We start from the raw sequence: 57,671 nt of genomic DNA on the forward strand, positions 1-57,671 counted from the left end.
ATAATTATGGGCAAATGACTTGCTACAAGCTGACTTTGTCGCGCAAAGGACAGTTTCCAGAAATGGAAACAGACACTTCGCTTGAACCATCATTTGAAAAGGCTTTGCAACAATTTGAAGGCGGGGTGCTCGGCGCTGCGGATCCACTCAAAAGCCACCATTTCAGCCGTCACCAGCTCGGCCCCTGCGCCGGCCAAACGGTCATACGCGGCATCGCGGTTGCGCTCGGTGCGTGAGCTGCAGGCATCGGTCACGACCCACACCTCGAACTCGTCTTCGAGCAAATCAAGTGCCGTTTGCATCAGGCAAATGTGGGCCTCACAACCCGCCAACACGATGGTCTTGCGCTCTTGGGCACCCGGCTGCGGCTTTTGCAGATGGCGCGGCAAGCTGCGGGCATTACCGCGTGGCGCTTGTTCAGGCTCTGGCTGCAACCATTCACCCAAACCCTCTTCCACCGCGCTGAACTGCATCTTGGCCAGCACCTGGCGGCAATGGCTGCGGATTTCGGGGGGCATCTCACCCAGGCGAGAAGGGTTTTGCTCGGTGCCCCAGGTCGGCACATTCAGCGCCTGTGCCAAGGTGGCCAGTCTGGCCGCATTGGCCCAAACGGCATCGGCGTCCAGCATCACGGGTTTCAAGCGGGCCTGGAAATCCACCAACACCAGTTGGCTTTCATCTGCATCGATCAACATAAGCGTTCCATTTGTAATGACCGCCATTGTCGCAGGAGCGCTCACAGCGCTGTCCAGCTTGCCAGCACACAAACAAGACCACACGTTTGTCTTGATGGCCATCCGTTATGCTTGAACAAAACCCAACTCCAAAGAACATGAAAACTCAAATTGATCACCTCGTGGTGATGGCCGCATCGCTCGAAGCAGGTGTGCAGTGGTGCGAAGAAACCTTGGGCATCACGCCAGCCCCTGGCGGCGAACATGAAAAATACGGAACGCACAACCGGCTGTTCAAAATCGCTTCCCCCAAATTCCCGATGGCTTATTTTGAAATCATCGCCATCAACCCCGCAGCGGTGATCCCAAAACGTTCGCAAGTACCGCGTTGGTTTGACATGGACGATGTGAGCTTGCAAAAAGCCGTGGCGCAAAGCCCACGCTTGATTCACTTTGTGGCCAGTACGGACGATGTGAAGGCGGCCCGGCATGTTTTGCGCACCCAGGGCATAGAACGAGGCCAGGTGGTGCACGCCAGCCGCAAGTCCGGCAAGGGCACACTCAACTGGCAAATCACGGTGCGCGAAGACGGTGCACGCCTGTTCGATGGCACCCTGCCCACCCTGATCCAATGGGGCAAGCCCGATGCCACAGACCCTTTGCGCCTGCACCCGCGCAACAGTTTGCCGCGCTCTGGCGTGACGCTGCAAAGCTTGGCCGTCAGCCACCCGAGCAGTGACAAACTCCAAGCCGCTTATGAATCCATCGGCCTGGACGGCATCCGCATCGACACAGGCCCGGCGAACCTGGTGGCCACGCTGCAAACCCCCAAGGGCCTGGTTCAGTTGCAAAGCCTGGCCGTTTGATTCAGTCAGGCCCTTTGTAGCCTGAACCGAAAAGGTTCAGCGCCGTCCACTGCCAGGTTTGGCAAAGCCGGCATCCACCCAGGCTTGGGCCGTCTGGCGGTTGAGCTTGAAGCCCGCCTCAAGCTTGACTTCGGCCAGGGTGTCACCGCCCTCATCTTGCGCGGTCAGCACCGCAAAAGGGTTGTCATCGTCGGGGACGATGTCCAAAAGCACCGTGATGCGGCCAGTCAGGCCATTGACGATCACCGACTGGTGCAGCGAAGCGTGCAGTTGCTGTTCATGGCGGCGCACAAACTCACTGGCGGTTTTCACCAAGGTGATGAACGCGTTGCCATCGAGCGGTTTGGGGTTCTTTTTGTCGCGCCCCATGGTCCACGGGCCAATCAATGCCGCCTCGGTTTCACCCTCCTTGAACATCGCCACAGCCCAGCCATCGTCGTCGTCATTTTTGATGACCTTGGCGGTCCAATCGTCGCCTTGCCACAGGCGGGGCTCTTGAATCAGGGGTGTGTCTTGTGTGTCGTCGGTCATGGGCAAGCTGCGTGCAAATGGTTTGCACGAATGAATAAAAAATATGATCAGGGTTGCAAATGCAAGGCCAGCAACAGCACTTGGCTGGCCCCATTTTCGCGCAGAAGCGCCGCCGCCATGGTGGCTGCCCAGCGGGTTCTGACTTCGGTGGCCACCAGCAATACCGGCCCGTCCGGCAGCGAGGCGCCGGGCACCCACCGAATGGCCGATTCCAGATGCGCCACCACAGGGGTCGATGCCGCGTCATCGGGCGCAGCAGGCCCTGTCCAGCTCAACACGTCGAGCAGCGGCAAGCGACCTTTTTGGCAGATGTACGAGGCCAGTTGCTGGTTTGCAGACATGTGGGGAGCGGGCAAGGGGACCACACAAACCGGGCGACGGCCCCATACCTTGGCCCATCGCCCCAAAGTCGCCAGGGCGCCCGCCAGCAACGCTTCGGACAAGCGCAGAGCCTGCAACTCGTTCACCCAGGCCGGGTCATCGGCAAAGGCCACGGCGCGCCCGGCCTCAAAGCCCTGAATATTGCCCTTGCGGCTGACGCCGGCAGGCCAGCGTTTTCGGGGCTCGATGGGCACATCCATACCGCGCAAAAAGTCGCGGGCGGCAATCATTTTGTCTTGCGATGGCATGCGCCCCGGATAAGGCAGATGCCCGGTGCAAACCGAGCAGCGTCCGCATGGCATGGGCGACGGGTCGTCCAGCGCGGTTTGCAAATACGCCATCAAGCAACCCTGGCCGTTGGCGTACTGGCGCATGATGTTCGCCTCTTGTTGACGCACCCGGGCCAAAGCCGCCCATTTGGCGGTGTCGTGCACATAAGTCTGGCCAGTGGCCTTCCAAGCCGAGCCGTCTTTGACGACCACGCCCTCCACTGCCAAGATCTTCAGCAAGGCCTCCAGCCGGCCTCGGCGCACACCGGTTTGCGCTTCGATCTCCAGCAGCCCCCGCCCTGCTCCGGCCAGACAGGCCAGCACCTTGTCGGCCGTTTGCGGGTCTGGAATGGAAGCCGTTGCAAAGTAATCCCATATGCGCTCGTCGGCGTCCGATGGCAGCAAAACGCCCTCGGCATGGGCCACAGCGCGCCCTGCCCGGCCCACTTGCTGGTAATAGGCCACCGGGGTGGAGGGCGATCCCACATGCACACAAAAACCCAGATCAGGTTTGTCATAGCCCATGCCCAGTGCCGAAGTGGCCACCACGGCCTTGACCTGGTTGTGGCGCAAACGGTCTTCCACTTGCAGCCGCGTAGCGGCGTCGATCTGCCCGGTGTAGGCATCGACTGCATGGCCACAACTGCGCAAAAAGGCTGTCAGGCGATCGGCCTCGGCCACAGTCAGCACATACACAATGCCCGAACCCGGCAACTGCGCCAGCGCATCCGCCATCCAGGCATAACGCGCAAGCGGTGACAAACCCGGCACCACCGACAAGGTGAGCGAGGTGCGTGCAAGCGTGCCACGAAACGTGACCGTGCCTGCGCCCAACTGCTGGCCGATGTCATGCGTCACCCGCTCGTTGGCAGTCGCCGTTGTGGCCAGCACACTGGCTGAGGGTGTGGACAGCAGGGCCCGCGCCAGCCGCTGGTAGTCGGGACGAAAATCAAAACCCCAATCGCTGATGCAATGGGCCTCATCGATCACGATCAGGCCCACACGAGCCAGCAATTGACTCAACCGTGCCGCAAAACGCGGATTGCCCAGCCGCTCGGGCGAGACCAGCAGCACATCCACGGCGTCATCGTCCAGCCCTTGGAACACGTCGTCCCAATCGTCGATGTTGGTCGAATTGACCGTGGCCGCCTTCAACCCAGCACGCTCGGCTGCCGCCACCTGATCACGCATCAGCGCCAGCAGCGGTGACACCACCAGCGTGGGGCCAGCACCGGCACTGCGCATCGCGTGGGTGGCGGCCCAATACACCGCCGATTTGCCCCAGCCCGTGGCCTGCACCACCAGCACGCGAGAAGCCGGCTGCAACACGGCATGCACGGCGTCCAGTTGGTCTGGCCTTGGCTCGGCATCTGGCCCCGCCAGGCGCGCCAGCACGGTGTGCATGTGCTGCGCGGCAAAGTCGCGCTGATGGCGATCCGGCTGTGGGTCGGTTGTTGTGTTCATGTTCCCCCTGACGCCTTTCAAGGCGTTTGTAATGAGGGGCTATTTTGCGGCCAAAGCATGCCGCCAACCCCAGGGGCCAAGGGCACCGGTTAGGCCGGCTTGGTCTCGTCCGGCAAAGTGGCCAGCAAAGCCATGCCCAGCAACATGACAACGGCCGTCAGCCAAAGCGCCCCCTTGAAAGTGCCAGTGGCCTGTGCCATGGCCCCCGCGACCACGGGGGCGATGACCTGCGCTGCGCCATAACTCAAAGTCAGGCGGGCCATGGCCTTGCCCGGGTTGTGCGGCGCCCTTCGACCCACCAAGGCCAGGGTCAAGCTCACAATGCCGATGAAGGTGGCGCCGTAGCCGAGGGCCCCGACCATTGCAGCGGCCAAAGAACCGGACAAAGCGGGCAAGATCACTGACACCGTTTGCAAGCCAAAGGCCAGCAGCAAAGCCCGCGTGTCACCCAATCGCCGGGCTAGCTTGTCCCACAAAAACACGGCAGGCATGGCCGCCAAACCGACCAGGGCCCAGGCCAGTGCGCCCTGCCCCGCCAAAGCCGGTTCGCGCTCGACAATGGCCACGGTGAAGGTGGCACTGATCACAAAGCCCCAGCCTGCAGCAAAGTAGCTGCCCGCCATGGTCAGCATCCAGCGCCGAGACACTTTGTGCGCGTCCTGCGTCAAAGCAGCGGGTGGCGCGGGCGGCACCGGAGGCCGCCAAAACCATGCCGGTATGAAAAACAGCAGCCCCATGGTGGCCATGGCCAACCACTGTGATGACCACAACGTCCACAGCTGCGACACCCCCCAGGCGCCGAGGGCAGACACCACAATGCCCAAGCCCAGGCCGATGAAATGCACGCCCAGCTCGGGCCTTCGACCTTGCCGCATGAGCCAGCCCAACACGAGTCCCGCCCCAAGCAGCATGCCGGTGGCTCCGCACAAACCGCCCAAAAAACGCCACAGCGCCCAGTTGGGCATCCAGGTCGACAGGGCCATGCCGGCCACAGACAAAAGCGACAACCACAGGCCCATGCTGTAAAGCCGGTGTCGCCATCTCACATCGTCAATCCAGGCTGCGGCCAGAGCGCCAGAGATGTAACCCGCGTAATTGATGGCGGCCAAGCCACCGGCGGCGGCATCGGTCAGGCCGGTTTGCAACTGCAGCTGGGGCAACAAGGGCGTGAAGGCGAAACGCGCCAAGCCGATGGTCAGCACCAGACCGCAGATGCCCCCCACAATCACTTGCCAGGGCTTTAAAGCAACGGACACAAGGCTCAAGGCAGCAGACTCATGCGGTGCAGCACTGTTTTGGGTGCTTGTTGCAAGTCCAGATAGCCGCCTTCAGCCCAGCGGTTGGCCATGTTGCGGCTTCGTGGATCCAACACATGGCCCGACTGGCCTGTCTGGTAAATGAACACCGACTGATCCGGTTGCCCCAAGTCGTAGACAGCGCGCATCGAAGCCGCATGGCGATTGGCAAAAGGTGCCTTTTTTTCGTTGGCCCAGTACTGGCCCACGTTGACGGTGAACAAATCACCGGCACTTTCAACGCGGACATCGAACAGCGCATTCAGGTAAGGCACTTTGCCAAAGGGCTTGTGGCTGCTGATGGCCGGATGCCAGGCGCCCCAACGCCACTTTTGTACATCCCTGCCCAGACTGGCCGAGATGCGATCAAGCGCCCGGTCAAGCGCCGCTGAGACCTGCGCAGGGCAGCCGCCCGGGCCACACCAAAATGCATCGGACCGTTCGAGAATGCCCTCCACGGCAGCCCTGAAATGGCGCTTGCCATACAGCCCCTGAAAGCGCTCAGCGCCCAGATGTGGCAGCAACAAGCCCCGCGTCAGCTCATCGGCCCAGACATTCATCACCAATGCCGCCGCGCTGTCGGTTCGCATCTGGCCGTCAAATTCGGCCACCAACTTCAATGCGACCGGGGCCAAGGGGTGCAGTGACTGCACTTTGCCCAGCCTAGACTGCAAGGCTTTGGCGCCCAAAGACATCACATCGTTTTGGATGGCCTGCATGCTTTCAAGGCTGTGCTTGGGCGAGGCCGCCAGCAACTGCTCAATGCGCTGAAAACGCTCGGGCGTGGTCCAGTCACCCCCCACAAAATGGGGATAGCCTGGCGGCAAAATGTTCTGGTTGGCGGTCGCATGCCAGCCCTTTTTTTCGATCTGGGCCGCATCGACTGCGGGGTTTTGCGCATAGGGCAACCAGCCGGTCCAGTCGTATTGGGCCAACCAGCCCGGTGACGGAGCCACACCGCGAATGTCGTTTTGTGGCGCGCGCGTGGGCACCTTGCCCACCGCGCGATAAGCCACTTCGCCCAAGGTGTCGGCCATCACCACGCTTTGCATGGGTGCATGGTGGTCGGCAAAGGCCTGCTGTAATTGCGGCACAGTTTGGGCCCAGTTAGCTTGCATGCCCGCCTCAATGGTTTTGTTGTCCGGCGTGAGCGCCGACCAGCGCAGGCTGACCGCGTAACGGCTGCTGTCCATCAGCCCCTTGTACTGCGGCTGCACGTCACTGATGACCGGCCCGTGGCGGGTGCTGCGCACCTTGAGGGTGACATCCGCTTGCCCCTTCACGCGAATCGTTTCGCTGCGTTCTGTCAAAGGACGCCAGCCATCGGGCGTGCGGTATTGACCGGGCTGGGCAGTATCGAGTTGTTCCAGGTACAAATCCTGCACATCGGGGCCGGTGTTGGTGAAACCCCAGGCCACGCCCGATGTGCGCCCCAACACCACAAAAGGCAAGCCGGGCAAGGTGGCCCCGATCACGTCCAGTGCCGGGTGCTTTTGCCCCCCCGGCAACTCACCTGCCGGGGCTTTCAGGTGGGCAAAGTACCAAATCGCAGGGGAGCTCAGCGCCAAATGGGGGTCATTGGCCAACAAGGGCTTGCCCGACACGGTTTGGCTGCCGGGCACCACCCAGTTGTTGCTGCCCTTGCCATCCAGAACGCCCATGTCGCGCACCGTATCTGCCGACCATTGCGCCAAAGGCGAGGCGCTTGTGGACACCGCCGCAGCCTTTGCAGCGGCGCTTACATAGACGCCCAGGCCGGCGTACAGTGCGGGCAAATCAACCGAGGTGGCGGGTTTCTCGCCCGGGTAAGCCGGCAGCAGTTGCCACAGTTGTTCGTTGCTGAGCACCTGCGACGCTGACAAACGGGCAAATTCTTGACCCCAGTTCCCCCCCAAGTCCAAAGCCATCATCAAAGCCCAGCCCACGCTGTCTTCCGGTGTCCAGGCTTGACCGATCACGCCACCGGCTTGGGTTGAGAGCAACTTGAACTCTGGCGATGGGCGCACCACACCGCTTTGCCAGGCGGCCTGAATGCCCTCACTGTAGGCCTGCAAGGCCGCTTGGGCGGCCGGTGACAAGCCTTTGAGCTGCTGCTGGGCCATGCCAATGATGCCCAAGGTGCGCATCAGCTTGTCCGTGTCCAGCGTGGCGACGCCCAGAATCTCGGACAGCTCGCCGCGCATCACCCGCCGGTTGAATTCCATCTGCCAGCCCCGTTCCTGGGCATGCACGAAGCCCACGGCTCGCCAGGCATCCAGGGCGGTGCTGGCGTTGATGTGGGTCACATCAGACGCATCACGGGTGATCTGCACTGGCCCTGACAAGCCCTTGAGCTGCACCTCGCCATCCAGCTTGGGCATGCCACGCAACAGGTGCACACTGACCACACCGCCTGCAAGCAATAAAACAGCCATGCCTGCCAGCAACAATCGTGCGATCCACTTCATGCTTGTCTCCATCATTTGTACTTGTGTCGGCAGCAAGCGCTGACATCAGACCTCACGTAACCCCCACCCCACGGCACGTCTCAGTTTTTAAATATGGCCCCAAACCATCAAGGCGTCACGCCCCTCGGTGACAAGATCCACCTTGGCGCCGACAGGCAGCAGCACCTTGGTCTCGACATGGCCAAAAGGCAGACCCGTCAAGACCGGCGCCTTGATCTGGCTGCGCAGCCAATCCACCACCGTGGCCAGCTTGAAGCCCTTGTCGTGCGCAGGCACCTGTTTGTAGTTGGTGAATTGCCCCATGAGGACCGCTTTTTGCTGGGCCAGTACGCCTGCATGCACGAGTTGCGTCAGCATGCGTTCCACGCGGTAGGGGTGCTCGCCCACGTCTTCAAGGAACAGCACCCCCCCCTTGATCTGAGGAAAATAAGGCGTACCCAGCAAGGAGACCAGCACCGACAGGTTGCCCCCCCAAAGCGGGGCATCTTTGACCAGCACGCGGCGCTCGGCTTCAGCCTTGGGCAACTGCCAACCCGTGCCCTCCCCTTGCTCGAGCAAGAGATCGTCAAAACAGGCCTGCATGATGTCGTCGGGTTCTGACACAGAACCAAAATCCTCGCCCAAAGCCGGGCCTTGCCAAGTGATGCGGCCCGTCTTGCTGAACACCGCCTGATTGAACGCTGTGAAATCACTCAGGCCGACAAACTGCAAGCCGCCATCAATGGCTTTGCCAATGGCTTTGTAGGGCAAGGCCGGCAGGATGCGGGTGAGCCCATAGCCACCGCGAGAGATCAGCGCCACATCGGCGCCACTGGCAGCCGCACGGCCAATGGCGGCAATGCGCACGGCGTCATCGCCCGCAAAACGCATGTGACTGGTCAATGCGGCCTCGTCCACTTCGACTTCATGACCTTGTGACCTCAATCGTTTGAGGCCACAGCGAAAAGCCTGCTTGTCGCGCACCGCACTGGAGGGAGAAAAAATGTAAATGTGGGCCATGGCGGGTGTTCTGTTTCAGGGCACAAAGTGTCGCACAGCCGCCTGCGCAATCTCCTCACCCTGCTCTTGCACAAAATGCCCGGCATGCGGCAGCCGCATCGGTTCTGGACAAGCTCGAATCTGAGTTTGCAAACGGCGCATTACCGGCTCGCCCAACACCGGGTCTTGCACGCCAATGGCCATGAGGCTTTGGCCATGCCAGTCGTTTCGCCAAAAAGATTCAGCTTGCTGTGAGATCGCGGCGCCTGGCGAATCAGCGAACTCCGGCACCATGGGTGGAAAGGCCCGCAATGCAGCGCGAAAGCCTTTATCTGGAAAAGGTGCGTTGTAAGCGGCGACCTCGGCTTCGCTTAAATCGCGGTTGCCGCGCTTGAACAATTTGCCCACATCAAATTGCGGCTGGCTCTTGCACCAATCACGCCAGGCCAAAAAACCTGCACTCAGAGGCACATCGCCCGTGGCCAGGGTGGTGTTCATCACCAGAAGTCCCTTGTAGCGCTGGGGAGCCTTCATCGGCAAAGTCAGACCCAAAATGCCGCCCCAGTCTTGCACCACCAAAACGACACGCTGCAAATCCAGCCGCTCCACCAAGTCCAGCAATGACTGACGGTGGGTTTCAAAGTTGTGAAAACCGTCTTTTTTGGGCTTGTCACTCTTGCCAAATCCGATCAGGTCTGGCGCCACCACACGGTGCCCCGCTGCCAGCCAGACCGGGATCATCTTGCGGTACAGGTAACTCCAGGCCGGATTGCCGTGCAGGCACAACCAGGTCAGCGGCGCATCCGATGGCCCCTCATCCAGACAATGCATGCGCAGCCCGGTGATGCTGGGCAGATCGGTCAGGTAACGCGGTGGCCAGGGGTAACCTGGCAAATCTTCAAACGCTGCATCGGGTGTACGCAAAGCGTCCTCACGCAAAGGCTCAGAGTTCAGCCGCCGGGGCTTGAAAAAGTCTTTCAGCAATTGGGCGGATTCTTCGGCCAGCACACCTGCTGTGACCTGCGTTTGGTGATTCAACTGGGCATGAGCAAACAGGTTGAGCACCGAGCCAGCGGCGCCCGTGCGCGGGTCGGTTGCAGCATAGACCACGCGGTCAAGCCGGGCGTGCAACATAGCACCGCTGCACATGGCACAAGGCTCCAGCGTGACATACAGCGTGCAACCGTCGAGCCGGTAATTGCCCGTCAGCCGAGCCGCTTCGCGCAGCGCCACCACCTCGGCGTGGGCCGTGGGGTCATGGCTGGCGATCGGGGCATTGCGGCCAGTGGCGATGACCCGACCTTCTTTCACCACCACCGCGCCCACTGGCACCTCGCCTGCTTCGGCCGCCGCTCGGGCTTGTGCGAGCGCCAGGCGCATGCCTTGCTCGTCAGTCAAAAGCTCCTTCTGGCTCATGGCACCAGTCCGAGGTCTTCCATCCAGCGGGTCAGTGCCTGACCATTGGCTAGGTCGGTGTTGAGGATCTGTTTAGGCAGGTACATATCGAGTTGAATGTAACAAAAAAAAGGCACCCGAAGGTGCCTGGCTGGTCATTCCCACTCGATCGTCGCTGGTGGTTTTGAGCTCACGTCGTAGGTGACCCGGTTGATGCCGCGCACCTCGTTGATGATGCGGCCCGACACTTTCTTGAGCAGTGCATAAGGCAGTTCGGCCCAGTCGGCGGTCATGAAGTCGCTGGTTTGCACCGCGCGCAAAGCCACCACAAAGTCGTAGGTGCGGCCATCGCCCATCACCCCCACGCTTTTCACCGGCAGGAACACGGCGAAGGCCTGGCTGGTCAGGTCGTACCAACTCTTGCCGGTGTCGTCGGTGAAGTTGCGCAGCTCTTCAATGAAGATCGCATCGGCTCGGCGCAGCAAGTCGGCGTATTCCTTTTTGACTTCGCCCAAAATCCGCACGCCCAGCCCAGGACCAGGGAACGGGTGACGGTAGACCATCTCGCGCGGCAAGCCAAGGGCCACACCGAGTTCGCGCACTTCGTCTTTGAACAGTTCTCGCAACGGTTCCAGCAGTTTCAAGCCCAGTTGCTCGGGCAAGCCGCCCACGTTGTGGTGGCTCTTGATGGTGACGGCCTTTTTGCTCTTGGCGCCACCGGACTCGATCACGTCGGGGTAAATCGTACCTTGGGCCAGGAAGGTCGCGCCCTTGTGCCCGCCATTTCCAGCTTTGAGTTTCGCGGCTTGTTCTTTGAACACGTCGACAAACAAACCACCAATGATCTTGCGTTTGGCTTCGGGCTCACTCACTCCAGCCAATTTACCCAGGAACAAATCACTGGCATCCACTCGAATGACGTGTGCATGCAATTTGCCGACAAACATGTCCATGACCATGTCGCCCTCGTTCAAACGCAGCAACCCATGATCGACAAAAACGCAAGTGAGCTTGTCGCCAATGGCCCGGTGAATCAGGGCCGCCGCCACCGACGAATCAACGCCGCCCGACAGGCCCAGGATGACCTCTTCGTCACCGACTTGTTCGCGAATTTTGGCCACCGCTTCTTCGATGTAATCGCCCATGATCCAGTCTTGGCGGGCTTTGCAAATATCGAGCACGAATCGGTTAAGCAGCGCCTGGCCCTGCACGGTATGCGTGACTTCGGGGTGGAACTGCACCGCATAAAAGTGACGGGATTCATCGGCCATACCAGCAATCGGGCAAGCCGGGGTCGATGCCATGACCTTGAAGCCGGGGGGCATGGCCGTGACCTTGTCACCGTGGCTCATCCAGACCTTGAGCATGCCGTGTCCTTCGGGCGTGGCAAAGTCTTCAATGCCCTTGAGCAGCTCAGTGTGCCCGTGAGCGCGAACTTCGGCATAGCCAAACTCGCGCGTGTGGCCCGCTTCGACCTTGCCACCCAACTGCTCGGCCATGGTCTGCATGCCGTAGCAAATGCCCAAAACCGGGATGCCCAACTCAAACACAGCATCCGGTGCACGGTCATCTACTTCGTAAACACTGGCGTGCGAACCCGACAGGATGACCCCCTTGAGGTTGCCGTCCTTGGCATAGTCACGCACCCAATCACTGGTCACATCACAAGGATGCACTTCGCAAAACACATGCGCTTCACGCACTCGACGGGCGATCAGCTGGGTGACTTGCGAGCCGAAATCAAGGATCAAGATTTTGGAGTGCTGCATGACAGGCATCGTTCTTTAAGAAATGAAAAGGCGTCTGGGGTGCAGACGCCTTGTGGAAATTGGTTAAATTTTAATCGGCGCGGTAATTCGGCGCTTCTTTGGTGATCTGCACATCGTGAACATGGCTCTCGCGAATGCCGGCCGTAGTGATCTCGACGAACTGGGATTCGTTGTGCATGGCTTCGATGGTGGCACAGCCGCAGTAACCCATGCTGGCGCGCAAGCCGCCAGCCATCTGGTAAATGATGGCAACCACCGAGCCCTTGTAGGGCACACGGCCTTCGATGCCTTCGGGCACGAGCTTGTCGGCGTTGGGGTTGCCGGTACTCGATTCCTGAAAGTAGCGGTCAGCGCTGCCTTGTTGCATGGCACCAATCGAGCCCATGCCTCGGTAACTCTTGTAACTACGGCCTTGAAACAACACAATTTCGCCCGGAGCTTCTTCGGTCCCAGCGAACATGCCGCCCATCATGACTGTACCTGCGCCTGCAGCAATCGCCTTGGCGATGTCACCGCTGTAACGGATGCCGCCATCAGCGATCAAGGGAACGCCTGTTCCTTTGAGTGCTGTGGCCACGCTGTCGATGGCCATGATTTGCGGCACGCCCACGCCCGCCACGATGCGGGTGGTACAGATCGAGCCGGGGCCAATGCCCACCTTGACACCATCGGCACCCGCCTCCACCAAGGCCAAAGCAGCTGCGCCGGTGGCGATGTTGCCGCCAATGACTTCGATGTGGGGATAGTTCTGCTTGACCCAGCGCACGCGGTCGAGCACGCCTTTGCTGTGGCCATGCGCTGTGTCCACCACAATGGCGTCCACACCTGCGCGGGACAGCGCCTCGACACGCTCTTCCGTGCCCTCACCCACACCCACGGCGGCGCCCACGCGCAGTTTGCCCGCAGCGTCGCGTGCGGCGTTGGGAAAGTTGAGCTGTTTGGTGATGTCCTTGACCGTGATCAGCCCCTTGAGTTCAAAGGCTTCATTGACCACCAGCAGGCGTTCGAGTTTGTGTTTGTTGAGCAGGTGCTTGGCTTGCTCAGGGGTGGTGCCTTCCGGCACGGTGATCAGCCGTTCACGTGGCGTCATGATTTCGCTGACCTTTTGGTCGTAGCGGGTTTCGAAACGCAAGTCTCGGCCCGTCACAATACCGACCACTTTGCGTCCGTCACACACTGGAAAACCGGACACACCCAATTCTTCAGACAAAGCCATGACCTGGCGCACGGTGGTGTCAGGGGTGATGACGACCGGATCGCGCAAAACGCCGGATTCATAGCGTTTGACCTTGGCCACTTGAGCCGCCTGCTCTTGCGCTGTGAGGTTTTTGTGCACGATGCCAATGCCGCCTTCTTGCGCAATGGCAATGGCCAGGCGCGATTCGGTGACTGTGTCCATGGCAGCAGACACCAGCGGCAGGTTCAAGCGAATATTGCGGGTGAATTGCGTGACAAGTGACGCATCCTTGGGCAGGACTTGGGAGTAAGCAGGGACGAGCAGAACATCGTCAAAGGTAAGGGCTTTACCAATAAGGCGCATAAGCGAAGGCTCCAAAAGAAGCATTTTACCCGGGGGACTTAGGTATAACGAGGGCTTGGCAACATTGTGCGAGGATCAGCGCAGGGAAATGGCGCGTATCAACTCTGCAACCAGGGTCAAACGTTTGGCGATTCGGTCAATCAAGATGAACTCGTCGTCGGATGAGTGGTAGTTTCCACCTGGCAAGCCCAGACTTTCAACGACAGGCCTTCCTGACTGGGATGCCCAAGCGGCATCAGTGCCACCGTAGGTTCGTGGGTGCAAAATCAACCGCCCGCCCAAATCGGCGTAAATATTTTTTGCCAGTTCGGCCAGTTTCCGACCTTCAGGCGTGGCGTTGTAGGCTGGAAATCCGAGTCCCGACTGAATGCTGATCGTTGATGTCGAAAATTTCTTTGCCATCAATAAGCCTTTGGCGCGTTGCGACAAGACCTCATATGCTTTGGCATCGGGTACACGCATATCGGCTGAGGCAAATACGCCTGATGCTTCATTGGAACTTTGAAACGGTCCATCCTTGAATTCCGTCTGAACTTTCGAGCCGGATAGCAGGCTTTTTTGCGCTGCCGTTTCAAGTAATTTTTTGACGTTATTCAAGTCAACTTGTCCGTCCTTGGACAGTTCCATCACCACAGTGGCTTCATTTGGAATAATGTTGGTGACAATTCCTGCTTGCAAATACCGCCAATGGGTCACAACTCCAGGTACAGCATGAACAGCATTACCGACACGACGAATCAAATCAGCAGATTCAGTCAATGCATTCACACCCAAATGGGGATTGACACCAGCATGCGAAGCTCTTCCTTGAATCTGAAAAGTTGCCGTCATAGATGGCGATGGCATGCGGTTCAGACGTCGGTTATCTTGTGCTTTTGCAATCGTCCAGTTCAATCGTGTCTCAGCAACACTGCTCGTGACATCGCGGGTTCGAAGCACCATATCGGCGAGTTCCTCGATAGGCCTTGAATCTTGCCCATCCGAAATTCCTGCAGATGAAATACGTGCTGATATTCCTGCAACCCCTGATGTCCCCAAAACAATGGCTTCCTCGATGCCTGTCGGCTCGCCACTGAGCACGACATCATGTTGCTCGGCGCTTTTGCGAATTAAATCTCTAGAACCCAAAGAGCCTCGCTCCTCATCACTGGTCAACAGCAGCGTGATTTGTCCAAAGTCCTTGAATTCACGCAACTTAAGTAACTTCATGACGTGCAAAAAAACGGCAATACCGCCTTTGTCGTCCGCAATACCTGGCGCAAAAGCACGCTGATCAACAATCCTGAAACCTTTTGCCGAGGCTGAACCAGGAGGGTAAACGGTGTCCATATGCGCGATCAACAAGATGTTTCGTTGGCCTTGCCCCTTGAAAACCAAAGCCAAGTTTGGGCCCACGACGTTTGCGTTCGGCGTCATTCGTTCAGTGGTGGCGCCCAGTTGCTTTCCAAATTGTTCGATCCACTCCACCAGCTTGAGCATCCCTTCGGCTTGACCTGTCCCCGTGTCATAACTGGTCAATTGCTTCAAAGTTTCCAGAACCGATGCTTTCTCAAGCTCTGCAAGCCTCAGGATTTCAGGATCTTTGGGAACTGAATTTTGACTAAAAACCGGTGAACTGAAGCACAACAAAAGGGCAAGAATCAGCGTCCAGTCAATTCGAGGAAAGTTTTTCATGGTCTTGCAATTTATAAAAGTGGCAATCAAAAATCAGCAATGGCAACGCATTCACAACATGAAATGTGGAGGCAAATCAGATGAACGTCAAACACGCCATCACGCCGACTGAAAATGCAGCACTTTGAGGGACTTTTCAGGGTCTGTGTCGGCAAAAGCCGCCGGGTTGGCCAGGCGTTCGACAAAGCGCAGGCCAGGTGCAGCCTCGGCTACCTGCGCGTGCAAAAACGCCGTGTCCAGTTCCGGTGCATTCAGGCACAACAACACATGGCCCTGCGGCTCCAGCAGGTCAGGCAGGCGCCGGATCAACTTGACGTAGTCCTTGGTCGCAATGAAGCTGCCTTTTTGATAGCTGGGTGGATCGATCACGACAACACCATAAGGTCCCATCTTGTTGATCTTGCCCCAGGTTTTGAAGATGTCATGACCCAAAAATCGCGCTTTGAGCGGCAACTCGTTCAAGCGGTGGTTCTGCTGCCCCACCGCGAGTGCGGCCTGGCTCATGTCGAGGTTGACCACCTGGGCCGCACCGCCTTGCAAGGCCACCACCGAAAAAGCACAGGTGTAGGCAAACAGGTTCAACACGTTTTCGTGCAGGGCATGACGTTTGAGCCACTCGCGGCCGTTGGCCATGTCCAGAAACAGGCCGTGGTTCTGCCCGCGCATCACATGCACCAGGTAGCGGGCGCCCTGCTCATTCACCACGTGCGGCTCGGGCACGCTGCCCGACATGAGGCGAGTTTCGGTTTGACCCGCGCTGCGGCATTGGAAAACCCAGTTCAACGGCTGGCCAGGCGCCAATGTTTGCCAGCGTGCTTGCAGTGCGTTTTGGCACTGGGCCAACTCATCCTCGTTCAAGGGCTTGAAGCTGGTCAAGACCCAAACAGGCGCAAACCAGTCCAGCGTCCAATGTTCTTCACCGGGGTACATGCCACCTCTGCCGTGGAACACTCGGTGCGCATCGGCGGTGTTGTGCATCTGGTCGATGGCATTCAAAAGGGCTTGCATGGTCACAGGGGTCAAAAATGATTTTGGGGCGGCGCACTGGCCGGCTTGGGGCAAGACCTGCCTCGACTCAGTAGCCTGCTGCGGAGCCGCTCTTTCGATTGGCAAACAGACCCGCACGGCCTTTGCCCTGGCGCTTGAAGCGTTGGCGGCGCGCCACTTTAGGGTCGACCTCCAGGGGGCGATACAGCTCAATTCGGTCGCCCGCCTGCACAGCCTGTGTCCAGGGCACTTTGCGCCCCCATATGCCGGGTTGCTGTAATTTAAGCTTGGCTGCGACTGAAGCATCGACTTGCGCGCCGTCTGGCGACACATGCAGCATGGCCAAAGCCAACACGGCATCCACCGTGCTGCCCTGTGGCACCCGCAGACTCAACTCCTGCACATGCCTGGGTGCCAGGCTCCAGCAAATGGAGATTTGAAGGGTGGACTCAGCCATACACTGCTTCAGCACGCTTGACAAACGCATCGACCAGGCTGGCGGCGATCTTGTCAAAAACTGGCCCCACCAACGCGGCCAAGGTTTTGCTGGAAAAACCATACTGCAAATCCAACTCGACCTTGCAGGCCCGCTGGGTGCCATCGCCCACGGGGATAAAGCGCCAAACACCGCTCAAGTTTGAAAATGGCCCTTTGATCAAGCTCATGCCAACGGAGCGGCCTTCTTCATGCTCATTGCGGGTAGTGAACGTTTGCTGGATGCCCCCGAGTTTGATGCCCACTTCGGCCACCATGCCTTGGGCATCGGTTTCCAACACGCTGGCATGGTCACACCAAGGCAAAAATTCAGGGTAACGGGCCACGTCGGTCACGAGGCGAAACATTTCCTCTGGGGCATACCAGATCAGGACGGACTTGTGGATATTCTTCATACAATGCACCGATTGTAGTTTTTTGACTTGGCACTTAGCGCTGCGTCGGGCTTCAGTCTCTTGCTAACGGCCGTGCCGTCCTTATCTGCTCACCATGGCCACCACCAAAAAGTCTCCTGCTGCACCTGTTTTTGCCAAAATTGCCGAGAACAAAAAGGCCGCCTTCGACTATTTTATTGAAGAGCGCTACGAGGCGGGCATGGTGCTGGAAGGCTGGGAAGTCAAGGCCATCCGCGAAGGCAAAGTGCAACTGACAGACGGCTATGTGGTGATCCGAAATGGTGAACTTTTCATCATCGGCTGCCTGATCAACCCCCTCAAAACCGCCTCAACCCACATCAGCCCTGAAGCCGCCCGCACGCGCAAACTCTTGCTGAACAAGGAAGAGATCAAGCGCCTGATCGGCAAGATTGAGCAAAAGGGCTACACCCTGGTGCCCATCAACCTGCATTGGAAATCAGGCAAAGTGAAATGCGACATTGCGCTGGCAAAGGGCAAGGCCGAGCACGACAAGCGCGACACCATCAAGGACCGCGAAGGCAAGCGCGAGGTTGAGCGCGCCATGAAAAGTCGACACCGCGACCGTTGATCCGGCCAGAGAGGTCAGCTGTTTTCACACCGACAACAGCGGGTCCACCCAACGATCAGCTCAACTCTCGCAGCGGATGCGCATGTGCAGGCCACGGGCTGACAAAAAAGGCGGCCACCTCTTGCGCGTTGACATCCTCCGCACGCGCCGGTTGCCAGTTCGGGCTGTGGTCTTTGTCGATGGCCAGGGCGCGAATGCCCTCCACCGTTTCGCTTTGAGCCACAGGGCGAAGCGCAAAACAATGGCGAACCAAATCGCGTTCCATGCGCAAGTCAGCGGCCAAGCTCAGCTTGCGCGCACGGCGAATCTGCTCCAACACCACATGCAGCATCAAAGGAGAACGGGTACGCACTGTTTGGGCGGTCAGTTTTGACCAATCGTCCGAAGATGACTCTAATTTGTGAAGTATCTCCACCACACTGCCTTGGGCAAATACGGCATCCATTTCGGCACGGTGCGAGAGGCCCGTTTTTTGCAGACGGTCAAATTGCGTGGTGACCCAACGCTCAACCGCTTCACCGTTTTCAAAAGGGGTTTCAATCAGGGTTTGCCAAAGGTGGGCCAATTTGCCGGATGTCATGTACCCATCGGCCAGGCCTGCGTGAACCGCCTCCTCGCCATGCAGCATATGACCTGTCAAACCGAGGTACTCGCCCAAATGACCAGGACAACGGCTCAAAAAATAACCACCCCCCACATCGGGGAACAGTCCGATGTTGGTTTCCGGCATGGCCATCTTGCTGCGCTCTGTGACCACGCGCACGCTCGCGCCCTGGCTGATGCCCATCCCACCACCCATGACAATGCCATCCATCAAGGCCACGTAAGGCTTGGGATAGGTGTGAATCAGGTGGTTCAAACGGTATTCTTCGGTGAAAAAATCTTCCAACCGAGGATCTCCAACCGTGGCAGCCTGGTGAAAAAACCGAATATCACCACCTACGCAAAAAGCCCCAAAAGGGCCTTCTTTGTTGCTACCGCGAACCGCCACGGCCAACACCTGAGGGTCGCTTTGCCAAGCCAGCAAAGCTGTGGTGATACTGCGAACCATGTCCAGCGACAAAGCGTTCAGCGCCTTGGGCCGATTCAGGGTGATACAGCCGATTCGACCTTCGATTTGCGCGATGACATCAGACATTGTTTTGTCTCCAGCCTAAACATTCGTTGACCAGCAAGGCGCCCAAAACCAGGGCACCGCCCAAGATGACGCTCAATTGGGGCGCCTCGTTCGCACCCCACCAAGCCAGGGCAATGCCGAAAACGATTTCCAACAAGGCGAGCAAGGCGACTTCGGGCGCTTTGAGCACGCGAGCGCACACCACCGACAAAGCACAGGGAATGGCCAGCTGAAAAAGACCCAGCACAGCCAGCAAGCCAACATCATGCGCTGAGGCTTGGAAGGGCATGGCCAGTGGCAGTGTGAAAAGCGAAGACATGATGGCGCCGAGCATGACCGAGGGAACCAAGTCAAGGCTCAAGCCTTCACTTTGGCTTTTTTGAGTCAGTGTCCATTGCACAGCACCCGCGATGGGTACACACACGGCCACCAAGGAGCCGATGATGAAATTTGGGTCACCCAAACTGAGTTGGGAGCCATACATCCAGCCGATGCCAACGCCAGCCAGGACAATCGCCAGCCAGGTTCGTGCAGGCAATTGGTGGCCTAAAAACACCCGGGTGATCAAGGCGGTGAGCAATGGCCCTATGGCCATGGTGATCAGCACGTTGGCCACTGCCGTCAGGGTGAGCGCCACCATGAACGCCGTGAACATGACGCTCCAGCACACCCCAGAAAACCAAAAGTAGGGGCTGCGCCAGGGCAGGCGCGACCAAACCCCACGGCCCTGCCATAAAGGCAGGATGACCAGCAAAGACAGCACGGTGAAAAAACTGCGCCAGAAAGTGACTTCGAAGCTGCGAGCTTGCTCCAAATGCCTTGTCACGACACCGGCCATGGACCAGAGTGCCGTGACACCCAGCATGGTCCAAACGGCCATGCCGTGGGTCAAACGCATGATTTTCAGCCGATCACTTGTTGCGCTTGCGGTCGCTTTCCTTCAGGAAGCGCTTGCGCAGACGAACGCTTTTTGGCGTGATTTCAACCAGCTCGTCGTCCTCAATGAACTCGACACCGTATTCAAGGGTCAGGTCAATGGGTGGCGTGATCTTGATGGCATCTTCCTTGCCGGAGACACGGAAGTTGGTCAGCTGCTTGGTCCGCGTGGCATTCACCACCAGATCGTTGTCTCGGCTGTGGATGCCCACAATCATGCCTTCGTACACCGGATCATTTGCCTTGACGAACATGCGACCACGGTCGTCCAGTTTGCCCAAGGCATAGGTGAAGATTTCACCATCGTCCATAGAAATCAACACGCCGTTTTTACGGCCACCGATGTCACCCTTGTGCGGCTCGTACCCATCAAAGATGTTGGAGATCAAGCCGGAACCACGGGTCAGGTTCAGAAACTCGTTGGTGAAACCGATCAGGCCACGTGCAGGAATACGATATTCAAGTCGGACGCGACCACGGCCATCAGGGTCCATATTGACCAGTTCGCCTTTGCGCTCACCCAAAGCCTGCATCACGCCGCCTTGGTGCGTTTCTTCGATGTCAGCGGTGACCAGCTCAATAGGTTCATGGCGCTCACCGTTCACATCACGGAAAACCACGCGTGGCTTGGACACAGCCATTTCAAAGCCTTCGCGGCGCATGTTTTCCAGCAAGATGGTCAGGTGCAATTCACCACGGCCCATGACTTCAAAGATGCCCTCTTCGTCGGTTTCCTTAACGCGCAAAGCCACGTTGTGCTGCAATTCTTTTTGCAGACGGTCCCAAATTTGGCGACTGGTGACGAACTTGCCTTCACGACCGGCCAGAGGCGAGGTGTTCACGCAAAAGTTCATGGTCAAAGTGGGCTCGTCCACCTTCAACATAGGCAGTGGCGCTGGGTTGGCAGGATCGGTGACGGTCACGCCAATATTCACCTCATCAACGCCGTTGATCAAAACGATGTCGCCAGGACCGGCTTCGGTCACCTGTACACGGTCCAGCCCTTGAAACTTGAGCACTTGGTTGATGCGGCCTTTGATGGCTTTGCCATCTGGGCCTTCCATGACCACCACGTCCATTTGGGGCTTCACTGTGCCTTGGCTGATGCGACCAACACCAATACGGCCGACGAAAGTCGAAAAATCTAGGGCGGAAATTTGCAACTGCAAAGGCGCTGCCGGGTCACCCTTTTGTGGTGGCACGTGCTTGAGCACGGTGTTGAACAGGGCTGACATGTCTGGGCCCCACTGTTCACCAGGTGCGCCCTCTTCCAGTGAGGTCCAGCCGTTGATGCCAGAAGCGTAGACGACAGGAAAGTCCAATTGCTCGTCGTTCGCGCCGAGTTTGTCAAACAGGTCAAACGCTGCATTGACCACTTTGTCGGGATTTGCTCCAGGCTTGTCCACCTTGTTCACAACGACGATGGGCTTGAGACCCAAGGCCAAGGCCTTCTTGGTCACAAAGCGGGTCTGCGGCATGGGGCCTTCCTGGGCATCGATCAGCAAGACCACGCCGTCCACCATGGACAGGGCGCGCTCGACTTCTCCACCGAAGTCAGCGTGGCCAGGGGTGTCCACGATGTTGATGTGTGTACCTTCCCAACTCACGGCACAGTTCTTGGCCAAAATGGTGATACCACGCTCGCGTTCGATGGCGTTGTTGTCCATGACGGTGTCGACGATTTTTTCATGGTCGGCAAAGGTTCCGGATTGACGCAACAGTTGGTCCACCATGGTGGTTTTGCCGTGGTCAACGTGGGCGATGATGGCGATGTTTCGAATTTGCTTGCTCATGCTTTCTCTTCCTTTAAACCTGCTCGGCCAGTAATGGCTCGGGTGCAGGTGATTTTTTCAAAATCTGTTGAATTTCAATCGGGCTCAACAATCGACCCGGAATCAATTCGCCGCCATGCACATGTGCTGTTCCCAGCAAGGCACGAGGATGTTCTCCATACACCACGACTTGATCACAATCAACCCAGGGGCCAGGTCTGCGCACCCCACTCAAAAAACGGCCAGCGCTGTCGCTGTTCAGGCTTACCTCTGTACAGCCGTACAGCAACACATCCACTGGCAGCAAAGCGTCAAGACGCTGGTCTTCATGCATGGCTTCCAGTTGCTCCAACGAGACGCACTGTGAAGCATCAAAAGGACCGGTCACCACACGGCGCAAAGCGCTCAAGTGACCCCCACATCCCAGGGCCTCGGCGATGTCTTCGCCCAGTGTGCGGATGTAAGTGCCTTTGCTGCATCGCACACGCAGACGCAAGAAAGGCGTATCACCTTGCAGCTGCATCTCCAGCAACTCCAGGTCATAGATCACCAGATTGCGCGCTTCGCGCTCCACTGTTTCACCCTCTCGGGCATATTCGTACAAGGGCTTGCCATCTTTTTTCAAAGCGCTGTACATCGGTGGCACTTGGCTGATCGGTCCCATGAACTGGTCCAGCACTTCCACCACCCTACCCGGCGTAAATGACACTTCACGTACAGAAATAACATCACCTTCAGCATCCGCGGTACTCGTTTTCAATCCCAAACGAACCGTGGTCTCATAAGTTTTGTCGGCATCCAGATGCTGTTGACTGAACTTGGTGGCCGCACCAAAACACAAAGGCAACACACCCGTGGCCAACGGATCCAATGTGCCCGTGTGCCCAGCTTTCTCGGCTCGCAACAACCACTTGGCTTTTTGCAAAGCCTGATTGCTGGAAAGACCCAGCGGTTTGTCAAGCAGAAGCACCCCGTGCACAGGGTGCCGCTGCACCCTTGTGCGTGGCGCGTTCATGCTCAGTCCTCCTGGGCGCGCGAAGACACGGCCTTGGCGATCAATGCATTCATGTCAGAGGCACGCTCAGTGGTGCGGTCGAACAAAAAATGCAAGGTCGGCACGGTATGAATATGCAAACGCTTGAACAAACCATTGCGCAAAAAGCCTGCAGCCGCATTCAAACCCTCAGTGGCCTCTTCGGGATTGCCCGTCAAGACACTGAAATAGACCTTGGCATGGGCGTAATCGGGCGTGACCTCAATCGCATTGATCGTGACCATGCCTACGCGCGGGTCTTTCAACTCGCGTGCAATCAACTCGGCCAGATCACGCTGGATCTGGTCGGCCACGCGAAACCCGCGATTGGGAACGGACGATGGCTTCTTGCGCGCCATTTACAGTGTTCTCGCGATTTCCTTGACGTCGAAGAATTCGAGTTGATCGCCTTCTTTGATGTCGTTGTAGTTCTTGAGCTTGATACCGCACTCGAAGCCTTCCTTGACTTCGCGCACATCATCCTTAGCGCGCTTGAGCGAATCGAGTTCACCCGTGTAAATGACCACGTTGTCGCGCAGCAGGCGGAATTTGGCGCTTCGAGTGACTTGACCCGAAGTGACCATACAACCCGCCACAGTGCCGATTTTCGACGCCACGAACACGGTACGGATTTCAGCCATGCCCATGATTTCTTCACGTTGCTCAGGTGCCAACATACCCGACATCGCGGCCTTGAGTTCATCCACAGCGTCGTAAATGATGTTGTAGTAATGAATGTCAACCCCGTTGCCTTCGGCCAATTTGCGCGCACCGGCATCGGCACGCACGTTGAATCCGATCACGATGGCTTTGGAGGCGATCGCCAGGTTGATGTCCGACTCGCTGATGCCACCGACACCGGAATAAACCAGTTGAACTTTGACTTCTTCGGTTGACAGCTTGAGCAAGGAAGCACCCAGCGCTTCTTGCGAGCCCTGCACATCGGCCTTGACAATGATCGGCAACATCTTGATCTCGCCCGCCGACAAGTCGGTGAACATGTTTTCGAGCTTGGCAGCTTGTTGCTTGGCCAGCTTGGTGTTACGGAACTTTCCTGCACGGTAAGTGGCGATTTCACGGGCACGACGCTCATCGTTCATGACCATGAACGCGTCACCAGCTTGCGGCACCTCGGTCAAACCCTGGATCTCGACCGGTATCGATGGCCCAGCCGATTTGATCGCTTGTCCGTTTTCGTCCAACATGGCCCGCACCCGGCCAAAAGTCTGGCCAGCCAGCACCACATCGCCGGTGTTCAAAGTGCCCGACTGCACGAGGATGGTGGCAACGGGTCCACGGCCCTTGTCCAGACGTGCTTCGATGACCAAGCCCTTGGCGGCGGCTTTTACCGGCGCTTTAAGTTCCAGCACTTCAGCTTGCAAGAGCACTTGCTCTAACAAAGTGTCGATGCCCATGCCGGTTTTGGCCGAGACGGAAACGAAGGGTGCTTCACCACCAAATTCTTCTGGCACGACTTCTTCAGCGATCAGTTCGCTGCGCACGCGTTCAATGTTGGCATCGGGCTTGTCCATCTTGTTGATGGCGACCACGATGGGCACGCCCGCTGCTTTGGCATGTTTGATGGCTTCTTTGGTCTGAGGCATCACGCCGTCGTCACCCGCCACCACGAGGATGACGATGTCGGTGGCTTGTGCGCCACGGGCACGCATGGCCGTGAAGGCCTCGTGTCCGGGGGTGTCCAAGAAAGAAATCATGCCGCGAGGTGTTTCGACGTGGTAAGCACCAATGTGCTGCGTGATGCCACCTGCTTCACCCGAGGCGACTTTGGCGCGTCGGATGTAGTCGAGCAAGGATGTCTTGCCATGGTCAACGTGGCCCATGACGGTGACCACGGGCGCACGCGGAAGCGATTCAGCCTGTTGGTCCGACACTTCGTCGTCGGTGAAAGCTTCAGGATCATCCAGCGCTGCAATCACCGCCTTGTGGCCCATTTCCTCCACCACGATCATGGCGGTGTCCTGGTCCAAGGGTTGGTTCATGGTGGCCATCAAGCCGATTTTCATCAAGTGCTTGATGACCTCGGAAGCCTTGATCGCCATCTTGTGCGCCAATTCAGCGACCGTGATGGTTTCAGGGACATGCACCTCAAGCACGCGCACTTCGGCTGGCGCTTGCTGAGCATGCGAGTCATCGCGGTCGCGTTCATTGCCACGTCGACCACGCGGTCCGGTGCGCCAATTGTTGCGCCCGACGCCACCACTGGAGTCTCCTCGGGTAGGAATGGCTTTCTTTTTGGCCGGGTCTCCCGCCCAGCTGGAAGACAGCTTGGCAGATTTAACTTCCTTGTTACCACCTGGCGCAGCGGGCGCAGCTGCTTGCGCAGCAGCACGAGCACCGGGCGCAGGAGTTCCTGCTGGCTTGTGCAAAGTGCCCTTGACGGCAGCTTTGGGCTCCACCTTCGGCTCTTCCTTCTTGGCCACCAACACCTTTTTGGGTGCGTTCATCATGGTGCGGATGGCTTCGGCCTCGGCCAAGGCCTTGCGACGGCGCGAATCCAGATCCAGGGCGCGGGCAGTTTCTTCGTCGGCTTTGGCCTTCGAATCGGCTGCCGCTTTTTGTGCAGCAGCCTCACGGACAGCTTGATCGTCTTTGGCTTTGGCCGCAGCAGCTTCTGCTGCCTGTGCAATCTTGTTGGCAACAAGGTTCTCAGCGGGTACCACTGCAGCCGTTTTGGTCTGCGATGCTGCATTGATGCTGGCGGCCTCAGCTCGGCCAAGTTGCTCACGGTCTTCGCGACTCAACTGGGGCTTGGCAGGCGCCGCCTGTCCGGCAGCCAAAGCGGCTGCCTCGGCCAGTGCCTGGACTTCAGCGCGGGCCTTGGCCTCTTGGGCCGCCAACTCTGAGCGCTCCTGAGCTTCTTGAGCTTCGCGCAAGCGGCGTTTTTCGGCCAACTCCTCTTCCTGGCGACTGATCAACTCGGCTTGACGACGGGCTTCTTCTTCGCGTCGCGCAAGATCGGCGTGATCGATCGCGGGCTCTTCGACCGAGCTCGCAGGCTCATCGTCGCGCTTGATCAGCGTGCGCTTTTTACGCACCTCAACCTGAATCGTGCGGGCTTTGCCAGACGCGTCAGCTTGCTTGATCTCACTGGTGGACTTTTTCACCAGGGTTATTTTTTTGCGGTCTGCTGTGACAGTGCCATGGCTGGCTTGCAGATAGCTGAGCAATTTTTGCTTGTCAGCATCGTTCAGCGTGTCGCTGTCCGAGGTTTTGGCAACGCCCGCCGATCGCAATTGATCGAGCAAGATATCGGCAGATTTTTTGAGTTCATTAGCGAACTCTGCAACAGTGGTACTGGACATAATTTTGTTCAAGTCTCCATCAGACTTCAGGCCTGGCCAGCGAACCAATGTTCACGGGCTTTCATGATCAAGACGGTCGCCTCTTCGGCTGATTGAGCAGTGATGTCAGTCAGTTCATCGGTGGCCAAGTCAGCCAAATCGTCACGGGTTTGAATACCCGCTTCGACCAGCTTCGAAATAAGCTCAGGCGTCAAGCCTGGCAGGTCACGCAGGTCTTGAGAAACGTCTTCAACGCTCTCTTCGCGTGCAATTTCAAGGGTCAACAACGCGTCTTTGGCGCGCGTGCGCAATTCGTTGACGGTGTCTTCATCGAAGCTTTCAATCTCCAGCATTTCCTGGATCGGCACGTAAGCCACTTCTTCCAGACTGGTGAAGCCTTCACCGATCAGAATATCGGCAATTTCCTGGTCAACGTCCAGTTTTTCCATGAACAACTGGCGTGTCCCCGTTGTTTCTTCGGCTTGCTTCTGGGCAGACTCGGCGGCATCCATGATGTTGATCTTCCAACCGGTCAGGTCAGACGCCAGGCGCACATTTTGACCGCCACGGCCAATCGCAATCGCCAAGTTCTCTTCGTCAACCACCACGTCCATGGCGTGCTTTTCTTCGTCCACCACGATGGATTGGACATTGGCCGGGGCCAGCGCACCGATCACGAACTGGGCTGGATCTTCGCTCCACAAAACGATGTCGACGCGCTCACCGGCCAACTCATTCGTCACGGCATTAACGCGGGTACCGCGCACACCCACACAGGTGCCGATCGGATCGACGCGCTTGTCATGCGACAAAACAGCGATTTTGGCGCGCGAACCAGGGTCACGTGCGCAGGTTTTGATCTCGAGCAGACCCTGTTCGATCTCGGGCACTTCCTGGCGGAAGAGCTCGATCATGAACTCGGGTGCCGAGCGAGACAACAGGATGGGGGCACCGCGCAAGGTCAGATCAACTTCCATGATCATGGCGCGCACACGGTCGCCACTGCGCAAGTTTTCCTTCGGAATCATCTCGCTGCGACGCAGACGGCCTTCGATGCGGCCAGCTTCGCAAATGATGTCGCCCTTGTCCATGCGTTTGACGGTACCGACAAAAATCTTTTCGCCGCGCGACATGAAGTCATTGAGCAACATTTCGCGTTCTGCATCGCGAATTTTTTGAAGAATGACCTGCTTGGCGGCCATGGCACCAATGCGGCCGATCGGCAAGGACTCGATCGGCTCTTCGATGTATTCATCGACTTCGACGTCGGGGATTTGCTCTTTGGCTTCAAACAGCAAAATTTCCTGCTCCGGCAACTGAAGGCCAGCTTCATCGGGAACCACATGCCAGCGGCGGAAAGTTTCGTAATTGCCGTTGTCACGGTCGACCGCCACACGGATGTCCACTTCGCCGGAATACAGCTTTTTGGTGGCCTGGGCCAAAGCGGCCTCAACGGCACCAAACACCACGTCGCGCTCAACGTTCTTTTCACGTGAGATGGCTTCGACCAACATCAACATTTCGCGATTCATGACTTGACTCTCCTATATCACTGGATCTGCGGTTCAGACCAGATAAAAATGCTCAAAACCTGACACCCAGGTCAGGCTTCGACCTTTGGCTTACGCCCTTTGAAATCCACCACGGGCGCCAAACGGGCCTCGCGCAACTCATCTAATGTGAAACCCAGCGCATGCAAGGGCGCTGGGACTCTTTTTTTACTGATCCTTTGGCCTGGCTTGACAGCGGGCGCATCGCTCCAGACGATTTGCCAGCTTTCTTGATGGTCAGTTTTCTCCAGGGTGCCGCGAAATTTCTTACGGCTGGCACTCACCAAACCGCCGGCACTTTCACCCATCGGCGCCTTGAGGGTGATGTCAATCAGTTCACCCACAAAACGTTCAAAATCTTTTTCATGACGCAACGGGCGGTCAATGCCTGGGGATGAAACTTCGAGTCGGTTGTATTCAATCCCATCGACTTCCAGGGCAAACTGCAACTGCCGGTTGACTTTTTCGCAGTCTTCCACATTGACAAATAGCTCGGAGCCCGGCTGCCAGGGCCAGTCAATGGTGATGCGCAACAAACCGCCCGCTGTGCGGTCAATCTCGACCAGGTCATAACCCAGTCCAGTCACGGTTTCTTGAACAATTTGCTGCAATGCCACAGAGCTTCGAAATATCAACGTTAAAAAAGAAAGACCCAAAAAAAACGGGCGGTGAAAACCCGCCCGTTTGGTCGTGAAGCGAATATTCTAGCCGAAAAACGTGCTAAGTGCGTGATTTCTAAGGAAAAACGAGCCCGGTTTCCTGTGAATCTGCTCACTCATCCGGGAAGGCCGCAAGCAAACTGCGGGTGTAGGCGTGGTCGGGTTGGTAAAGCACCTGATCGGCGGATCCTGCCTCAACGACCTGCCCCGCCTGCAGCACCATCACCCGGTGGGCCATAGCCCGCAAAACGTCGATGTCATGAGTGATCACCAAATAGGCCATGCCGTGCTTGGTTTGCAAATCCTGCAGTAATTTCAAAATTTGTTTTTGTACGGTCACATCCAATGCGCTGGTGGGCTCGTCCAAAACCAGCAAATCAGGGTTAACCACCAGCGCGCGCGCCAAAGCGATGCGCTGCCTTTGTCCACCCGAAAAAGCATGGGGGTATCGGTTGAGCAAATCCGGGAAATCGGCGCTCTTTAGGCCCACTTCGGCCAACGTATCCAGAATGCGGGCCTCGATTTCTGGCTCGGTCGCCTCTGGCTGGTGCAAGCGAAGCCCCTCCGACACGATTTCGCCCACAGTCATGCGTGGCGAAAGGCTGCCATAAGGGTCCTGAAAAACCACCTGAACACGTTGCCGAAGGGCTTTGTCTTTGGCCGGTGAGTTTTGCCAGGTTTGACCCTCGAAAGACAACGCCCCTTCAAAGGGGATCAGACCCAAAACCGCCTGCGCCAGACTGGACTTGCCCGAACCCGACTCGCCCATGATCCCCAGGGTGGTTCCCGGCGCGATGCTGAAATCGGCAGGGTGCAGCGCCGTGAAATGGTGTTTTTGAAACCAACCCCGAACGCCAGCGACGGCAATAGGGTAACGCACCTGCAGGCTTTTGGCTTCCAGCAAGGGGGGTGCTTTTGAAGTGGCATCGACTGGCACCAGCCCGTCCCGGCGGGGTCGACTGTCCAGCAAGTTTCGGGTGTAGGCATGCTGAGGCTGCTTGAACACCGCATTCAAAGTGCCCTGCTCCACAAGGTGTCCTTTTTCCATGACCGCCACCCGGTCAGCAAAGTGACGAACCAAGGCCAGGTCGTGGGTGATCAACAGCACCGCCATGCCTGTTTTCCGCTGCAACTCTGACAACAAGCTCAGCATTTGCAGCCGCAACGTGGCATCCAGCGCCGTGGTGGGCTCGTCGGCCAGCAACAGTTTGGGCTCTGAGGCCAGGGCCATGGCCATCATGGCGCGCTGGCGTTGCCCCCCCGACAGTTGATGGGGGTAAGCCCCAAACCTGCGCTGGGGGTCGTCGATGCCGGTTTCGGACAGCAAATGCACCGCACGCGCATCGGCATCGCGCCTAGGCTGGCCTTTTTTGAGCTGAAGTACTTCCGATATTTGCTGGCCTACCGTCATCAATGGGTTCAACGCGGTCATCGGCTCCTGAAAAATCATGGCGATCTCGTCACCACGAATGCGCTGCATCTCGACCAAGGGCTGTTGCAGCAGGTTCTGCCCTTGCCAAAGCACCTGGCCACTGAGCTGGGCTGACTCCAGCAAGCGCAAGACCGACAGGGCTGTGACCGACTTGCCCGATCCCGACTCGCCAACCAGGGCCACACGCTCACCCGCCTGAATGCACAGGTTGACGCCATGCACCACCGGTTGTCCGGCAAAAGCAACGCGCAGGTCTTTCAATTCCAACAAGGGGGACGAAACCGCGACCTTGTTCATACGTCCACCTTCCTGGGGTCCAGCGCATCGCGCAGCGCATCGCCCATGAAAGTCAGCAGCAACAGGGTCAGCACCAACACGCCAAAGGTGGAGATCGAAATCCACCAGGCGTCGATGTTGTTTTTGCCCTGGGCCAGTAATTCACCCAAAGAAGGCGTGCCAGGCGGTACGCCCAGACCCAAAAAATCAAGCGAGGTCAACGCGAGAATGGCGCCACTCATGCGAAATGGTAAGAAAGTCACCACCGGTGTCATGCTGTTGGGGAGAACATGGCGCCACATAATTTGCCAATGACCCAAACCCAAGGCACGCGCTGACTTGACGTAATCGAGTTGGCGGTTGCGCAAGAACTCTGCCCGCACATAGTCGGACAAACCCATCCAACCAAACAGACTCAGCAGCACCAGCAACAAACCCACACTGGGCTCAAACACCGCAGAGAAGATGATCAGCAGATACAACTCGGGCATGGCAGCCCAGATTTCAATAAAACGCTGGAAAACCAAATCAATTTTGCCTGCAAAAAACCCCTGCACCGCGCCAGTCAAGACGCCTAAAAGCACGCCAAAAAGCGTCAAGGCCAACGCAAACAACACCGACACCCTGAAGCCGTAAATCAATCGGGCCAGCACATCACGGCCCCGGTCATCGGTCCCCAGCAAATTGCGCGCGGTGGGCGGCGCCGGGTTGGGCAAGGGGGCAAAGTAATCAAGCGTGCTGTGGTGGTAAGGGTTCGGGGCTTGCAATGTCCAGTTGCCGTCCATGCTCAATTGCTGCTGAATGAAGGGGTCGAGGTAGTCGGCAGGGGTTTCAAAATCACCACCAAACACTTTTTCTGGCAGCGTCTGCACCACCGGGGCATACCATTGGCCCTGAAAGCGCACGATCAGGGGTTTGTCGTTGGACAAAAACTCAGCGCCCAGGCTCAGCACGAACAAGATAACAAAAACAACGAGGCTTATAAAACCGAGTCGGTTGCGCTTAAAACGAAGCCAGGCTCGGGTCGATGGCGAGACCTGAGGCAGCAAAACAGCAGAGGGCAAGGGTGTCATTTGTCGAACTTCACACGGGGGTCGACCCACACATAACAAAGATCACTGACAAGTTTGGTGAACAGGCCCATCAGAGTGAACAAATACAAGGTGCCCAGGACTACGGGGTAATCGCGCCGAATCACCGACTCGTAACTGAGCAAACCCAGCCCGTCGAGCGAGAACAGGGTTTCTATCAGCAATGAACCTGTGAAAAAAGCCCCGATGAATGCCGCAGGAAATCCGGTCACCAGCGGAATCAGCGCATTGCGCATGACATGTCGGTACAGCACCCGGTTTTCACTCAGTCCTTTGGCGCGAGCCGTCAAGACGTATTGTTTGCGGATTTCTTCCAAAAACGCGTTCTTGGTCAGCATGGTGATGACTGCAAAAGAGCCCAGCACGCTGGCCGTGACCGGCAAAGCGATGTGCCACAGATAATCGACCACTTTGGCGCCCCAGCTCAACTGATCCCAGTTGGACGAGGTCAGTCCGCGCAGGGGAAACCACTGCAATTGCCCGCCAAAAATCACCAGCAATGCCACGCCCAACACGAAGCCCGGAATCGCATAACCCAGCAACACCATCAGACTGGTCAGCGTGTCAAAGCGGCTGCCTGCTCGCACGGCCTTGGCAATTCCCAAGGGCACCGACACCAGATAGCTGAGAAAAAATGTCCACAGTCCAAGACTGATCGAGACAGGCAGTTTTTCCTGGATGAGACTCCAGACGTCTTTAGGGTAGAAGAAACTTTTACCCAAGTCGAATTGAACAAACTGTTTGAGCATCATCCAGAAACGCTCAGCGGGGGGCTTGTCAAACCCGTAAAGGGTTCTGATCTCGGCAATGCGCGCCGCATCCACGCCCTGACGCCCCCGGTATCCACTGCCCGCAGCAGCAGCCCCCTCACCCCCTGTATCACGCCCTTGCAACTGCGCCACCATTTGCTCGACGGGCCCCCCAGGCACAAACTGAATCACCACAAAGGTCATCAACAAGACCCCGAACAAGGTCGGGATCATCAGCATCAAACGCTTGAAAATATAGGACAACATCGTTCAAGGGCCTTTCTTGACGACAGCGTTGCTGGTCGTTGCACTGCCCGATTGGAGGGGCTTGGCGTTGGCCGATCTGGACCACCAGACCGTGGTCACCAAAGCCTCGGGCTGGTAATAGCGCGGCAAGCTCGCGGGACGATCAAAGGCGGCAGCCCGCCACGAAACCCGGTGAACCGCGCCATACCAATGTGGCACCACGTAATGACCATGTCGCAACACCCGGTCCAGTGCCCGCAAGCTGGCCACCAGTTCAGGCCGGGTGCTGGCGCTCACCGCTTTGTCCAGCAAGGCATCCACCACCGGGTCTTTCAGGCCCAGCACATTGCCCGAGCCTTCCACATCGGCCGACTTGGAGCCAAACCTCTCCAGCAATTCGGTGCCAGGGGCTTCGCTGCCCACGGTGCGGTTGCTGATGATGTCGAAGTCAAACACATCCATGCGCTTTTGCAGCAACGCAAAGTCGATCACTTTGTATTGCACCTGAATACCCAGCTTTTCGAGGTTCTTGGCAAAAGGTGTGACCACCCGCCCCATCGAGCCCGAGCTGTCCAGAAACTCCAGGGTCAAGGGCAGGCCTTGGGCATTGCGCAAAGCGCCCTCGCGGTAAGTCCAGCCAGCGTCTTTGAGCAAGTCTCGGGCTTGGCGCAGGTGGTCGCGCAAGGTGTGGCCCGAGTCGCTAGCAAGCTCGGTTTTGGGCGGCTGCGGCACCTCTTGCTCAAACACGGCGGAAGACAACTTACCCCTCAAAGGGGCCAGTAAAACCAACTCTTCGGGGCCAGGGCGACCCTTGGCTTCGAAGTCACTGGCCACAAAGTTGCCGCGCACCCGGCTGTACGCGTTGTAGAACAACTGCCGGTTCAACCATTCAAAATCCATGGCCAGTGCGATGGCTTGGCGAACTCTGACGTCCTTGAACTTGTCACGGCGCAAATTGAATAAAAAGCCCTGAAAATCCCCCGCATTGCCATGGGGCAGCTCGGCCTTGACCAGTTCGCCACGCTCAAATGCCCGACCCGTGTAGGCCCGCGCCCATTCACGCGCCACAAAAGACTGCATGTAATCGAACTCGCCCGCCTTGAAGGCTTCCAGCTGCGCCGTGCTGTCTTTGTAAATTTTGTAAGTGATCCGGTCAAAATTGAAAAGTCCTTTACGCACATTCAGGTCTTTGCCCCAATAGGCCGGGTCTCGCACGTAAGTGATGTCCTTGCCAAACTGCACAGGTCCAATGCGGTAAGGTCCTGATGAGATGGGCACGTCCATGACCATTTGATCCAGTGGTTTGAGTGTGTCACCTTGCAAACCCCATTTTTGGCTAAAAACGGGCAAGCCGCCCACGATCAAGGGCAGTTCGCTGTTGGGACGCACAAAATCAAAGCGGATGCTGCGCTCGCCCAAGACTGTGGCCGTTTTCACTTCTCCAAAATAAGTGCGGTACTGGGGTGCAGCATGCTTGCTGGTCAGTCGCTCAAAGGAATGTCGGACGTCAGAGGCGAGTACCGGGTCACCGTTGTGAAAGCGCGCCTGCGGGTGAATCTGAAAAGTGACAGACATGCGGTCGGGTGCGACCTGGATGTCCGAAGCCAACAAGCCATAAGCGGTGGTGGGCTCTTCCATGTTGCCCACCAGCAAGGTGTCGAACATCATGCCCAGCATGGACGGTGGCGCACTGCCCTTGAGGGTGAAGGGGTTGTATTTGTCGAAATTGGACTGCCGTGTGGGCGGCACCAAAACGATCTCGCCACCTTTAGGCGCCGCAGGATTGACATACGAGAAATGGGTAAAACCGGCAGGGTAGCGAATGTCTCCAAACTGGGCATAGGCATGGACGGCCCAAGCGTTGCCTGTCATCCAGAGCCCGAGGGCCAGCCAACACTTTGTCCAAAATCGAGCCATGGGTCTACGCATGCGACAATTCTGCACACATTTTTCAGAAGTTGATGACATGACCACAAAAACAGGATTTCTTTCGGGCAAAAAGCTCTTGATCACCGGCGTGCTGTCCAGCCGCTCGATCGCTTACGGCATCGCCAAAGCCTGCCATGCCCAAGGCGCCGAGCTGGCTTTCAGCTATGTGGGTGAGCGCTTCAAGGATCGCATCACCGAATTTGCGGCCGACTTTGATTCCCAACTGATTTTTGATTGCGATGTGGGCAGCGACGAGCAGATTGACAAGCTGTTCACCGACCTTTCAGCCACCTGGCCCAAGTTGGACGGTTTTGTCCATGCCATCGGCTATGCCCCACGCGAGGCCATTGCAGGTGATTTCCTGGAAGGCCTGTCGCGTGAAGGCTTCAAGATCGCCCATGACATCAGCGCCTACAGCTTTCCAGCCATGGCAAAAGCGGCTCTGCCCTACCTGAACGACAAATCAGCCCTGCTGACGCTGACCTATCTGGGCGCTCTTCGCACAGTGCCCAACTACAACACCATGGGACTGGCCAAAGCCAGCCTCGAAGCGTCCGTGCGTTACTTGGCCGAGTCGCTGGGCAGCCAGAACCGGGGCCTGCGAGCCAACGGCATTTCAGCGGGCCCCATCAAAACCCTGGCGGCCAGTGGCATCAAGGGCTTTGGCAAAATTTTGTCGGTGGTGGCCGAGGCCTCACCCATCCGGCGCAACGTGACCATTGAGGACGTCGGCAACGTGGCGGCATTCTTGTTGAGCGATCTGGCGGCAGGCGTGAGCGCCGAGATCACCTACGTGGACGGCGGCTTCAGCCAAGTGGTCGGCGGCATTGCCGAGCCAGCGACTGCGGGTTGATCAACCACTAGCGGCGGCCTGTTGGCGGCCAAGATCGGCATTCAACCGACGCATCCTCCAGAATTAAAAAGCGGCCAAGGCCGCTTTTTTCAATTCTCCCCCGCAGGTGAGTTGGGGCCGTGTGTGGGTGCGATATGGCAAAGTGAAGCGCCTCTGAGCCCCCGAACAGGGCCAAAACTCACCTGCCCACCCCAGGACCTCAAGACCCAAGAGGCACACATTCAACGCACAAGTCTTAAGCCTTCACGCAATCCGCAAAATAGCGCGTCTTGCCCTCTTCGTCCTTGACCTCGACCAGGCCATGGATGTCGGTTTCAAAACCTGGGCACTTCTCGTTGAACTCGCGTGCGAACTTGAGGTAATCGACGATCTTCTTGTTGAAGACTTCGCCAGGGATCAGCAATGGAATACCGGGCGGATAAGGCGTGACCAGACCCACCGTGATGCGGCCTTCCAGGTGGTCGATTTCCACCCGTTCTGTCTTGCGCTGGGCAATGTGGGCATAGGCATCTGAAGGGCGCATGGCCGGGGCCAGGTCCGACAAATACATGTCGGTCGTCAAAATGGCGATGTCGTATTTGGCGTACATCTCGTGCACATGCTGGCACAAATCGCGCAAGCCCATGCGCTCATAGCGCGGGTGCTTTTGGCAGAATTCCGGCATGATTTTCCACATCGGTTGGTTCTTCGCGTACTCGTCCTTGAACTGTTGCAAAGCCGTGAGCAGAGAATTCCAGCGGCCCTTGGTGATGCCGATGGTGAACATGATGAAGAAGCTGTACAGGCCCGTCTTCTCCACCACCACGCCATGCTCGGTCAGGAACTTGCTGACGATCGAGGCTGGAATGCCGGTCTTGTCAAACTTGCCGTCCAAATCCAAACCCGGTGTCACGATGGTCGACTTGATCGGGTCCAACATGTTGAAGCCGTCGGCCAGTTGGTTGCCAAAGCCGTGCCACTTGCTGGTCTTCTTGCGGGGATCGTTGCGCAATATCCAGTCATCAGCGCGGCCTATGCCTTCTTCGGCAAATTTTTCCGGGCCCCAGACCTTGAACCACCAGTCTTTGCCGTACTCGGCGTCTATCTTGCGCATGGCGCGGCGAAAATCCAGCGCTTCGGCAATGCTTTCTTCCACCAGCGCTGTGCCGCCAGGTGGCTCCATCATGGCGGCGGCCACATCGCAGCTGGCAATGATGCTGTACTGGGGTGATGTCGAGGTGTGCATCAGATAGGCCTCGTTGAACAGCGGCCTGTCGAGCTTGGTGTTTTGAGCGTCTTGCACCAGCACATGACTGGCCTGGCTGATCCCGGCGAGCAACTTGTGGATCGACTGTGTGGCGTACACCATCGACTCTTTGGGACGGGCGCGTTTTTTACCCATTGAATGGTAAGGGCCATAAAACGGGTGAAAAGCCGCGTGCGGCAACCAGGCCTCGTCAAAGTGAAGGTTCTCTACATAGCCATCCAGCATGCTCTTGATGGTTTCGGTGTTGTACAGAACGCCATCGTAGGTTGACTGCGTGAGGGTCATCACGCGGGGCTTGACCTTTTTCGGATCTACGCCCTTGAGCAAGGGGTTGGCCTTGATCTTGGCCATGATGGCCGCAGGCTCGAACTCACTTTTGGGGATCGGGCCAATGATGCCGAAATGATTCCGAGTGGGCTTCATGAAAACGGGAATCGCGCCGGTCATGATGATGGCGTGCAGGATGGACTTGTGGCAGTTGCGGTCCACCACCACCACGTCCCCGGGCGCCACAGTGTGGTGCCAGACGATCTTGTTGGAAGTGCTGGTGCCATTGGTCACAAAAAAGCAATGGTCGGCATTGAAAATGCGGGCGGCATTGCGCTCGCTTGCGCCAATGGCCCCGTTGTGATCCAACAACTGCCCCAACTCTTCCACCGCGTTGCACACATCGGCGCGCAGCATGTTCTCGCCATAAAACTGGTGGTACATCTGACCCACGGGACTTTTCAGGAAAGCCACGCCGCCTGAGTGCCCCGGGCAGTGCCAGGAGTAAGAACCGTCTTCTGCGTAATCGAGCAAGGCCTTGAAGAAAGGTGGCTGCACGCCTTCCAGATAGCTTTTGGCCTCGCGGATGATGTGCCGCGCCACGAACTCTGGCGTGTCCTCGAACATGTGGATAAAACCATGCAACTCGCGCAGGATGTCGTTGGGCAAATGGCGTGAAGTTTTGGTTTCACCGTAAATATAGATGGGCACATCGGCATTTTTGCGGCGCACCTCGTCAATAAACGCGCGCAAATTGATGACGGCGGGATCTAGATCCGGGCCTGGCGAGAACTCTTCATCGTCAATCGACAGAATAAAGGCGCTGGCTCGGCTTTGTTGCTGGGCAAATTGCGACAAATCGCCGTAACTTGTGACCCCCAAAACCTCAAAGCCCTCAGCGACGATGGCATCAGCCAAAGCACGGATACCCAAGCCCGATGTGTTTTCGGAACGGTAGTCTTCGTCAATGATGACGATGGGGAAGCGAAATTTCATGGGCTTTTGGGGCTGTGCGCGTTAAAGGGACAAAGGAATCCAAGCAGAGGCGAAGTTTAAGGATAAAAAGACCTGATTCAACGGTACAGATCCGAATTCAGCAAAAATCATTCCGCCAAATCCGGCAATAAACCCTCTCAGGAATTGCACGCCATGGCCTCGGCCTGCCATTTTCCACTGCTACAATAGCTGGCTTAGGAGCGGTGGATGAGTGGTTTAAGTCGCACGCCTGGAAAGCGTGTGTGGGTTAATAGCCCACCGCGGGTTCGAATCCCGCCTGCTCCGCCAAAACAAAAAAGCCTGCACATATTTTGTGCAGGCTTTTTTTCGTCGGTACATTCAACAAGGCATTGAATGCCTTGTTGAACAAGCCCCCGAAGCCGGGGGCTAAAAATCAGCGGACCACAGCCAACTGTGAACGCTCGCCACCTTTGTAGGTGTACAAGGTCAAAGCGCCATTCTTGATGTCGCCTTTTTCGTCGAAAGCAATGTTGCCGGTCACGCCCTTGTAGTTGATGGCCTTCAAGGCAGGCAGGTACTTGGCTGGGTCAGCCGAACCTGCGGTCACCATAGCGGTGGCCATCACTTTGACAGCGTCATAAACGTAAGGGGCATACACCTGCACATCGGCGTTGTATTTGGCCTTGAAGTCAGCGCGGAACTTGTCCATGCCGGCCTTTTGCTCGCCCTCGACACCGCCGGCTTCAGCGCAGAAAACGGTGTCGTCTTTCATGGCGTCACCAGCCAGCTTGGCCAACTCAGAAGTGCAAATGCCATCGCCGCCCATGAACTTGGCATTGATGCCCAAGGATTTCATCTGACGCAACATCGGGCCAGCCACCGCGTCCATGCCACCGAAGAAAACGACGTCAGGCTTTTTGGCCTTGAGTGTGGTCAGGATGGCGTTGAAGTCAGAGGCTTTGTCGGTGGTGAACTCATGACCGACGATGGTGCCGCCAGAGGCCGTAGCGGCCTTCTTGAACTCTTCGGCAACGCCTTGGCCATAGGCCGTGCGGTCGTCGATCACAGCGATGTTTTTACCTTTGAGGGTTTCCACGGCGTATTTGCCGAGGGTGCCACCCAAATGGACATCGTCAGCCACCACCCGGAACGCGCCGGCGTAACCCTGGCGGGTGTACTTGGGGTTGGTGGCCGAAGGAGAAATCTGGGGAATGCCAGCGGTGTTGTAAATTTGTGAAGCAGGAATGGTGGTGCCGGAGTTCAGGTGACCGATCACGCCATTGACTTTGGCGTCCACCAGCTTTTGGGCAGCTGCAGTGCCTTGCTTGGGATCCGCTGCGTCGTCTTCGGTCAACAACTCAAACTTGACCGCCTTGTCGCCGATTTTCAGGCCCGCAGCATTGAGCTCTTCAATGGCCATGCGGCCACCGTTCTCGTTGTCTTTACCCAAGTGGGCAATGGCGCCACTGACTGGGCCAACGTGACCAATTTTGATCACTTGAACATCAGATGCGGCCTCTTTTTTGCCACACGCTGCCAAAACAACTGCGGCAACGGCCACAGCAACCACGGTCAATGAACGAACACCAGAAAATTTCATGGAATCTCCGAAAATTAATTTGCTTCAATTAAGCAAGGGGCAAAGATACTTCAAAAACAAGCATTTTGGGCTTAGGGAAAACCAAAACCCTCGCAAATATTCTGGTGATATGGGATCAGGGAGATTCCCGATCGAGCCGGGACCGTTTGAGCCAGACTTGGTGAATGCTGTTGCGCACCAACTCAGTGGCCAAACGTGCCATCTCAGGGCGCAGCTCGAGCATCAGCTCGTCTGCCAAGGCCAGAAAAGCAGCCTTTTCATGCGCCCGGGCTTCCAAAGCAGCCTGCACCACTGGGGGGATGTCCGAATCGGCAATCACCGCACTCAGAACAGGCGCATTCAAAGGCATTTGTTCTGGAAATAACCCGGATGATGGGGATGTCATGGCAAATGACCCTTTGACAAATCGTGTTGCGCCAAATCGTAGCCCTGCTTTGTGTAATGTCGCCAGCGCTCACGAGCCGTCATGCGCCCATGGTCGTCGGTGGCTACCATTTCAATCAGCCGCTCAAATTTCTCAAAACCTTGCGGCACCTCGTCCCCCAAATTCACCAGCACGTCCAACCCGGTCAACTGCAGCGGGTCGACATGAAGCCGAATGGGCGAAGCGGCTTGAATACTTTGAACATCGTCCGCATGGCTGTGCGCTAAAAAGTCAATTTCCGAGAAAGTCCAAAGCATGGCATCCAGTTGACGCAAGGTCGCCTCGGAGCCGACCACACCCAAACGCAAAGACTGGCTGTGGGCTTTCCTTAACAGCCGGCAGGTGTATTGCAGGCGATCGACGGTATTGAAATGGAATTCAATCCGGGTCATCTTCACTCCGTCAAGGGCGGCGAGCTGATGTGGAACGGGGTGAAGTTGTCTTGATGGGTTTCTCGCCGGCCTGAGCCAACAAGTAATGCAGCAACAACCCGACAGGCCGGCCCGTTGCCCCCTTGGCCGCGCCGCTTTTCCAGGCAGTGCCAGCGATGTCCAGATGCGCCCAAGAAAAGCGCGATGCAAAACGCTGCAGAAACTTTGCTGCCGTGACCGATCCCGCCTGGCGCCCCGCCACATTGGCCACATCGGCGTAACGTGACTTGAGGCCTTCGGCGTAGTCATCGTCCAGGGGCATGCGCCAACAGGCATCCCCAGACGCATCACCCGCTGACTGCAGGGCTTGCGCCAAGGCATCATCACTTGAGAAAAGGCCTGAGCGCACCGCCCCCAGGGCAATCACACAGGCACCTGTCAAGGTTGCAATGTCGATCACGGCTTGTGGCTTGAACCGCTCGGCGTAAGTCAAGGCATCGCAAAGCACCAAGCGGCCTTCGGCATCGGTGTTCAAAATCTCGATGGTCTGACCGCTCATGCTGGTCACCACATCTCCAGGCTTAACGGCCAGGCCATCGGGCATGTTCTCTGTTGCGGGAATCAGCCCGACCACGTTGATGGCGGGCTTGAGTTCACCCAGCGCCTTGAAAACCCCCAGGACACTGGCTGCACCGCACATGTCGTATTTCATCTCGTCCATTTCGGCCGCTGGCTTGATGGAAATACCCCCCGTGTCAAAGGTGATGCCTTTGCCCACAAGCACCACGGGTGCCTGGCCTGCTGCGGCGCCGTTGTAGCGCAACACGATGAATCGCAAAGGCTCTGCCGCGCCTTTAGCCACAGCCAAAAAGGCCCCCATGCCCAACTTGGTCACTTCTTTAGGGCCCAGCACCTCGCATTTGAATGGGCCCGCTTTGGCGATCGACTTCGCTGCATCGGCCAGCATGGTGGGGGTGGAATGGTTGGCAGGCCGGTTGGCCCACTCTTTGGCTACTTCCACGCCAGCCACCAAGGCCTGCGCATGTGACAAAGCCGCGCGAAGCCCCGCGGTGACCGTATGGGCACTGACAACGACTTGCTTGAGTGTTCTGGGTTTGGGCTTGCTCAAGGTGCTGGTGTAGCTGTAACTGGCATCGGCCAGAGACGTCACCACTGTCTGTAACCCCTGAGGGGACAGATCGGCCGCCGCGTGCAGCCCGATGCGTTTGATTTTGGAAGACTTGAGGACAGCCCAGGCAGCGTTCACAGCACTGCGCACATGGGCCGTCGTGCCGTCCCCCACGCAAGCGATCACCAGGTGTCGGGCCTTGACACCCGGATGGGCATACAAAGACAAAACTGAACCCGCTTGGTGCTCAAAATCTCCGTGCCGCAAAGCTGCCTGCACCAAAGCGGCAATCGGGTTTTGCCCAGAGACCAACGCCTCGTCTTTTGAGGGCCACAGCACAATCAGGGCGTCCAGATCGTCACGAATCACACTGGACAAGACGCGCTTTTGGATTTCGAAGTTCATAATTCAGTTTTTCCTTCCCGCCGATGTTATTCCATTCTTCTTTACGCAAAGACCTTGCCCGGAATTTCGGGGCCACGCTGGTGGTGCTGGTCACCATCGTGATCACCATTATTTTGATCCGGACCTTGGGGCAGGCCAGCCGAGGCACTGTCAACCCGTCCGAGGTTTTGCTGGTCATGGGCTTCAGTGTGCTCAGCCAGCTCACCACCATCATGACCTTGAGTCTGTTCATCACGGTGGTGGCCACACTTTCCCGCATGTACAGCGACAGCGAAATGGTGATCTGGTTTTCCAGTGGACAAGGTTTAGGGCATTTTGTCCAACCCCTTTTCCGCTTTGCTTGGCCCCTGTTGTTGATTGTGACCTTGCTGGCCTTGTTTGCATGGCCCTGGAGCAATCAGCAAATTCAGGACCTCAAACACCGGTTTGAAAAACGCAACGACATTGAACGGGTTGCACCCGGTCAATTTCAGGAGTCTTCCGGGGGTCAACGTGTGTTTTTCATCGACAAGGACACCCCGAACAACCGTTTTGGCCGCCATGTTTTCATCTCCAGTCTGGACGGCAACATGGAAAGCGTGACCACGGCGCAACAAGGCCGCATCGAGCTCATTGGCAATGATCGATTCCTGATCCTCGAAAAAGGACAGCAGTGGCTGACGAACCGAGAAACGGGTGAAACCCGCCTGACCCAGTTTGAACACTACGAACTGCTGATTGATGACAAAGTGAATCTGCCTGACTTGGCATTCACCAGCCGCCACACCCCCACCTGGGACCTGATCAAAACCCCCAACCGCGAAAACCTGGCCGAGCTCTCTTGGCGTTTGGGCCTGGGTCTGGCGGGCATCAATTTGTTGCTGATTGCATTGGCCGTTTCGACAGTCAACCCCCGGGTCGGACGAAGCTACCACCTGGGCCTGGCCTTGTTTATTTTTATCGCTTACTACAACATGGTCAACGTGGGCCAAAGCTGGATCAGCACGGGACGCTGGAGCGTTGCGTCATTCATGCTCACTTTGCATGGTGGCGTATTCGTGCTGGCCGTACTCTGGATTGCAGCGAGGCATTTCAACGCGTCCTGGCGCTTTTTAATGCCCACCAGAGCAGCACCCAACAAGGGCGCAGCATGAAAACCGTTCGCAGCTTATTGCATGGCGAAATCATCCGGGCCGTGGCCTTTGTGGCCTTTGGCTTTTTAGCCTTGTTCCTCTTTTTTGACCTCGTTGATGAACTGCAAAACCTGGCTCGCCTGGCCAGCCAGGGTTACAAACTTCAGCACGCCTTGTTGTTTGTGGCGCTCAAAACACCGACTCACCTGTATGAGTTGCTGCCCATCTCGGTGCTGATTGGCTGTATTTTTGTCATGGCCCGGCTGGCGCAAAGCTCAGAATTCACCATCTTGCGCACTGGTGGGCTGGAGCCGCTCAAAGCCTTGGGCACCTTGCTTCAACTGGGCGTCTTTTTTGTTCTCGTGACTTTTTTGATGGGTGATTACGCAGCGCCTTGGGCCGATCGACAGGGCGTCCTGATCAAAGCCCAGTTTCAAGGCAACCTGACCGTGGGACAGACGGGCGCCTGGCTCAAAGAACGCCAGGAAAGCCGCCACTTTGCTGTGAACGTCCGCAGCTTTGACGGTATCAGCCAGATGCAAAACGTCAGGATTCACGAATTCAACGAGGACGGACAGTTGCTGGCCATTACCACGGCGCCAAAGGCACAAATCGAGCCGAATGCGTGGCGACTGCAGCAGGCTGAGCAAAAGTCGATCCTTCCGATAGACGGTCAAAAAACCCTCCAATACCGCTCCGTCACGCTTGCCACTTTGGTTTGGCCCACCGAGATCAGTGGCGACATGGTGGCTGCCGCTGTGCTCAGTCCGGACCACATGCGAACCTGGGAACTTTTCAAGTACGTACGCCATTTGTCCAGCAACAACCAAAATGCCCAGCGTTACGAAATTGAGTTCTGGCGCAAGGTTTTCTACCCTTTGAGTTGCCTGGTGATGCTGGTCATGGCCTTGCCGTTCGCCTACTTGCACTTTCGCTCAGGCCAGATTGCCGGGCATGTCTTTGCCGGTGTTTTGGCGGGCATCAGCTTTTCACTGCTGAACAACGTCTTCAGCTTTGCAGGCATTTTGCAAAACTGGCAGCCCTGGCTGACCGCTGCGGCACCGGCACTGATTTACAGCGCAATTTCCCTGCTGGGTTTTTGGTGGATGGTGTTACGACAATGAAGACAAACTTTTCCGCTCAAACAGGTGTGATCTTGTTCGCCCACGGCTCTCGCGACCCGCTTTGGCGGCTGCCGATTGACGCTGTGGCCCAGCAAATGACCCAAAGATGGCCTGGCATGGCGGTGCAATGTGCCTTTTTGGAACTGACCACCCCAGACCTTTCCTCGACAGTAGAAAACTTGATGAAGCAAGGAAAAACACATGTGCGGATCGTGCCCATGTTTCTCGGGGTTGGCAGACATGCCCGTGAAGACTTGCCGCAGTTGGTCACCGATTTGATGGCGGCCTACCCTCAAGTCCAGTTTGAGTTGCTGCCCGCTATTGGCGAACACCCGGCCATGATTCAACTCATGGCAGAAATCGCCGCCGATCTGCCATCCGCCTCATAGACAGTTAAAGCATAATGATGGCCATCGATATGCCATTAAATGTATGAACTTGCACCAATTTCGCTTTGCCCAAGAGGCGGCACGCCGAAACCTGAATCTGACTGAAACAGCCAAGGCCTTGCACACCTCTCAGCCCGGCGTGTCCAAAGCCATCATTGAGCTGGAGGAAGAATTGGGTATTGAAATCTTTGCTCGCCACGGCAAACGGCTGAAACGCATCACCGAACCTGGCCAGCATGTGCTGCAAAGCATTGAGATCATCCTGCGTGAAGTCAGCAACCTGCGCAAAATTGGCGACCAATACAGCGCACAAGACAACGGCACCTTGTCGATCGCCACCACCCACACCCAGGCGCGCTATGTGTTGCCCATTCCAGTGGCCAAGCTGCGCGAAAAATACCCCAAGGTCAACATCAGCCTGCACCAAGGTGCGCCAGACCAAGTGGCCAAAATGCTGCTGGACGACACGGCCGAAATCGGTATCGCCACCGAGTCACTCTCAGCTTACGAGGAATTGGTAACCCTGCCGTGCTACGAGTGGCAACATGTGCTGGTCTTGCCGCTTGACCACCCTTTGACCCGCCAAGACCATCTGTCGCTGGAAGACATTGCCAGAGAGCCCATCATCACCTACCACCCGTCCTTTACAGGGCGTGGCCGCATAGACCAGGCGTTTGCAGCCAAAAAGCTGCACCCCCGGGTCGCCTTGGAAGCCATCGATTCAGACGTGATCAAAACTTATGTCCGCCTGGGTCTGGGCATTGGTATCGTGGCCGAAATGGCGGTCAAAGACGATCCGGTGAAAGACTTGGCGGTCCGACCCCTGGGTGCCCTGCTGGGCATGAACGTCGCGCGTGTCGCGTTCAAACGTGGTGCTTATTTGCGCCAGTTTGTTTACCACTTTGCCGAATTGCTCAGCGACCGCCTGACCGCGCCGCTGATCACCAAAGCCATGAACGGGCACGTGAACGATTACGAACTTTGAGTGCCCCACGTTTTTTGCTGTTTCAACTTCCCCTATCTCACCATGAACGCTCGCAGCCCCACCCTCGTTTCCAAAGCGCCCCACATGGGCACCACCATTTTCACGGTCATGTCGGCCCTGGCCACTGAAAAGAATGCGGTCAACCTCGGCCAGGGCTTCCCTGATTTTCCGTGCGATCCCAAGCTATTGGACCTGGTGAACGACGCCATGCGAGAAGGCCTGAACCAATACCCGCCCATGACCGGCGTGGCCCCTTTGCGCGAAGCCGTGTCGCGCAAAATCGAAGCGCTCTATGGCCGCCGCTACGATCCGGCCAGCGAAATCACTGTGACCGCCGGTGCCACCCAGGCCATTCTCACCATCGTGCTGGCGATTGTTCACCCGGGTGACGAAGTGATCGTGCTTGAGCCCTGCTATGACAGCTATGTCCCCAACATTGAACTGGCGGGTGGTGTCTTGGTGCGCGTACCCCTGACACCGGGCACTTTTCGGCCTGACTTTGACAAAATCCGTTCTGCTATTTCGCCCAAAACACGGGCCATCCTGATCAACTCACCCCACAACCCAAGCGGCATGATTTGGTCCAAGCAAGACATGCTGACTTTGCAGGACATTTTGGCCCCGACCGACATCGTGCTCATCAGCGACGAAGTCTACGAGCACATGGTCTATGCACCCAACCAGCATTGGAGCGCGGCACACTTTGACGGCCTGGCCGCCCGCGCCTTCATCGTGTCCAGCTTTGGCAAGACTTACCACGTGACGGGCTGGAAAGTCGGCACCGTCGCCGCCCCAGCCGCGTACACAGCCGAGTTCCGCAAAGTGCACCAGTTCAATGTATTCACCGTGAATACCCCCATGCAACATGCCCTGGCCCGCTACATGGCAGAGCCTGCGCATTACTTGGAACTGCCTGCTTTTTACCAACGCAAGCGTGATTTGTTCCGAAATGGTCTGGCACAAACCCAATTCAAATTGCTGCCCGGCGAGGGCACTTACTTTCAGTGCGTGGACATTTCAGGTCTGAAAGTGCCGGAGAAAAACCTGAGCGATGCCGACTTCTGCAAATGGCTCACCACCGACATTGGCGTAGCCGCCATCCCACTGTCGGCCTTTTACGGCAACGGCTTTGACCAAAAGGTCATCCGTTTTTGCTTTGCCAAAAAAGATGAAACGCTGCAGGCCGCGCTGGAGAAGTTGAAGGGGCTTTAAGGACAAGGGCCGCGTTGACTTTTACAACGCAATGCCCGCTCCCCGCTTGAATGCTTTGGCGATGGCTCAGCTTGGTCAGTCGTCTTCGGCCGCACTGATCTCAGGAAACAACACGTCGGTGAAACCAAAGCGTGTGAAATCACGCACACGCATCGGGTAGAGTTTGCCGATCAGGTGGTCACATTCGTGTTGCACCACACGGGCATGAAAACCTTCGACCGTGCGATCGATGGCGTGGCCCCACTCGTCAACGCCGGTGTAACGAATGTGCGACCAGCGTGGTACGACACCACGCAAACCGGGTACCGACAGACAGCCTTCCCAGTCCTCCTCTTCGTTGACGCCCAAAGGCGTGATCACAGGGTTGATGAGCACGGTTCGAGGCACCAGCGGCCGATCGGGATAGCGCGGATTCACCGCTGCACTGCCAAAAATGACCACCTGCAAATCGACACCAATTTGCGGCGCAGCCAAGCCAGCACCATTGACGGCCGCCATGGTCTCGCGCAGATCGGCAATCAGGGCGTGCAGCACGGGTGTGTCGAAGGCTTGCACAGGCTTGGCCACAAGCAACAGGCGGGCATCGCCCATTTTGAGGATGTCACGAATGGTCAAGGTTTTTCTCCCATCAAAAGTTTGGCCAGTCCTGCATCGTCCAACACCGGCACTCCCAACTCATTGGCCTTGTCGAGCTTGCTGCCCGCCTCGGCACCGGCGACCACATAGTGGGTCTTCTTGCTGACCGAGCCAGCCACTTTGGCCCCTAGGGCTTCGAGTTTTTCTTTGGCTTCATCACGGCCCATGCTTTGCAGCGTGCCCGTCAGCACCACGGTGATGCCCGAAAGCGGCATTTCAGTCGGAGCCAATGCCTCACCTTCGGGCCATGTAATTCCAGATTCACGCAGGGCTTGCACCACTTCGCGGTGGTGCTGCTGGTCAAAAAAGGTGCGGATGCTGTGCGCCACCACAGGCCCGACATCGGGCACTTGCAGCAGGGCTTCTTCGCTGGCCACCATGATGGCATCGAGTTGGCCAAAATGGCGGGCCAGTTCCTTGGCCGTGGCCTCGCCCACATGGCGTATGCCCAGACTGAACAAAAAGCGGCCCAGTGTGGTTTGCTTTGATCTTTCCAGCGCGTCGAGCAGGTTGACCGCTGATTTTTCAGCCATGCGGTCCATGTTGGCCAAATTACCCAGCTTCAGGTGGTACAGGTCTGCCAGCGTTTTGACCTGCTCCGAATCAACCAATTGGTCCACCAGTTTGTCACCCAGGCCTTCGATGTCCATGGCACGCCGGTGTGCAAAATGCCAGATCGCTTGCTTGCGTTGCGCGCTGCAAAACAAGCCTCCCGTACAACGGTGGTCGGCTTCGCCTTCTTCGCGTTCGGCCAAGCTGCCGCACACCGGGCAATGGGTCATCATGGTGAACTGGGCTGCATGGGCTGGGCGCTGATTCAACACCACTGACACCACTTCAGGAATCACGTCGCCAGCACGTCGCACGATGACCGTGTCGCCCACCCGCACATCCTTGCGGCGAGCTTCCAATTCGTTGTGCAGCGTGGCGTTGGTGACCGTCACGCCGCCCACAAAAACAGGGGCCAGTTTGGCCACGGGCGTGAGTTTGCCGGTGCGGCCCACCTGCACGTCGATGGCCAGCACCGTGGTCATTTCTTCTTGCGCTGGGTATTTGTGGGCCACAGCCCAGCGCGGCTCGCGGGTCACAAAACCCAAGCGGGCTTGCAAGGCCAGGTCATTGACCTTGTAAACCACGCCATCGATGTCATACGGCAGTGCATCGCGCGCAGTGGCCATGCGTTGGTGAAACGCCACCAGACCTGCTGCACCTTGCACGCAGGCCGTTTGCTCGGCCACCGGAAAGCCCCAAACTTTGAGTTGCTGCAGCATGTCAAAGTGTGTGGTCCAGTGCGGGCCGGCTTCTTCAGCCGGAGTGATGTCGCCCAGGCCATAAGCAAAAAAACTCAAAGGGCGCTCTGCGGCAATGCCCGAGTCGAGTTGGCGCACAGCGCCAGCAGCGGCGTTGCGCGGGTTGACAAAAGTTTTTTCACCTTTGACGCCGGCTGCAATGCGCTGACGCTGGCGTTCGTTCAGCGCCTCAAAATCATCACGGCGCATGTACACCTCTCCTCGTACCTCCAGCACGGCAGGGGCTTGTGGTGGCAGTCGCAAAGGAATCTGCCCAATGGTGCGGATGTTGGCGGTGACCTCCTCACCGGTTTCACCATCGCCCCGGGTAGCGGCCTGCACCAACACCCCGTTTTCATAGCGAAGGCTCATGGCCAGCCCATCAAACTTCAGCTCGGCCACATACTGAACCGGCGGGTCCGCCTCGGTCAAACCGAGTTCCTTGCGGATGCGGGCGTCAAAGGCCTCGGCGCCGCTGGCTTCAGTGTCTGTTTCGGTGCGAATGCTGAGCATGGGCACGCGGTGTCGCACTGCCGCAAAGGCGTCCAGCACCTTGCCCCCCACACGCTGGGTCGGCGAGTCGGGCGTCAGCAGTTCGGGGTGGGCCGATTCCAGCGCCTGCAACTCACGAAACAGTCGGTCGTATTCAGCATCCGGAATTTCAGGGGCGTCGAGGGTGTAGTAAGCGTGCGCATGCTGGTGCAGCAAACCCCTCAACTGGGCCGATCTCTGGGCAGGCGACACCGACGGGTTCGCTGCGCTGTATTTGGCGGAATCGCCCGGTGGCAGGTCGCCAAACAAGTCCGGGTGGGACATGTGATTTGCGTCTGGATCAGGAGAAAAGGCGGCGTGCTTGTGGCGTTCCTGCCGACAATTCACGCGCAGCCAGAGCGTCGTAAAGTTGTTGCAGATCGTTGGCAATTTGGTCCAACACCTGTTCGCCCAAGATCTGCCCATTGCCATCGGTCACCACACCGTCCATGTGCTCTGCTAGCAGGCGGGCCGCCTCGCGCAAGCGCTCAAAAGGCTTGTCTTCACGGTCAATTTGCGGCACATCCAGACTGAGCGAAAACTCTCGGATCGCCGACAAAGCCGGGTCTTCAGCCATGGCCGCCTGGGTGTCAAAAGTCAGGGACAAAATGGGAGGCAAACCCGCTACGGCTGAGGGCAAGACCATTCGGCCGGGGATCACGCCCGCCACAAAACCCAAACGCGCCGCATGCTGTTGAATATAGCCAGGGCTCCAGGCTGAAGCTCTGGCGCACAAGGTAAAACTCAGTTGGGCATCGTGGGCACTGGCGAACTGGTCGAGTTCACGTGCGCGTGCTACTTCTTCCAGCATGTCGCTGAAGTTGGGCGTGCCACCCACGGCATCCGCAAATGCCTGGGTTTTCACCACAAACTCAGAAAATTCGATGTTGTTCAGGGCCCCCACACGGTTGGCCAACTGAACGCCGGCCTGGAAAGCCGAGTAACGACGTCCCGCCACCAAGGCCTCCCATTGCCCGGTCAGATCGCTGCACCCTTCGACATGAAATGGCTTGGTGCCCACCCGACGCGTCACAGGCAAAGCGGCCAAAGCCGCATCACCGGACACAGGGTGATCCACCTCGATGGTGGCAATGACATCGATCAAGGCATCCAACTGGGGTTTGCGTTCAGGTTGCGGCAAGCTGGCGAAGTCATCGGTCAAAACAGGCTCTGTCGGCTCCACAGCCTGCGGATCCTGTACATCGGACGCGGCCCCGACTGGCTCGATTTGGGGGTCAGCCTGTCGCGGCACATTCTTTTGGGATGTCCAATAGTTGTAGAGCACCACAACACCCAGCGTGAGGGCCCCGACTGCGGCCAAACTCAGCTGCAACGAACTCATTGAATCAAACATAAAGGAACCTCAGGCCTCGTCGGCCATAGACACTGCGGATTCCATGTCCACAGCCACAATGCGTGACACGCCCTGCTCCTGCATGGTCACGCCGATCAACTGCTCGGCCATTTCCATGGCGATCTTGTTGTGGCTGATGAACAGGAATTGGGTCTCTTTGCCCATGCTCTTGACCAACTTGGCGTAGCGCTCGGTGTTGGCATCGTCCAGCGGCGCATCCACTTCGTCAAGCAAGCAAAACGGTGCGGGATTGAGCTGAAAAATCGCAAACACCAGCGCGATCGCAGTCAGGGCTTTTTCACCACCAGACAGCAGATGAATGGTTTGGTTCTTCTTGCCCGGCGGCTGCGCCAGCACCTGGACACCCGCGTCCAGTATTTCGTCCCCGGTCATGACCAAGCGGGCGTTGCCGCCGCCAAACAACTCGGGGAACATGCGGCTGAAGTGCTCGTTGACGATCTTGAAGGTGCCACCCAACAGTTCGCGGGTCTCGGCATCGATCTTCCTGATGGCGTCTTCCAGCGTGTTCATGGCATCGGTCAAGTCAGCGCACTGGGCATCCAGGAAGGTCTTGCGCTCGCGAGAGGTGGTCAACTCCTCCAGCGCAGCCAGATTGACCGGGCCCAGGGCCGCGATCTCGCGGTGAATGCGGTCGATTTCAGTTTGCAGGCCCGTCACGCGCACCTGGCCCGCCTCGATCGACAGGGCCACCGCGTCAAGGTCAGCTTGGGCATCGGCCAATAGTTGTGCGTACTGCTCCAGGCCGAGGCGCGCGGCTTGCTCCTTGAGTTGCAAATCGGTGATGCGCTGACGCAAGGGTTCCAATTCGCGTTCAAAGCCGACGCGTCTTTCATCGTTGGCGCGCAGTTTGGCGGTCAGGTCATCGTAGGCACTGCGACGGGCAGCCAATGCTTGTTCGCGTTCCATCTTGGCTGCGAGCACGTTTTGCAAACCGGCTTGGGCTGCGGCATCCGTCAGGCGGCTCAGCTCATCGCGCGCACGCTGCATCTCGGCATGAATGCTGCTGACTTGCTGGTGTGCCGTCTCGATGGTCCGGTTCAGCTCGGCACGTCGGGCATCCAGGCTGCGCTGCGAGAACTGGGCTTCCTGAGCGCGTCGCTCCAGGCTGCGTTGTTGTTCCCGGCATTCAGCCAGCTTGCGCTCGGCCTGAATAACGCGCTCATCCAGTTGTACGTGGCGCTCCTGGGTGTCGGCCAGTTGCATGTCCAACTCTTCAAAGCGGGCTTCTGCGGTGACCCGGCGTTCTTGCAACTCGTCCAGCAAAGCCTCAAGCTCGGCCAGATCGTTGCTGATCTGTTCGCTGCGGGCACGGGTTTGCGCGACCAGCTGTGACAAACGCAGGGTTTCAACTTGCACCTCGTGCGCACGCGACTGGCTTTCGCTGGCTTCGCGTCGCACGCTGATCAGGCGCTGCGAAGCGTCGGCATAAGCCGCTTCGGCCCGAATCAAGGCGCTTCGGCTTTCTTCCGATATCAGGGTTTGGGCGCGCTGCTGCTTGTCGAGGTTTTCAATGTCCTGCGCGCGTGCCAGCAAGCCCGCTTGTTCCGAATCCTGGGCGTAAAAAACCACGCTGTTCAGTTCCACGGCATGGCCTGCTTGCACCAACAGCGTTTCACCAGGCTTGAGCTGGCTGCGCCAGGTCAGCGCGTCTTCCATGCTGGGAGCTGTGAAGCACCCCTGCAGCCAATCGGTCAGCAATGCCAGCAACCCGGCATCGGAAATGCGCAGGTAATCGGCCAAAGGCCGGCAGCTGCCGGGCAAGCCTCGCGCTGGATCGCTGACAGCCAAAGACCTCAAGGGCGGGCTGAAAAATGTCAGTTTGGCGGGTGGTGCATCGTTTGCAAAAGCACGCACCATGTCCAGGCGCGAAACCTCCAGTGCTGAAAGACGCTCGCGCAAGGCCGACTCAAGGGCATTTTCCCAGCCCGACTCGATGTGAATGCGGCTCCACAAGCCCTCCAGCCCATCCATGCCGTGTTTCACCAGCCAGGGTTTGAGCTTGCCGTCTGTGCGAACTTTTTCTTGCAAGGCCCTGAGTGCTTCGATGCGGGCGCTCAAATCAGCCAGACGCGCAGACTCTTCGTTGACGGCCTTTTGGCGCGTGCGGCGGTCTTCGTCCAGAGCAGGCACCTGTTCTTGCAAATCGTGCAAACGGGCCTCGGACTCGGCCGACTGGGCTTCGGCCGCAGCCAATTGCTCTTGCAGGGAATGCAGGCGGGCTTCGTCGGGCGCGGCCAGTGCGTTGCGATCGATCAGCAGGCGCTCGCGGCGCTGATCGAGTTGGCGTGATTGCTCTTCAATGTTGCGTTGGTCTGCGGCCAGCACACCAATTTGCTGCTGCACCTGGACCACACTGGCACGCTGGGCATTGGCATCGTTTTGGGCCTTGCGCAGGGCTTCCTCCAGATCGGGCAAGACCGTGGCCTGGTCTTCGACCTGGGCGGCCAGCGTCATGCTCTGGTCTTCGGCCAATGCCGCTTGCTCAGACAGGGTTTCCAGCTCGGCTTGTGCTCCCTGGCTGCGGGTGCCCCATTCAGCCGTTTGCACCACCAACTGCTGCAAACGCTGTTCGGCACGCTGGCGGCCTTCAACCACAAAGCGGATTTCGGCCTCAAGACGTCCCAATTCGGCACTGACTTCGTACAAAGCACCCTGCGCCTGGTTGACCTGATCGCCCGCCGCGTAATGCGCCTGACGGATGGCCTCGAGGTCTGCTTCGACATGGCGCAGATCGGCCATGCGCGACTCCAGGTCGTTCACCGCTTTATCCACATCGGACTTCATCCGACCCTGGTCAGCCTCTGCATCGCGACGTTTTAAAAACCACAACTGATGCTGCTTGAGCGTGCTGTCGGCTTGCAAGTTGTTGTAGCGCAAAGCCACCTCAGCCTGCTTTTCGAGTTTTTCCAGGTTGGCGTTCAGCTCGCGCAGGATATCGTCGACCCGGGTCAGGTTCTCGCGCGTGTCGGACAATCGGTTTTCGGTCTCACGGCGGCGCTCTTTGTATTTGGAGACACCCGCGGCTTCTTCGAGAAACAGGCGCAGCTCTTCGGGGCGCGACTCGATGATGCGGCTGATGGTGCCCTGGCCGATGATGGCGTAGGCGCGCGGTCCCAGACCCGTACCGAGAAACACATCCTGCACGTCACGGCGACGCACAGGCTGGTTGTTGATGTAGTAACTGCTGTTGCCATCGCGTGTCAGCACCCGCTTGACCGCAATTTCGGCAAACTGGCCCCACTGCCCACCGGCGCGGTGATCGGCGTTGTCAAACACCAACTCCACACTGGCCCGACTGGCAGGCTTGCGGGTGTTGGTGCCGTTGAAGATGACGTCCTGCATGGATTCGCCACGCAACTCGGAGGCTTTGGACTCGCCCAACACCCAACGCACCGCGTCCATGATGTTGGATTTGCCACAACCATTGGGACCGACCACGCCCACCAATTGCCCGGGCAGCAAGAAGTTGGTCGGTTCGGCGAACGATTTGAAGCCTGAAAGCTTGATGGAATTGAGACGCACGGCGGCCAGGACAATCTAAAAAAGAATACGAAATGACGACACCTGCGCATCGCCACCCAGTGCAAAAAGCCCGAATGCAGGCTGATCCAACAGTCTTCAATATTAACCCAGCAGGCCAGCCCGGATGATCCCGGATAATCGAGGGATGAATCCCCTTCTAGCCAAGCTTCAGCCCTATCCCTTTGAACGGCTGAAACAACTGTTTTCATCCGTCACACCCAACCCAGCCTTGAAGCCCATCAGTCTGGGCATCGGTGAGCCCAAACACGCCACCCCAGTGTTCATTCAGGAAGCGCTCAAGGCGTCTGTCGCCACCGGCCTGTCGGCTTACCCCGCCACAGCGGGCGAACCGGCCCTGCGCCAGGCCTGTGCTGCTTGGCTTGAAAGCCGCTACAAACTCACACTGGATGCGGCCACACAGATCCTGCCGGTCAACGGCTCCCGTGAAGCCTTGTTTGCACTGACACAAACCGTGATTGACCCAAGCCGCGTGGGCGCCACCGTGGTCAGCCCCAATCCTTTCTATCAAATTTACGAAGGTGCTGCCTTGCTCTCTGGGGCCACCCCTTATTACGTGCCCAGCGACCCGGCGCGCAACTTTGCCATCGACTGGGACAGCGTGCCTGCCGAGGTTTGGGCCCGCACACAACTGCTGTTTGTCTGCTCCCCAGGCAACCCCACCGGCGCGGTGATGCCCTTGCCTGAATGGCAAAGACTATTTGCCCTGTCAGACCAGTACGGTTTTGTGATCGCCTCGGACGAGTGCTACAGCGAAATTTATTTCCGCGAAGAAGCGCCCTTGGGCGGCCTGGAGGCGGCTCAGCAACTGGGCCGGACCGACTTCAAACGCCTGATCACCTTCACCAGCCTGAGCAAGCGCAGCAATGTGCCCGGGCTGCGCAGTGGATTTGTGGCGGGCGATGCGGCCATCATCAAAGCCTTTTTGCTCTACCGCACCTACCACGGCAGCGCCATGAGCCCGGTGGTTCAGGCCGCCAGCATCGCCGCCTGGGGCGACGAAGGCCACGTGGTCGACAACCGCAACTTGTACCGAACCAAGTTCGCCCAGGTCACGCCCGTGTTGGCCGAAGTGCTGGATGTGAAGTTGCCGGATGCCAGCTTTTATCTTTGGGCGGGAGTGCCTGAAGCTTGGCAAGCTGATGACGCCGCTTTTGCCCAAGCCCTGTTTCAGGCCGAAAGCGTGACGGTGCTGCCCGGCAGCTACCTGGCACGTGAATTCAATGGCAAAAATCCTGGACAAGGACGCATCCGCATGGCGCTGGTGGCCGACACCTCCGAATGCCTGGAAGCCGCCCACCGCATCGCTCGCTTTGTGCGTGCACACCCCAGCAAAGTCCCAGCATGAGCACTTGTCACAACACCCTGCGCCTGGCCGAACAATTGATCGCCAAGCCATCCATCACGCCCGATGACTCGGGGTGCATGGACCTGATCGTCGATGCACTCAAGCCCCTGGGCTTTGTTTGCGAATTCATGGACTCCGGACCCGACAGCTTCCGTGTGCGTAACCTGTGGGCCAAACGTGCGGGACGGTCCGGCCAAACGCTGGCTTTTGCAGGACACACCGATGTGGTGCCCACCGGTCCACTCACGCAATGGGACAGCGACCCCTTCACCCCCACCCACAAAGACGGCAAGTTGTTTGGGCGAGGCGCGAGCGACATGAAAACATCGCTGGCAGCCATGCTGGTGGCCGTACAGGAATTTCTCGCCACCACACCCGACCCTGACTTGGGCATCGCTTTTTTACTGACCAGCGATGAAGAAGGCCCTGCCCTGGATGGCACGGTGGTGGTCTGCAAACAACTGGTCAGCCGAGGCGAAGCGCCACAGTTTTGCATTGTGGGCGAGCCCACCTCGGTGCAGCAAACCGGTGACATGATCAAAAACGGACGCCGCGGCACACTCAGCGGCAAGCTCACCGTCAAGGGCGTGCAGGGCCACATCGCCTACCCGCACCTGGCCGACAACCCGATCCACCGCCTGGCCCCGGCGCTGGCCGAGCTGGTGTCGACGCGTTGGGACGAGGGCAATGCCTTTTTTCAACCCACCAGCTGGCAGGTGAGCAACATCCATGCGGGCACGGGCGCCAGCAACGTCATCCCCGGCGACTGCGTGGTGGATTTCAATTTCCGCTTTTGCACCGAGTCGACCCCCGAAAGCCTGCAGCAGCGCCTGCACGCCGTGTTGGACCAACACGGCCTGAAGTACGCGCTGAGTTGGACCCTCGGCGGCCTGCCGTTTTTGACCACGCCGGGCACCCTGGTGGCCGCTGTTCAGCTGGCCATCCATGACGAAACCGGCCTGACCACCGAACTTTCAACGACTGGCGGCACCAGTGACGGCCGTTTCATCGCGCAGATTTGCCCCCAGGTGGTCGAGTGTGGTCCGCCCAACGCCACCATTCACAAGATCAACGAGCATGTGGCATTGGCCGACATGGCGCCACTGAAAAATATCTACCGCCGCACTTTGGAAAAGCTCAACGCAGGGCTGTCTGAATGAGCGCAATGACCCTGTCCGCATTGATCGAACCCTTGGCCAAACGCCTGCAAGATGCAGGCGTGGCCTTTGGTCACGGCACCCTCAACGCCTTTGACGAAGCCGCCTGGCTGGTGCTCTGGCGGCTGGGTCTGCCACTCGACACCGAGCTCGACACCCTGAGTCACCCACCCATCACGCCCGAACAGCTTGAAGCCTGCAAGGCCTTGATCGAAGAGCGCATTGCCACCCGCAAACCCGCCGCCTACCTGACGCGCGAAGCCTGGTTGCAAGGCGTGTCTTTTTACGTCGACGAGCGGGCCATCGTGCCACGCAGCCTGATTGCCGAGGTACTGGCCGACGGCACCATCGACGCTTGGCTGAGCGAGCACACCCGACACGTGCTGGATCTTTGCACCGGCAATGGCAGCTTGGCCGTGCTGGCGGCGCTGGCCTGGCCCGAGGTGAGGGTCACCGGGGCCGATATTTCTGACGATGCACTGGCCGTGGCCGCCATCAACAACGAACGCCATGGTGTGCAAGATCGTGTGAAATTGGTGCACAGCGATGGCTTGGCCAGTCTGCCCGGCCCGTTTGATCTGATACTGTGCAACCCGCCCTATGTCTGTCAGGCCAGCATGGACGTCTTGCCCGCCGAATACCGCGCCGAGCCCGAACTGGCTTTGGCTGGCGGCACAGATGGCATGGACTTTGTCCGACAATTGCTGCGCGATGCACCTGCACGCATGAGCGAAAATGCGGTACTGGTCCTTGAAATCGGCCATGAATGCGAACACTTTGAAGCCGCCTTTCCCAACTTGGAAGTGGTCTGGCTGGAAACCAGCGCTGGCGATGACCAGGTTTTGCTGATCACCCGCGAAGCACTTTTTTCGCTGTAGCAGTGGTCTCTGACCACAAACAGTTCAACAGCATTTTCATCGCGGTCACAGACCGCTCCCTAACGCATTTCCCATGATCAACCTGAAAAACGTCACCCTTCGCCGCGGCGCCAAAGTGCTGCTTGACCAAGCCTCGGTCACCCTCAATCCCGGAGAAAAGGTCGGGCTGGTCGGGCGCAACGGTGCGGGCAAGTCCACCTTGTTTGCCCTGTTCAACGGCAGCTTGAACGAAGATGGTGGCGACTTTGACATGCCCCGCCACTGGAGGATGGGGCAAGTGGCACAAAACATGCCCGAAACCGACCAGGCGGCAGCAGAATTTGTTCTGGAAGGCGACACACGCCTTGCAGAACTTCGCCAACGCCTGGTGGCTGCGGAAGCCAGCGGTGACGGCATGGAAATGGCGCACGTCTACACCGACCTTGCCGATGCAGGCGACCACGATGCCCTGCCACGCGCCGAGGCCCTGATATTGGGACTGGGGTTTCGGGTGGACGAACTGAACAACCCCGTGAACAGTTTTTCGGGCGGCTGGCGAATGCGCTTGCAACTGGCGCGCGCCTTGATGTGCCCCTCAGATATCTTGCTGCTGGATGAGCCCACCAACCACTTGGACTTGGACGCCCTGGTTTGGCTGGAAGCCTGGCTGCAGCGCTACGCAGGCACCATGATCGTGATCAGCCATGACCGTGAGTTTTTGGACGCCGTGACCGACGTCACCCTGCACATCGACCACGCCAAATTGACGCGTTACGGCGGTAACTACAGTGCGTTTGAGATCTTGCGCTCGCAACAAATGGAGCTGCAACAGGCTTCATTTTCCAAACAGCAAGACAAGATCGCCCACCTGCAAAAGTTCATCAACCGCTTCAAGGCCCAAGCCAGTAAAGCCAAGCAGGCACAAAGCCGGGTCAAGGCGCTGGAACGCATGGAAAAAGTGGCCCCCTTGTTGGCCGATGCCGAGTTCACCTTCGGTTTCAAGGAACCCAACAACCTGCCCAA

Annotated in this window: 46 protein-coding genes and 1 tRNA gene (1 of these 47 running past the window's edge); 13 read left to right on the forward strand and 34 right to left on the reverse strand. The window is 57.9% G+C overall.

What is annotated here, in order from left to right:
• Positions 1 to 89: 89 nt before the first annotated feature.
• Positions 90 to 695 carry an isochorismatase family protein gene (locus tag ACIQ3A_RS03230; protein WP_396430325.1) on the reverse strand — a complete coding sequence of 202 codons (606 nt, stop codon included), beginning with the start codon at positions 693 to 695 and terminating at the stop codon, positions 90 to 92.
• A gap of 137 nt (positions 696 to 832) precedes the next feature.
• On the opposite strand from ACIQ3A_RS03230, the gene ACIQ3A_RS03235 reads away from it, so the two are divergent.
• A complete protein-coding gene (locus ACIQ3A_RS03235; protein WP_396430326.1) occupies positions 833 to 1,540 on the forward strand; it encodes a VOC family protein in 708 nt (235 codons plus the stop codon).
• Positions 1,541 to 1,576: 36 nt separating this feature from the next.
• Here the strand turns inward: ACIQ3A_RS03235 and ACIQ3A_RS03240 are convergent, their stop codons facing one another.
• The 12 genes from ACIQ3A_RS03240 to ACIQ3A_RS03295 form a co-directional block, all read right to left on the reverse strand.
• On the reverse strand, positions 1,577 to 2,071 hold the full coding sequence (locus ACIQ3A_RS03240; RefSeq protein WP_396430327.1) for a hypothetical protein: 495 nt from the start codon (positions 2,069 to 2,071) through the stop codon (positions 1,577 to 1,579).
• Positions 2,072 to 2,118: 47 nt separating this feature from the next.
• On the reverse strand, positions 2,119 to 4,185 hold the full coding sequence (locus ACIQ3A_RS03245) for a RecQ family ATP-dependent DNA helicase (RefSeq protein ID WP_396430328.1): 2,067 nt from the start codon (positions 4,183 to 4,185) through the stop codon (positions 2,119 to 2,121).
• An 89-nt stretch (positions 4,186 to 4,274) separates the two neighbouring features.
• Positions 4,275 to 5,441 carry a YbfB/YjiJ family MFS transporter gene (locus tag ACIQ3A_RS03250; RefSeq protein ID WP_396430375.1) on the reverse strand — a complete coding sequence of 389 codons (1,167 nt, stop codon included), beginning with the start codon at positions 5,439 to 5,441 and terminating at the stop codon, positions 4,275 to 4,277.
• 5 nt (positions 5,442 to 5,446) lie between these two features.
• Positions 5,447 to 7,927 (reverse strand): penicillin acylase family protein, encoded by a 2,481-nt coding sequence (locus tag ACIQ3A_RS03255; RefSeq protein ID WP_396430329.1) that lies wholly within the window; start codon positions 7,925 to 7,927, stop codon positions 5,447 to 5,449.
• A gap of 87 nt (positions 7,928 to 8,014) precedes the next feature.
• Positions 8,015 to 8,926 (reverse strand): LD-carboxypeptidase, encoded by a 912-nt coding sequence (locus ACIQ3A_RS03260; RefSeq protein WP_396430330.1) that lies wholly within the window; start codon positions 8,924 to 8,926, stop codon positions 8,015 to 8,017.
• Positions 8,927 to 8,941: 15 nt separating this feature from the next.
• Entirely contained in the window at positions 8,942 to 10,321 is a 1,380-nt protein-coding gene (gene tadA, locus ACIQ3A_RS03265) for a tRNA adenosine(34) deaminase TadA (RefSeq protein ID WP_396430331.1), read from the reverse strand.
• A 134-nt stretch (positions 10,322 to 10,455) separates the two neighbouring features.
• Positions 10,456 to 12,069 carry a glutamine-hydrolyzing GMP synthase gene (gene guaA, locus ACIQ3A_RS03270; RefSeq protein ID WP_396430332.1) on the reverse strand — a complete coding sequence of 538 codons (1,614 nt, stop codon included), beginning with the start codon at positions 12,067 to 12,069 and terminating at the stop codon, positions 10,456 to 10,458.
• A gap of 70 nt (positions 12,070 to 12,139) precedes the next feature.
• Positions 12,140 to 13,609 carry an IMP dehydrogenase gene (gene guaB / locus ACIQ3A_RS03275; RefSeq protein ID WP_396430333.1) on the reverse strand — a complete coding sequence of 490 codons (1,470 nt, stop codon included), beginning with the start codon at positions 13,607 to 13,609 and terminating at the stop codon, positions 12,140 to 12,142.
• 75 nt (positions 13,610 to 13,684) lie between these two features.
• Positions 13,685 to 15,283 (reverse strand): M20/M25/M40 family metallo-hydrolase, encoded by a 1,599-nt coding sequence (locus tag ACIQ3A_RS03280; RefSeq protein WP_396430334.1) that lies wholly within the window; start codon positions 15,281 to 15,283, stop codon positions 13,685 to 13,687.
• A gap of 99 nt (positions 15,284 to 15,382) precedes the next feature.
• A complete protein-coding gene (locus ACIQ3A_RS03285) occupies positions 15,383 to 16,291 on the reverse strand; it encodes a class I SAM-dependent methyltransferase (protein WP_396430336.1) in 909 nt (302 codons plus the stop codon).
• A 67-nt stretch (positions 16,292 to 16,358) separates the two neighbouring features.
• Positions 16,359 to 16,727 (reverse strand): RnfH family protein, encoded by a 369-nt coding sequence (locus ACIQ3A_RS03290; RefSeq protein ID WP_396430337.1) that lies wholly within the window; start codon positions 16,725 to 16,727, stop codon positions 16,359 to 16,361.
• The gene (locus tag ACIQ3A_RS03295) at positions 16,720 to 17,160 is read right to left on the reverse strand and encodes a type II toxin-antitoxin system RatA family toxin (protein ID WP_396430338.1); all 441 of its coding nucleotides are present in this window, start codon (positions 17,158 to 17,160) and stop codon (positions 16,720 to 16,722) included. Before ACIQ3A_RS03295 ends, ACIQ3A_RS03290 begins: the two co-directional genes overlap by 8 nt.
• Positions 17,161 to 17,254: 94 nt before the next feature.
• Between ACIQ3A_RS03295 and smpB the strand changes: the two genes are divergently transcribed.
• Positions 17,255 to 17,749, forward strand: a complete 495-nt coding sequence (smpB, locus tag ACIQ3A_RS03300; RefSeq protein ID WP_396430339.1) for an SsrA-binding protein SmpB — start codon at positions 17,255 to 17,257, stop codon at positions 17,747 to 17,749.
• 55 nt (positions 17,750 to 17,804) lie between these two features.
• On the opposite strand, the gene ACIQ3A_RS03305 is transcribed toward smpB, so the two are convergent.
• The 12 genes from ACIQ3A_RS03305 to ACIQ3A_RS03360 all read right to left on the reverse strand — a co-directional run bounded on the left by ACIQ3A_RS03305 (position 17,805) and on the right by ACIQ3A_RS03360 (position 33,784).
• Positions 17,805 to 18,887, reverse strand: a complete 1,083-nt coding sequence (locus ACIQ3A_RS03305; protein ID WP_396430340.1) for an enoyl-CoA hydratase/isomerase family protein — start codon at positions 18,885 to 18,887, stop codon at positions 17,805 to 17,807.
• Positions 18,880 to 19,764, reverse strand: coding sequence for a DMT family transporter (locus ACIQ3A_RS03310; RefSeq protein WP_396430341.1), 885 nt, complete (start codon positions 19,762 to 19,764; stop codon positions 18,880 to 18,882). The genes ACIQ3A_RS03305 and ACIQ3A_RS03310 overlap by 8 nt, the downstream gene beginning before the upstream one ends.
• Positions 19,765 to 19,777: 13 nt before the next feature.
• The gene (gene typA / locus ACIQ3A_RS03315; RefSeq protein WP_108405246.1) at positions 19,778 to 21,595 is read right to left on the reverse strand and encodes a translational GTPase TypA; all 1,818 of its coding nucleotides are present in this window, start codon (positions 21,593 to 21,595) and stop codon (positions 19,778 to 19,780) included.
• A gap of 13 nt (positions 21,596 to 21,608) precedes the next feature.
• On the reverse strand, positions 21,609 to 22,589 hold the full coding sequence (gene truB, locus ACIQ3A_RS03320; RefSeq protein WP_396430342.1) for a tRNA pseudouridine(55) synthase TruB: 981 nt from the start codon (positions 22,587 to 22,589) through the stop codon (positions 21,609 to 21,611).
• Positions 22,590 to 22,591: 2 nt separating this feature from the next.
• Entirely contained in the window at positions 22,592 to 22,966 is a 375-nt protein-coding gene (gene rbfA / locus ACIQ3A_RS03325; RefSeq protein ID WP_396430343.1) for a 30S ribosome-binding factor RbfA, read from the reverse strand.
• Complete coding sequence (gene infB / locus ACIQ3A_RS03330; RefSeq protein ID WP_396430344.1) at positions 22,967 to 25,930, reverse strand: translation initiation factor IF-2; 2,964 nt, start codon at positions 25,928 to 25,930, stop codon at positions 22,967 to 22,969.
• Positions 25,931 to 25,956: 26 nt separating this feature from the next.
• A complete protein-coding gene (gene nusA / locus ACIQ3A_RS03335; RefSeq protein WP_396430345.1) occupies positions 25,957 to 27,441 on the reverse strand; it encodes a transcription termination factor NusA in 1,485 nt (494 codons plus the stop codon).
• Positions 27,442 to 27,512: 71 nt separating this feature from the next.
• Positions 27,513 to 28,076: a ribosome maturation factor RimP gene (rimP, locus tag ACIQ3A_RS03340; protein ID WP_396430346.1), complete on the reverse strand. Its 564-nt coding sequence runs from the start codon at positions 28,074 to 28,076 to the stop codon at positions 27,513 to 27,515.
• A gap of 154 nt (positions 28,077 to 28,230) precedes the next feature.
• Positions 28,231 to 29,847 (reverse strand): ABC transporter ATP-binding protein, encoded by a 1,617-nt coding sequence (locus tag ACIQ3A_RS03345; RefSeq protein ID WP_396430347.1) that lies wholly within the window; start codon positions 29,845 to 29,847, stop codon positions 28,231 to 28,233.
• Entirely contained in the window at positions 29,844 to 30,899 is a 1,056-nt protein-coding gene (locus ACIQ3A_RS03350; RefSeq protein ID WP_396430348.1) for an ABC transporter permease, read from the reverse strand. Before ACIQ3A_RS03350 ends, ACIQ3A_RS03345 begins: the two co-directional genes overlap by 4 nt.
• Complete coding sequence (locus ACIQ3A_RS03355) at positions 30,896 to 31,933, reverse strand: microcin C ABC transporter permease YejB (RefSeq protein WP_396430349.1); 1,038 nt, start codon at positions 31,931 to 31,933, stop codon at positions 30,896 to 30,898. The genes ACIQ3A_RS03350 and ACIQ3A_RS03355 overlap by 4 nt, the downstream gene beginning before the upstream one ends.
• 3 nt (positions 31,934 to 31,936) lie before the next feature.
• Complete coding sequence (locus tag ACIQ3A_RS03360) at positions 31,937 to 33,784, reverse strand: extracellular solute-binding protein (protein ID WP_396430350.1); 1,848 nt, start codon at positions 33,782 to 33,784, stop codon at positions 31,937 to 31,939.
• 94 nt (positions 33,785 to 33,878) lie between these two features.
• On the opposite strand from ACIQ3A_RS03360, the gene fabI reads away from it, so the two are divergent.
• Positions 33,879 to 34,694: an enoyl-ACP reductase FabI gene (gene fabI / locus ACIQ3A_RS03365; protein WP_396430351.1), complete on the forward strand. Its 816-nt coding sequence runs from the start codon at positions 33,879 to 33,881 to the stop codon at positions 34,692 to 34,694.
• A gap of 235 nt (positions 34,695 to 34,929) precedes the next feature.
• On the opposite strand, the gene ACIQ3A_RS03370 is transcribed toward fabI, so the two are convergent.
• The gene (locus ACIQ3A_RS03370) at positions 34,930 to 37,203 is read right to left on the reverse strand and encodes an Orn/Lys/Arg decarboxylase N-terminal domain-containing protein (RefSeq protein ID WP_396430352.1); all 2,274 of its coding nucleotides are present in this window, start codon (positions 37,201 to 37,203) and stop codon (positions 34,930 to 34,932) included.
• A 197-nt stretch (positions 37,204 to 37,400) separates the two neighbouring features.
• Between ACIQ3A_RS03370 and ACIQ3A_RS03375 the strand changes: the two genes are divergently transcribed.
• A tRNA-Ser gene (locus ACIQ3A_RS03375) sits at positions 37,401 to 37,491 on the forward strand.
• Positions 37,492 to 37,597: 106 nt separating this feature from the next.
• Here ACIQ3A_RS03375 and ACIQ3A_RS03380 read toward each other — a convergent pair.
• From ACIQ3A_RS03380 to ACIQ3A_RS03395, 4 genes are all read right to left on the reverse strand, one after another.
• Positions 37,598 to 38,764 carry a branched-chain amino acid ABC transporter substrate-binding protein gene (locus ACIQ3A_RS03380; protein WP_396430353.1) on the reverse strand — a complete coding sequence of 389 codons (1,167 nt, stop codon included), beginning with the start codon at positions 38,762 to 38,764 and terminating at the stop codon, positions 37,598 to 37,600.
• Between the two features lie 115 nt (positions 38,765 to 38,879).
• Complete coding sequence (locus ACIQ3A_RS03385; protein ID WP_396430354.1) at positions 38,880 to 39,149, reverse strand: hypothetical protein; 270 nt, start codon at positions 39,147 to 39,149, stop codon at positions 38,880 to 38,882.
• Positions 39,146 to 39,580, reverse strand: a complete 435-nt coding sequence (locus ACIQ3A_RS03390) for a DNA polymerase III subunit chi (protein ID WP_396430355.1) — start codon at positions 39,578 to 39,580, stop codon at positions 39,146 to 39,148. The genes ACIQ3A_RS03385 and ACIQ3A_RS03390 overlap by 4 nt, the downstream gene beginning before the upstream one ends.
• 10 nt (positions 39,581 to 39,590) lie before the next feature.
• On the reverse strand, positions 39,591 to 41,093 hold the full coding sequence (locus ACIQ3A_RS03395) for a leucyl aminopeptidase (protein ID WP_396430356.1): 1,503 nt from the start codon (positions 41,091 to 41,093) through the stop codon (positions 39,591 to 39,593).
• Positions 41,094 to 41,116: 23 nt separating this feature from the next.
• On the opposite strand from ACIQ3A_RS03395, the gene lptF reads away from it, so the two are divergent.
• From lptF to ACIQ3A_RS03420, 5 genes are read left to right on the forward strand one after another with little or no spacing between them, the layout of a single operon-like run.
• The gene (gene lptF, locus ACIQ3A_RS03400) at positions 41,117 to 42,226 is read left to right on the forward strand and encodes an LPS export ABC transporter permease LptF (protein WP_396430357.1); all 1,110 of its coding nucleotides are present in this window, start codon (positions 41,117 to 41,119) and stop codon (positions 42,224 to 42,226) included.
• Positions 42,223 to 43,329, forward strand: coding sequence for an LPS export ABC transporter permease LptG (gene lptG, locus ACIQ3A_RS03405; RefSeq protein WP_396430358.1), 1,107 nt, complete (start codon positions 42,223 to 42,225; stop codon positions 43,327 to 43,329). Before lptF ends, lptG begins: the two co-directional genes overlap by 4 nt.
• The gene (locus ACIQ3A_RS03410) at positions 43,326 to 43,718 is read left to right on the forward strand and encodes a sirohydrochlorin chelatase (protein ID WP_396430359.1); all 393 of its coding nucleotides are present in this window, start codon (positions 43,326 to 43,328) and stop codon (positions 43,716 to 43,718) included. The genes lptG and ACIQ3A_RS03410 overlap by 4 nt, the downstream gene beginning before the upstream one ends.
• A 43-nt stretch (positions 43,719 to 43,761) precedes the next feature.
• A complete protein-coding gene (locus tag ACIQ3A_RS03415; RefSeq protein ID WP_396430360.1) occupies positions 43,762 to 44,703 on the forward strand; it encodes a CysB family HTH-type transcriptional regulator in 942 nt (313 codons plus the stop codon).
• 42 nt (positions 44,704 to 44,745) lie between these two features.
• Positions 44,746 to 45,915 carry a pyridoxal phosphate-dependent aminotransferase gene (locus tag ACIQ3A_RS03420; RefSeq protein ID WP_396430361.1) on the forward strand — a complete coding sequence of 390 codons (1,170 nt, stop codon included), beginning with the start codon at positions 44,746 to 44,748 and terminating at the stop codon, positions 45,913 to 45,915.
• Between the two features lie 75 nt (positions 45,916 to 45,990).
• Here the strand turns inward: ACIQ3A_RS03420 and def are convergent, their stop codons facing one another.
• From def to smc, 4 genes are read right to left on the reverse strand one after another with little or no spacing between them, the layout of a single operon-like run.
• Positions 45,991 to 46,530, reverse strand: coding sequence for a peptide deformylase (def, locus tag ACIQ3A_RS03425; RefSeq protein ID WP_396430362.1), 540 nt, complete (start codon positions 46,528 to 46,530; stop codon positions 45,991 to 45,993).
• The gene (gene ligA / locus ACIQ3A_RS03430) at positions 46,527 to 48,656 is read right to left on the reverse strand and encodes an NAD-dependent DNA ligase LigA (RefSeq protein WP_396430363.1); all 2,130 of its coding nucleotides are present in this window, start codon (positions 48,654 to 48,656) and stop codon (positions 46,527 to 46,529) included. The genes def and ligA overlap by 4 nt, the downstream gene beginning before the upstream one ends.
• A 16-nt stretch (positions 48,657 to 48,672) precedes the next feature.
• The gene (locus ACIQ3A_RS03435; protein WP_396430364.1) at positions 48,673 to 49,713 is read right to left on the reverse strand and encodes a cell division protein ZipA C-terminal FtsZ-binding domain-containing protein; all 1,041 of its coding nucleotides are present in this window, start codon (positions 49,711 to 49,713) and stop codon (positions 48,673 to 48,675) included.
• Positions 49,714 to 49,734: 21 nt separating this feature from the next.
• Positions 49,735 to 53,268: a chromosome segregation protein SMC gene (gene smc, locus ACIQ3A_RS03440; protein ID WP_396430365.1), complete on the reverse strand. Its 3,534-nt coding sequence runs from the start codon at positions 53,266 to 53,268 to the stop codon at positions 49,735 to 49,737.
• 145 nt (positions 53,269 to 53,413) lie between these two features.
• Here smc and dapC point away from each other — a divergent pair, with 145 nt between their 5' ends.
• The 4 genes from dapC to ACIQ3A_RS03460 all read left to right on the forward strand — a co-directional run.
• Positions 53,414 to 54,634, forward strand: coding sequence for a succinyldiaminopimelate transaminase (dapC, locus tag ACIQ3A_RS03445; protein WP_396430366.1), 1,221 nt, complete (start codon positions 53,414 to 53,416; stop codon positions 54,632 to 54,634).
• Positions 54,631 to 55,794, forward strand: a complete 1,164-nt coding sequence (gene dapE, locus ACIQ3A_RS03450) for a succinyl-diaminopimelate desuccinylase (RefSeq protein ID WP_396430367.1) — start codon at positions 54,631 to 54,633, stop codon at positions 55,792 to 55,794. The genes dapC and dapE overlap by 4 nt, the downstream gene beginning before the upstream one ends.
• Positions 55,791 to 56,669 carry a 50S ribosomal protein L3 N(5)-glutamine methyltransferase gene (gene prmB / locus ACIQ3A_RS03455; protein ID WP_396430368.1) on the forward strand — a complete coding sequence of 293 codons (879 nt, stop codon included), beginning with the start codon at positions 55,791 to 55,793 and terminating at the stop codon, positions 56,667 to 56,669. Before dapE ends, prmB begins: the two co-directional genes overlap by 4 nt.
• 73 nt (positions 56,670 to 56,742) lie before the next feature.
• Positions 56,743 to 57,671, forward strand: partial view of an ABC-F family ATP-binding cassette domain-containing protein gene (locus ACIQ3A_RS03460; protein WP_396430369.1) — the beginning only. 1,069 nt of this gene lie beyond the right edge of the window; only the first 929 of its 1,998 coding nucleotides appear in the window; its start codon is at positions 56,743 to 56,745; its stop codon lies off the right edge, out of view.

It is taken from the genome of Limnohabitans sp., from assembly GCF_044361985.1.
In the GTDB taxonomy this organism is placed as follows: Bacteria; Pseudomonadota; Gammaproteobacteria; order Burkholderiales; family Burkholderiaceae_C; genus Limnohabitans_A.

What these genes read in the sequence shown, in the direction of transcription:
- ACIQ3A_RS03230 (WP_396430325.1), bottom strand. Translation starts at nt 695, where the DNA reads ATGTTGATCGATGCAGATGAAAGCCAACTGGTGTTGGTGGATTTCCAG.
- ACIQ3A_RS03235 (WP_396430326.1), top strand. Translation starts at nt 833, where the DNA reads ATGAAAACTCAAATTGATCACCTCGTGGTGATGGCCGCATCGCTCGAA.
- ACIQ3A_RS03240 (WP_396430327.1), bottom strand. Translation starts at nt 2,071, where the DNA reads ATGACCGACGACACACAAGACACACCCCTGATTCAAGAGCCCCGCCTG.
- ACIQ3A_RS03245 (WP_396430328.1), bottom strand. Translation starts at nt 4,185, where the DNA reads ATGAACACAACAACCGACCCACAGCCGGATCGCCATCAGCGCGACTTT.
- ACIQ3A_RS03255 (WP_396430329.1), bottom strand. Translation starts at nt 7,927, where the DNA reads ATGAAGTGGATCGCACGATTGTTGCTGGCAGGCATGGCTGTTTTATTG.
- ACIQ3A_RS03260 (WP_396430330.1), bottom strand. Translation starts at nt 8,926, where the DNA reads ATGGCCCACATTTACATTTTTTCTCCCTCCAGTGCGGTGCGCGACAAG.
- tadA (WP_396430331.1), bottom strand. Translation starts at nt 10,321, where the DNA reads ATGAGCCAGAAGGAGCTTTTGACTGACGAGCAAGGCATGCGCCTGGCG.
- guaA (WP_396430332.1), bottom strand. Translation starts at nt 12,069, where the DNA reads ATGCAGCACTCCAAAATCTTGATCCTTGATTTCGGCTCGCAAGTCACC.
- guaB (WP_396430333.1), bottom strand. Translation starts at nt 13,609, where the DNA reads ATGCGCCTTATTGGTAAAGCCCTTACCTTTGACGATGTTCTGCTCGTC.
- ACIQ3A_RS03280 (WP_396430334.1), bottom strand. Translation starts at nt 15,283, where the DNA reads ATGAAAAACTTTCCTCGAATTGACTGGACGCTGATTCTTGCCCTTTTG.
- ACIQ3A_RS03285 (WP_396430336.1), bottom strand. Translation starts at nt 16,291, where the DNA reads ATGCAAGCCCTTTTGAATGCCATCGACCAGATGCACAACACCGCCGAT.
- ACIQ3A_RS03290 (WP_396430337.1), bottom strand. Translation starts at nt 16,727, where the DNA reads ATGGCTGAGTCCACCCTTCAAATCTCCATTTGCTGGAGCCTGGCACCC.
- ACIQ3A_RS03295 (WP_396430338.1), bottom strand. Translation starts at nt 17,160, where the DNA reads ATGAAGAATATCCACAAGTCCGTCCTGATCTGGTATGCCCCAGAGGAA.
- smpB (WP_396430339.1), top strand. Translation starts at nt 17,255, where the DNA reads ATGGCCACCACCAAAAAGTCTCCTGCTGCACCTGTTTTTGCCAAAATT.
- ACIQ3A_RS03305 (WP_396430340.1), bottom strand. Translation starts at nt 18,887, where the DNA reads ATGTCTGATGTCATCGCGCAAATCGAAGGTCGAATCGGCTGTATCACC.
- ACIQ3A_RS03310 (WP_396430341.1), bottom strand. Translation starts at nt 19,764, where the DNA reads ATGCGTTTGACCCACGGCATGGCCGTTTGGACCATGCTGGGTGTCACG.
- typA (WP_108405246.1), bottom strand. Translation starts at nt 21,595, where the DNA reads ATGAGCAAGCAAATTCGAAACATCGCCATCATCGCCCACGTTGACCAC.
- truB (WP_396430342.1), bottom strand. Translation starts at nt 22,589, where the DNA reads ATGAACGCGCCACGCACAAGGGTGCAGCGGCACCCTGTGCACGGGGTG.
- rbfA (WP_396430343.1), bottom strand. Translation starts at nt 22,966, where the DNA reads ATGGCGCGCAAGAAGCCATCGTCCGTTCCCAATCGCGGGTTTCGCGTG.
- infB (WP_396430344.1), bottom strand. Translation starts at nt 25,930, where the DNA reads ATGTCCAGTACCACTGTTGCAGAGTTCGCTAATGAACTCAAAAAATCT.
- nusA (WP_396430345.1), bottom strand. Translation starts at nt 27,441, where the DNA reads ATGAATCGCGAAATGTTGATGTTGGTCGAAGCCATCTCACGTGAAAAG.
- ACIQ3A_RS03345 (WP_396430347.1), bottom strand. Translation starts at nt 29,847, where the DNA reads ATGAACAAGGTCGCGGTTTCGTCCCCCTTGTTGGAATTGAAAGACCTG.
- ACIQ3A_RS03350 (WP_396430348.1), bottom strand. Translation starts at nt 30,899, where the DNA reads ATGACACCCTTGCCCTCTGCTGTTTTGCTGCCTCAGGTCTCGCCATCG.
- ACIQ3A_RS03355 (WP_396430349.1), bottom strand. Translation starts at nt 31,933, where the DNA reads ATGTTGTCCTATATTTTCAAGCGTTTGATGCTGATGATCCCGACCTTG.
- ACIQ3A_RS03360 (WP_396430350.1), bottom strand. Translation starts at nt 33,784, where the DNA reads ATGACAGGCAACGCTTGGGCCGTCCATGCCTATGCCCAGTTTGGAGAC.
- fabI (WP_396430351.1), top strand. Translation starts at nt 33,879, where the DNA reads ATGACCACAAAAACAGGATTTCTTTCGGGCAAAAAGCTCTTGATCACC.
- ACIQ3A_RS03370 (WP_396430352.1), bottom strand. Translation starts at nt 37,203, where the DNA reads ATGAAATTTCGCTTCCCCATCGTCATCATTGACGAAGACTACCGTTCC.
- ACIQ3A_RS03380 (WP_396430353.1), bottom strand. Translation starts at nt 38,764, where the DNA reads ATGAAATTTTCTGGTGTTCGTTCATTGACCGTGGTTGCTGTGGCCGTT.
- ACIQ3A_RS03385 (WP_396430354.1), bottom strand. Translation starts at nt 39,149, where the DNA reads ATGACATCCCCATCATCCGGGTTATTTCCAGAACAAATGCCTTTGAAT.
- ACIQ3A_RS03390 (WP_396430355.1), bottom strand. Translation starts at nt 39,580, where the DNA reads ATGACCCGGATTGAATTCCATTTCAATACCGTCGATCGCCTGCAATAC.
- ACIQ3A_RS03395 (WP_396430356.1), bottom strand. Translation starts at nt 41,093, where the DNA reads ATGAACTTCGAAATCCAAAAGCGCGTCTTGTCCAGTGTGATTCGTGAC.
- lptF (WP_396430357.1), top strand. Translation starts at nt 41,117, where the DNA reads ATGTTATTCCATTCTTCTTTACGCAAAGACCTTGCCCGGAATTTCGGG.
- lptG (WP_396430358.1), top strand. Translation starts at nt 42,223, where the DNA reads ATGAAAACCGTTCGCAGCTTATTGCATGGCGAAATCATCCGGGCCGTG.
- ACIQ3A_RS03410 (WP_396430359.1), top strand. Translation starts at nt 43,326, where the DNA reads ATGAAGACAAACTTTTCCGCTCAAACAGGTGTGATCTTGTTCGCCCAC.
- ACIQ3A_RS03415 (WP_396430360.1), top strand. Translation starts at nt 43,762, where the DNA reads ATGAACTTGCACCAATTTCGCTTTGCCCAAGAGGCGGCACGCCGAAAC.
- ACIQ3A_RS03420 (WP_396430361.1), top strand. Translation starts at nt 44,746, where the DNA reads ATGAACGCTCGCAGCCCCACCCTCGTTTCCAAAGCGCCCCACATGGGC.
- ligA (WP_396430363.1), bottom strand. Translation starts at nt 48,656, where the DNA reads ATGTCCCACCCGGACTTGTTTGGCGACCTGCCACCGGGCGATTCCGCC.
- ACIQ3A_RS03435 (WP_396430364.1), bottom strand. Translation starts at nt 49,713, where the DNA reads ATGAGTTCGTTGCAGCTGAGTTTGGCCGCAGTCGGGGCCCTCACGCTG.
- dapC (WP_396430366.1), top strand. Translation starts at nt 53,414, where the DNA reads ATGAATCCCCTTCTAGCCAAGCTTCAGCCCTATCCCTTTGAACGGCTG.
- dapE (WP_396430367.1), top strand. Translation starts at nt 54,631, where the DNA reads ATGAGCACTTGTCACAACACCCTGCGCCTGGCCGAACAATTGATCGCC.
- prmB (WP_396430368.1), top strand. Translation starts at nt 55,791, where the DNA reads ATGAGCGCAATGACCCTGTCCGCATTGATCGAACCCTTGGCCAAACGC.